Consider the following 57671-nt stretch of genomic DNA (forward strand, 5'->3'; position numbering starts at 1 on the left):
TCGGCGAGGGCTCCGCTTGCGCTCCGTCCGCAGCCGGACGAGGCCGGGATGTGGGAAGAACCAGGCTCGTGAACAGATACAGTGCCGCGACGATGGCGCAGGATGCCCAATAGGCGACCTTAGTGACGACCGGTGCCAACACAAAACTCGCGACCATGCGCCCCACCTGGTTTGTTCCCTGGATCAGCGCGTTGGCCTGCTGCCAGGACTCCTCAGGAAGAAGTTGACGAACCGCCGTACCCACGGCGGGGAAATACACGCCCTCCGTGAACGCCATTACGATGATGAAAGGCATCATGATCCAAAGGTCCGTGCGTGGAAACGAGACGGCCAAGGCGACGCCGGCAGCCATGAGGGCAGCCACCGAAGAAGCGCGGCGCATCACGGCCACGGCAGGACTGCGCTTGTTCCACCACGCGGACGACGCGGAACCGACGACCCGCGGGATGGAGGTCAACGTAATCAAGAAGCCCGCGCCCTTGCGCGCCGTGTTCCAGCTTGCTATATTTTCAGTGGAACCTTTCGAAGCCGTGGGTTCTTTTGCTATGCCTTCACAATCGAAGACGTTCCGCTGTGCGACTGGCGGCTTAGCGTGGAGTACCACGAGGGAGCACAGCGATATCTGCCGACCGCCTGGGCCCGACGCACCCAGGCGGTCGTTTGCATTTTCACGAGAGGCCAACGCCGGCTAAACGACCCGCTCGTGACCCATTCTAATCCCAGGAGGTTGTCCGCCATGCCGAAACCGTTGCTTGGCCGTCCCGTCGCCAAAGCGTTGTCCCATGATGTCAGGAAGACCGTGGAGACCTGGAAGTCGCGCGGCGTGCAGCCGAAACTCGTGACCCTGCTCGCCAATGACGATCACGCCGCGAGCGTGTACGCCAACCAAAAGAAGCGCATCGCGGAGCGGCTCGGCATCCAGTGCGACGTCATGGAGCTGCCGCAACAGAGCGAGACGGAGGCGATTGTGCGCGAAATTCTGGCGCTGAACGACGATCCGTCCGTCCACGGCATCATGATTGAGATGCCGCTCGCGCCTTCGGTCGACGTGCAGCGCGTCGTGGGCGCAATTCACGCCTTGAAGGATGTGGACGGGCTGTCGCCGTGCCACTCGTTCGCCAAGCCGACACCGGAAGCCGCACTCTACCCCGCGACGCCGCTCGCGTGCATCCGCCTGCTCAAACACTATGGCTACGAGCTCAAGGGTGCCGACGTCACGCTCGTCGGCTGCGGTCAGACCGTCGGCATGCCGCTCCTGCACCTGCTCATCGCCGAAGGCGCGACCGTGGCCGCTTGCCACGAGCACACGCGCGATGTCCGCGCCCATTTGCGCGACAGCGAAATTGCCATCGTCGCAGTCGGAAAAGGCGGCCTGCTCGGCCCTGACATGGTACACGAGGGCCTGACCGTCGTCGATGTGGGCATCTCGCAGGGGGAAAACGGAGACGTGCAGGGCGATCTCGCGCCGGAAGCCGCGGCGAAGACGAAGGCCTATACGCCAACGCCCGGCGGCGTGGGCGCCGTCACCACGGTGCAAATCTTCGCCAATCTCATGCACGCCATGGAGCTCCAGGAAGCCGCAGGCATGGTGTAATCGCCTCGGTGCCAGGTGCAGGGCCAACGCGGCCCTGAGAGCGACCTGCCGATCTCGCCTGACACTTGGAAGCCTGGAAACTCAGCGCGGAAAGATAAACCACCTCGTCACGTTCATGTGCACCCACGCGCCCGGGGACCAGCGATGGCGATCCGCACTCGGGACGTGAACCTCCCACACTTCGCCATCCTTCGTGCGAATCCAGCACGCGCTGTACGAGCCTTTGAAGGCGGATCGCACCACCTGCGCGTGCGCTTCGCGTTCGCTCGCAGGCTGAAGCTCGACATCCTTGGGGCGCACCACCACGGCCACCTCCGAACCATCAGACACGGCGGGATCGACGGGCAGAGCCGCGCCCGCCACCTCGATTCGGCCGTTTTGCACGGCGCGCGTCCACACGTTGGATTCCCCGATAAAGGAGGCCACGAAAAGCGTCCCAGGCTTTTCATAAACCTCTTCCGGCGTCCCGAACTGTTCGACGTTCCCCTCGTGCAGGACGAGCACCCGATCCGCCACTTCCAGCGCCTCCTCCTGATCGTGGGTGACAAACACGCTCGTCACGCCCATTTCATCGTGGACCTGGCGCACAAACGTCCTCAGTTCACGCCGAATCTGGGTGTCAATGGCGGCGAAGGGTTCGTCAAAGAGGAGCACCTGCGGGCGAGGAGCCAATGCGCGCGCCAAGGCCACGCGCTGCTGCTGCCCTCCCGAAAGCTCGTGCGGAAAGCGATTCGCATACGACTCCAGCCGCATGAACCGCAGGAGTTCCCTCACGCGCGCGTCCATCTCGTCCTTCGGAACCCGTTTTTCCCTGAGGCCAAAGGATACGTTGTCATAAACAGTCATGTGCTGAAACAGCGCGTAGTTCTGAAACACGAGCCCCACATTTCGCTTTTGAGGAGGCAGATCCGTGACCCGCTTGCCTCCAATCCACACATCGCCCTTGGTTGGACGTTCGAGTCCCGCGATGATGCGCAGGATGGTGGTCTTTCCGCTTCCGCTCGGACCCAGCAGTCCCACCATCTCTCCCTCGCGAATTTGGAAGGAGACCCCTCGGACGGATCGCGCGCCGCCTGGGTAGATATTTTCAACGCCGACGAACTCAATGGTCACGCAGGTTCCTCCCCCCTGCACGCTTCAGGAATTGCAACAGCAGGATGAGTGCAAACGAGGCCAGCGCCAAAAGGGCGGACACCGCATAGGCAGCCTGCATTTCGTTGTTGACGGAGGCCTGATACACGAACAGCGTCGCGGTCTCGGTCACCATGACGATGCTGCCAGACACCACGAGCACCGCCCCAAATTCACCCAATGAACGGGCCGTGGTGAGGGCCAATCCGTACAAAATGCTCCACTTCAATTGGGGCAGCCACACGCGCCACAACGTCCGCCACGGCGATGCGCCGAGCACGTACGCAGCCTGTTCTTGCGTGTCGCCGATGGCGCGAATGGCTGGCACGGTTTCATGCACGATGAAGGGAAGCGTCACGAAGATGGTCGCGAGCACCATACCCGGAAAGGCGAATGCAACCTTCACATGGATGTGCAACAGGAATGCCCCGATGAACGCGTTCGGCCCATACACGACGATGAGTGCCAACCCCGCGACCACCGGAGATACGGACAACGGCAGTTCCACCAGCCACTGCACCATCCGCCAACCTGGTGCGCGTCTGGCAATCCAAAACGCCATGGGAAGGCCGAGCACCAGGTTGACGAGCAGAGTCACCCCGGTGATTTCACCCGTCATACGAAGCGCGAAGAGCGCCTCCTGCGAGGTCACGCTCTGCCAAAATGGGCCCCAGCCTCCGGCCAAGGCGCCTACGAGGACCGCGGCGAACGGAACCCCCACCAGGAGCAACAGCCACACATACGCTATCGAAGTCCCGACAACCGTCCAAACCTTAGACATGACGGGTCCCTCCCTCAGCTGCAGCCCATCGCACGGCCCTTCGTCTCCCGAGAAGTGCCAGAAGGCGGGCCTCAAGGACAAAGGCGAGGGCACACAAGAACATGAGAATCACCGCTGCGGCGGCCGCACCACGCTGGTCGTAGTTCTCGAGGAGTCCATAAATGTACACCGACGCCACCTCGGTTTGCATGGGCTTGTTGCCCGACACGATGACCACCGACCCAAATTCAATCATGGCGCGTGTGAAGGTGAGGATCAGCGCACTGCCAAGCGCATGGCGAAGCGCCGGGACGATGACCTTCAGCCAAACCCGACGTCCAGACGCGCCGAGAACCCAAGCCGCTTCTTCCTGACGCACATCCAGCGCCTGAATGGCGGGCTGCAAAGCTCGAACGGCGTACGGCACCGTGACAAACAGGAGGGCAAAGAGGATCCCAAGCCGCGTGTAGACCACCGCAACCCCGTGTTCGGTGAGCCACCTGCCCACGGGCGATACCGGCCCGTATAGAAGGACGAGCATGAGTCCCGATACGGTGGTGGGGATGGCGAGCGGCAAATCGATCACGGCGTCCAGCGCGCCCGAACCTACTGGCCGCCACCGTTCCAAAACGACGGCGATGAGAAGCCCCATCGCCGTGTTGAGGATCGCCGTGACGAACGAGATCGCCAGGGTGAGTTCAAACGCCCGAATCGCGATTGGACTCATCACGGCCTGCACGAAGGAAGACCAGCCACCGGAAAACGCCTGTTGAATGACTGCGCCAAGCGGCAGGACGAAGATGAGGATGAGCGCGCCCGAAATGAGGGAATCAAGCGCCATTCGCCCGAAACGCATCAGCGCCCCTCCAACACTTGATTCCAAATGCCGTTTTGTCCATAGAGCGTTTTGTTGATGCTGGACCAGCCTCCCACGTCCGCCGCTGTGAAGAGGTCCGCAGGCGTCTTGAACTGCTTCTCCGCCTCGGCCTTCAAGGAAGGATTGACTGGGCGGAAGCCGTACTGCATGAATACGCGCTGCGCATCCGGCCCCTCGAGCCAGTTGATGAAAGCCTGCGCCACCTGGCGATCCCCGTGCGCATCCGCATTTTTATCCACCAGCGCAATGGGGTTCTCGATGAGCATGGTGGACGAAGGAATCACTTCGTCGAACGTCTTGAGATGATTGCTCTTTTCGAGAATCTCGTTTTCATAGCTCACGCACGCGTCGCCGACGCCATTGACGAACGTCGTCATGGAGGCCTCTCCCGACTTATCGAGCACCTGCACGTTCTTCACAATGGCGGCAAGCAGGGACTTTGCTTCACTGGCCGAACCATGGCGCAGGGTGGCGTAATAGATGGCGTTGATATCCCATTTGGCTCCTCCCGATGTCGCCGGATTCGGAAGGTCCACAATCACGCCAGGCTTGGCGAGGTCCGCCCACGTCTCGATGTGCTTCGGATTGCCCTTGCGCACCGCAATCGCGACAATGGAATCCGTGACCATCCCGTGCGTCGGCGTGTCCTTCCAATTGTGCGTGATGAGCCCGGCCTTTTGGATTTTGTCAATGTCGGACTCCAGCGAAAGTGCGGCCACGTCGACCGGCAGTCCGTTTGCAATCGCCGTCGCCTCGGCCCCAGAAGCATCAAAGGACGCTTGAAACCGCACCGTTTGACCCGTCTTCTGCTTCCAATACTTCTGAAACATCGGAAACAACTTTTGCTCGTAGATCTGCTGTGTGACACTGTAGGACCCGAAATAGAGCGTGACAACCTTCCCTTTGACGTCCGCGGATTTGACCGACGCGCTCGCTGCGCTCGACTCCTGCGAGGAATTGGGCGATCCGCATCCGCTGACCAAACCTCCCAGCACGGCGCCCACCATCGCGCTCACACCTAACGCCTTCTGCCACGGCTTTCTCATGTGCGTATTACCCCCTTATCCATGATGATCGCGATGCATGCGTTTATTCTCATTAATCCGATTAAGATTGTCAAATATATTGTGATATCATGATGAGCATGATGTCATAACAAGTGAGCTTCGAACGTCTCCCCGAGAGCGTCTGCTGCCGCCTCTCGGGGTCTCGACGGTTGACCTTATGCACTATGCCTCCATCGGTGCGGCACCGCGCGAGCCGACCCTGTGCGCCTCGTTGTCGTCGGCGGACCCTCGCCCGAGAATGGTCGCCAGCACCTTCGATTCGAGGCGCAGAAACGAACTCGAGCGCTCCCTCGGACGCGGAAGTGGAACCTCGAGATCGAGCGAGATGCGCCCGTCCGCGATGCATATGACGCGATCGGCCAATCGCACGGCCTCGGAAACGTCGTGTGTGACCAGTACCGCGGTGAACCGCTCCTCTCGCCAAAGCGACTCGATGAGCGACTGCATCTCCAGTCGGGTCAGCGCATCCAGCGCCCCCAGGGGCTCGTCGAGCAGTAATAAGGGCGGCCTGACGACCAAGGCGCGGGCCAGTGCCACGCGTTGGCGTTGACCCCCTGACAACTGGGCGGGCCACCTATGCCGATGTTCCAACAGCCCGACGCGATCGAGCGCTTGTTCGACCTGAAGCTTATCGGGCTTCGGAAGAACGACAGCCACGTTGTCGAACACGCTGAGCCAAGGCAGCAGACGGGCATCCTGAAACATCACCCTTGCTGTCGGCGTGAGCCCAGTTACCGGCGAATCGTCGATCAACACGTCTCCACGAGTGGGTTGCTCCAGGCCCGCCAGCAGCCGCAGAAGCGTACTTTTTCCGGTGCCGCTGTGTCCAACAATCGCGATGAACTCGCCCTTCCCGATGCGGAGGTCCAAATCGTCAAGGACGACGCGCTGTCCATAGACCTTCTGGACGCCCACCAATCGCACGGACACGCCCTTGTTCCCAACGGCCACAGCCTTCCGCCTCCCTCCGTCAAACTGCTTGCATCCCAATGGGATGCCATCGCAACAACCTCGTCTCGAGAACTCGCGCGATCACGTCAGACAGCTTTCCGAGTAGCGCATAGAGGACCACGCCTAACACGACAATGTTCATTTGCATAAACTCCTGCGCATTCATCACCATGTACCCAATTCCCGAATTCGCGGAGATGGTTTCCGCGACGATGAGCGTCACCCACATGACGCCAAGGCTGTATCTCACCCCGGACAAAACGGACGGCAGCGCTCCCGGCAAAATCACCCTCCCAAACATCTTGAGGCGACTGAATCGATAGACTCGAGCCATCTCCAAAAGTCCCGGATCCAGGGACTGAATGCCGAAGTATGTGTTCATGTACATGGGAATCGCCGTTCCGAGCGCGACCAGGAACACCTTCGCCTGCTCGCCGATCCCGAACCACACAATGACTAGCGGTACCAGAGCAAGGTGCGGGATGGTGCGGATCATCTGAATGGGGGTATCCAGAAGTCGACTTGCCTTCTTTGAAATACCGTTCAACGTGCCGAGGGTGAAACCGACAGTGGCACCGATGAAAAACCCGCTGAACGCCCGGGCTGCACTTGTCGCGATGTACGTCCACAGCACCCCTTGGCGCGCGAGCATCAGCGCCGCGTCCACGACCCCAAGCGGGGTGGGCAAAATGCGTCGAGATATCACGCCTGCGCTCCCGAGTGCCTGCCATATGACAAGGACGGCAACCGGGAGCACCCAAGGTGCCACCCGGTTCCAAAACCACATGCGCCATCTGCTCACGCCTTCGCCGCTCTCCTTTCCTCAGGAATCCATGCGTTCGCCACGATCTCGCCGAACGGCCCCGTAAAGGTCCGTTTGTTCGTGTTCGTTTCAGATCTTCTGACCAAGGGAAAGACCAACTCCGCAAATCGGTAGGCTTCCTCAAGGTGGGGATAGCCCGACAAGATGAAGGTTTCGATGCCGAGGTCGGCGTACTCGCGGATGCGTTCCGCCACGGACTCTGGGTTGCCCACGAGTGCGGTCCCCGCTCCGCCGCGAACCAGGCCCACGCCTGCCCAGAGGTTCGGACCCACCACCAGCTTGGACGGATCACCTTGATGGAGGGACTGCATGCGGTGCTGACCGACCGAGTCCATGCGCTGAAACACCTCCTGCGCCCTGCGAATGGTGTCGGGATCGACGTACCGAATCAGATCTTTCGCAGCTCGCCACGCTTCGTCTTCGGTCTCGCGGACAATCACGTGCAGGCGTATCCCAAAGCGCACGGTTCGCCCCTCTCGCGCTGCGAGCGCTCGCACGGTCTGAATCTTCTCGGCCACATCCTGCGGTGGTTCACCCCATGTCAAGTAAACGTCGACGTGCTTGGCAGCAACTCGCTTGCCTGCCTCCGAAGAACCTCCAAAATAAACCGGAGGATACGGACGTTGAATCGGTGGATAGAGAATGTGCGCGTCCTCGACTCGCAGGTGACGGCCGGCGAAGTCCACGTGTTCGCCTCGCATGACGCTCCGCCAGATGGTCAGAAACTCGTCCGTCACCTCGTAGCGCGCATCGTGATCGAGGAAGAGGCCATCGCCCCTGTTCTCAACGGGATCGCCACCGGTTACGATATTGACGGCCAGACGCCCTTCCGAGAGACGGTCGAAGGTCGCGGCCATCCGCGCAGCCAGGACGGGCGACATCAACCCGGGCCGCAGCGCCACCAGAAAGCGCAGGCGCTCCGTCGCGGGAATGAGCGCGGATGCGACAATCCACGCGTCCTCGCAACTGCGGCCGGTGGGCAGCAACACACCGTCGTACCCGAGGTTGTCGGCGGCCTGAGCGATTTGGCGCATATAGCCGAGATCGACCTGCCTGGCCCCGTACGTGGTGCCCAAGTAGCGCGTGTCTCCGTGCGTCGGAATGAACCAAAAGAAATCCATCGAAGAATCACCTCATCCGTCATGGGAGTTTGTGCAGATGGAATGCCCCCTGCCAGACATCGTCCTGGACGCGGATCGGATTCGGAATCAGACCCAATTGATAAAACTCGTTCGCAATGGATTGCTGTTCGGCCACGATATCCTTGGTAATCGGCTCGATGCCAAAACGGTGCTTGGCAAACGACTGGTACAGCGAGGTCACGTCGATGTCCATCTGCGGCGCCAGTAACTTCGCGGTGTCCAGCTTGTGCTGGTTGACCCACTCGTCGGCCTGTTCCAACCCACTGAGATAGTCCTGAACGATATCCGGGTGCTGTTGCGCGAAGGAGCGAGTCACGTAGTAGAATTGATAATTATTGGTGACCCCTGTGCCGTCCGCAATGGCGCGCGCGTGCATCGTGTTTTCAGCAGATGCCTCGTATGGATCCCAAATGGCCCAAGCGTCCACCTTGCCCCCCTCGAAGGCGGCTCGGGCGTTGGGAGGCGTCAGGAAGTCGAGCGTCACATCGTGGATGGTCAGGCCTGCCTTTTTGAGCTGTTGAACAAGCATGTATTCCACATTGGAACCCTTGTTCAGCGCGATGGTCTTGCCTTTCAGGTCCTTCACAGTGTGAATGGGAGAGTTGGGTGGCACCAAGATGGCTTCGCCCTTCGGATCAGCAGGCTCATGCGCGAGGTACAACAAAGGCGTACCGGCGGCCTGCGCGAAGATGGGCGGGGCGTCTCCCGTCTCGCCGAAGTCGATGGCGCCGGCGTTCATCGCCTGCAGGAGTTGGGGCCCACCGACAAATTGGATCCACTGCACCCGGTAGCCCTTTTTCTGCAGATCCTCGTCGAGCCATTTTTTCGCCTTCAGAATGATGTCGGTCCCGTCCAACTGATAACCGATGCGAACCACGCCGCGGTTTGCGGTGCTTGCTGCCCCCTTTGAAACACCCTCGCCGAGAGAGGTGGCCTGTGTGTGAGCGGTCGCACCCGCGTGATTCCGTGCATGGCCGAAACCCGCGGAGATACCCGCCCCTGCCAGAACCACGGCGAAAATTGAGATGAGGAATGCATCACGTCGCTTCAATGAAATCGACCCCCTTGTGACCATTTGCGTGTTGAGTTGTCATACGACAGCGGTTTGACGACGACGCGCGACGGCTTGAACCAACTCCTCGACACTGGCGACTAAACGCTGGTGCTCGGCCTCGTCCATCTGAACCGACGTTTGGTCAACGCGGATGACCTGATCGAGAAGGTATACGCTTGAAACAAAAGTCCTCGCGCCCAAGGCCGTAAGCACAGGCTTCAACGCATAATCGATGGCGAGCAAATGTCCGAATGATCCGCCTGTCGCAATTGGAAGCACGGTGGTATCGTGAAGCGCGTCCTGGGGAAGAAGGTCGAGAAACGTCTTGAGCAAACCTGTGTAGGCGGCCTTGTAAACCGGCGTCGCAATCACCACGGCGTCACTGGACACCACGGCGCTCACCGCGCTCTGAATCTCGAAATTGGCGAGATCGGCGGAAGCCAGTGCATCGAATGGCATCGACCGAACATCCACGCGCTTGGTGCGCAGACCTGCGGACTCAAGCATCTGCTCCACCACGCCCATCACGGCTGCGGTCTTCGAACGCTTGGAGGGACTCCCCTGCACCAACGCTACGATCGTCAAGCTTCATGCACCTCCAAAACATCAAGGAGACCCGCCAGGTACAACTTCCCCTGTGCGAGTCTCCAGATGACTGGTCGACCCTGGACCCAGACGCGAATCCATGGTGCTTATGTTCCGCGTCCCTCGCGGTTACGATGAGAACCTCCATTTCTCCAGGCGATTGATCTGGACCACCTGCCCTTGATGAACGACAATCTCGACGGACCCGTGCGACATGCCCTCCAGTGCCCGAAGGACGTGTTCCATCCACTGGGGCGGATGCTGAATGTCCAACTTGACAGTCGCCGGCATGCGTCCACTCCCCCCTGATTGAAGTTTCATGCGTTGCATTTGGTGATGGTCTTATCTTATTAAACCAATCAAAATTGTCAACATTATGATGACATCATGACAAGTTGTGCATTGACGCTCACGTAATTTTTCAGTATATTAAGCCCAAATTCGCGCCATCTCGCGGCGAGGTGCATGCTCATGCGCCGCCACTACTACACCATTCGCGATCTCGCCGACATGTTCGACATCACGCCGCGCACCCTGCGCCACTACGAGGACGTGGGCCTGCTGAATCCCGTGCGCCGAGGCGCAAAGCGCCTCTACAGCGAGCGGGATCGCGTCCGCCTGCAACTCATCCTGCGCGGGCGCCGCCTGGGATTTAGCCTGCCCGAGATCGCCGAGATGCTGGACCTGTACGACGCCGATCCGACCGAAATCACGCAGCTGCGCGAAGTCATTCGGCGAGGCGACGAAAAACTGCGCCAAGTGGAACTTCAGATCTCCGAACTGAAAGCCCTTCGCGACGAGCTCGTCGCGATGCGGAGCCGCCTCCAACAAGCGCTGGACGAAAAGTTGAGACAGGCTCATCAGAAAGGGTGTGACGATTGATGCGCGCGCTGTCGTACGCCTACGGCACCAACCACTTCTCCCAGGATATTGTGCTCCAGGACATACTGCGCCACTTCTGGCCGCAGTTCGAGGCGCACGAGGCCGATCTCACCCGTTTCGGCGCCATCGCCGGCCGCGAAGTGTACGAGACGGTGTATCACGTCGATCACGACGCCCCTCCCGTCCTCGTCCAGCACAATCTCGACGGCAAGCGGATCGACCGCGCCCGCCTCTCCCCCTCCCACCTCGCCTTGCTGAAAGCGCTTGCCTTCATCAACCGCCCGCCCTACGAAGGCGACTCCTGGCATCACCATTTCGCGTACGGCTACCTCATCGGCGATCCCGGCCTGTATTGCGTCCTGACCATCACGAACCAGGTGGCGTATGCGATTCACAAGTATGCGCCGGAATTCGCGGAGTGGAAGGAAGCGCTCCTCTCCGGCCGGGCGTTTGGCGCCACATGGATGACCGAAGTCCAGGGCGGGAGCGATCTCGGCGCCAATCAGACCACGGCCCGCTTCGACGGCGAGGTATGGCGGCTCTCGGGAGACAAGTACTTCGCGAGCGGGGCCGGCCTCACCGACTACGCCATCGCGACAGCGAGGCCCGAGGGCGCGCCGAGCGGCCCCAAAGGGCTCGCCCTCTTTCTCGTGCCGCGACTGCGCAAGGATGGGAACCTCAATTTCCACGTGCGCCGACTCAAAGACAAGAGCGCCACGCGCGCCGTGCCCTCCGGCGAAGTGGAATTCGCCGACACCGAGGCCTTTCTCATCGGCGACAAACATCTCGGCATTTATTACACGCTCGAAAACCTGACCGTCTCCCGGCTGGCCAATGCGGCAGGCGCCATGGGCATCGTCCAGAAGGCCCTGCTCGAAGTCATGCAGCGCGTCCGCCACCGCCGCAGCTTCGGCCATGCCCTGCGCGATCACGCCCTCATTCGGCGCGATCTCACCGACTTCGCCGTCCGCCACGCCGGCGGGCTCGCGCTCACCTTTCAGGCCATCGACCTGTTTGATCAGGCGTGGCAGGAGCGCCCGCCGTACAGCCCGAAGTACCATCTTGCGCGTCTGTACACCCATCTGGCCAAAACGCGCACGGCGGATCACGCGGCTCACCTCACAGCGATGGCCATGGAGCTGTTTGGCGGCCTCGGCTTTCTGGAGGAGTACGCCATCGCCCGCTGGCACCGCGAAGCCCTGATCACGCCGATTTGGGAAGGGCCGAGCAACATTCAGGCGCTGGATTTCCTGGAGACGCTGATGAAGCTCGGCAGTGTGGACGACGTGATCGACCGCATCGCGGCACCTCTGGTGCGCCGCAGTGTGCCAGGCGGACGAGTCGTGGTGTCCCGCGTGCGCCAGGAGGTTGCGGCTCTTCGCGCGCTCCCCCGCCCCGAGGCGGAATGGCAATCGAAGTCGGTTCTGCGCACCGTGGCGGATCTCGCGCAGGCGGCGAGCCTGTACCGACTGGCCGAAACCGCAGGGGAGCGATATGAGAAGCTGGGACAGCTGTACATGTTTCACTTCCTGGGTGGCCAGGAGTATCCGTCCTGGGCGTTTTATGATTCGTCCGTTTGGAGTTGGGATTCGCGCGCTTAAAGATGCACGAGACGGACAAAGAGGAATTGTAGGAGTAGCCTTTGCGTATCTCGTGCGTTTTGAATCCATGTAGGATCGCAAACGTAGATTCAAAATGAACCGGTGCGAGATGCGGAAAGCCGTCATCGCGTTATCCACATCGAGGCGCCCGTGGTCGAGCTCATCATCGGCGAGGGAGTCATGTAGAATGCGAATCAAGCGAATTTCTTTTGTAATATTCCCCATTCTCTTGGTTGTCTTCATTTTAGCATGCTTGTATCTCTATATCGCAAACCAACAGGATGCCTATGTATCTAGGGTGTTGAAGCACGACATGGTTCGTGCGGAAGCGCAAAGCTTTCGACAGCTTCCCCTCGTAACGGTGGATGATTCGAATACCGGAGCACAGTATTTGGCACCGTATCTAAGCGATCCGCGCTTGACTGAGAAAGTGTTCAAACATGCCCTTATCCTATTGGTAAACCAATCGAAACTGCCCTTTCAGGTGAGAGTCATCAACGCATGGCTTTCTAGCCCAGATTTCACCGATGGAAATGCGGTCGTGTTCGCAACCTATCGAAATGGCCTTGGACAGATCCGAAACTTACAAATCCTTCAGGACTTCGCGGTTCCCCACTATCCAATGAAGCATTGAGCATTCGTCCTCAGTGAGGAAGGGCGCCTATCATAAGGCATGACTTCGCAGTCATCTTCCATAGGTAGGACGCGTGGAATTGGACCGGGTGCCTCGCGTCGCGCCCGTCGCTCGTGCACCCGCCCCTTCCCCGTCTGTTCGCCTCGCCCGCTGCATCCATGTTCAGATCAGCATCCTCACAACGCGCATTCTTCAATCTCAAACCCGAGGTCTTCAATCATCGCCCAGTCCTCCGTCGGCGCCTGCCCGGGCGTCGTCAGATAGTCCCCGACGAAGATGGAGTTGGCCGGGTACAGGCCAAGCACCTGCAGGCTGCGCAGGTTGCGTTCGCGCCCGCCCGCGATGCGGATCTCCTTCGACGGATTCACGAAGCGCATCATGCAGAGAAGCTTCAGGCACCGCCGCGGGTTCAACGTCTCCATGCCTTCGAGCGGCGTGCCCGGGATGGGATTCAGGAAGTTGCACGGGATAGAGTCAGCGTCCAACTCCTTCAGGGCAAACGCCATGTCCACTGCCTCTTCATCCGATTCGCCCATTCCAAAGATGACGCCGGAACACGGCGAGATGCCCGCCTCTTTCACGTGCTCCAGGGTCTGGACGCGATCGTCATAGGTGTGGGTGGTGCAGATGTCGGCATATCGATCTCGGCTCGTGTTCAAGTTGTGGTTGTACCGGTGCACGCCGGCTTGGGCGAGCCTCTCCGCCTGCTCGTGCGTCAGGAGCCCAAGGCAGCAGCAGATCTTGAGTCTCGTGGTGGCGCGGATTTCCTCCACGGCCTCGGCGATGCGCTCAACCTCCCGATCCGACGGCCGCCTGCCGCTGATGACAATGCAATACGTGCCGGCCTTGCGGCGCTCGGCTTCGCGCGCGCCGGCGAGGATGTCCTCTTTCGAGACCAGCGGATACTTGGATACCGCGGCCTTGGAGATGGCGGACTGGGAGCAGTACGCGCAGTCCTCGGGGCACATCTTCGACTTGGCGTTGATGATCATGTTGAGCTTGACCTTCTTGCCGAAGTACCGCCTGCGGATGAGGAAGGCGGCGGCTAGGAGATCCAGAAGTTCGTCGTCGCTCGAGCGCAGAATGTCGAGGGCTTCTTGGCGCGTCACGGCTCGACCGTCGAGGACGCGCTGGGCGAGAGACGCCCATCGGCTGGGATATAGGCGCAGATCGATCACGGCCATCGCTCCTATTGTAAACCTAGTGATGATCATAGGTTAACATAAAGCGCCGGCTGCGGATACCGTGATGTGCGGACGGTGCTCCGAATCTACTTCGGCTGCCGAACATCGGAGGCCGCGGCCTCCGGGCCCGTGACGCGTCACCCGCCCAACATCCACGTCCACACCAGCCTGTCGCCGAGCGGCGCCATCCAGCGAAACACCGTGTCCCGCGCGAAAGCCGCGGCCTTCCCTTCCCACTGCATGACATCGCCGAGCCAGCGGGTGACCTGCGCCATCCGCGCTACGCGCCGTCTCCGCACTTCAGCGTAAGCCTGAAACGCCGCCGCCAGCGCGCCAGGCTCCTCCGCCACCCGGTGGGCGACAAGCGCCCGCATGAGCGCAGCGCCGTCCTCGAGCGCAAGCCCACCCCCAAACCCCAGGTTTGGCGTGATGGCGTGCGCGGTGTCCCCGAGAAGGGCAATCCGGCCCACGGCGAGGGGCAGGCCGGGGGCGAGATCGTCGATAGCGTGCGCGTAGACCCCCTCCGTCGGCGTCGCCGCCATCATTCTCGCCACCTCCGACGGACTTTCAGCGGCAAGCGTTGTGAGGATGTGCCACGCCTCGGGCGCACCGCCCGCCCGCCCCAGTCGGCTGCGATTGATGGTGGCAAACCAGTACACGTCCCCCGCGCCCATCGCGGCGTAACCAAACCGAAAACCGCGCCCCCAGATCTCTCGCATCCTCCGCCCAACATCCACGCCGTGCGCGATGCCGCGCCAGGCCGCGTAGTGGGTCGGACGCGTGCGCGCCTGCACGAGCGATTGCCGCGCGGTGCCCCGAATGCCATCCGCGAGAAGCAGGCCGCCGTAGGACCGGAGCCCCGCATCCGTTTCCACCTCCACCCGTCCCGCAGATACCGATAGGCGGCGCACCTCGCACCGCTCGATGCGCGGGCTTCCCGCCGCATTATGCATCTGCCGAAGCAGATCTGAGCGGCGCACGCACACGGGCAAAAAGCCAAACCGCGCCTCCATCCACGAGAGCGGCAGTCGATACAGCGCGCGCCCGTGCATGTCGGCAATGTCGCCCTCCTCAATTGCCGCCCACCCCGCACCGCGCACGTCCACGCCGAGATCGCGCAGAGCCCGAAGCGCGTTCGGCCACAGCGTCAGCGCCACCCCGCCCTCGAGCGGCTGTGTGGCGCGATCGAGCAGGTCATACGCAACGCCCGCGCGCGAACAGGCCAAGGCCGCGGCGAGCCCCGCAACCCCCGCGCCTACGATGCCGAGCTTCACGTCAACACGTCCTCCCGCAGCTGCTGATACCGCGTGAACAGCGTCGGGTACGTCAGAAACCCAATCACAATGCTCGTCACGGCCGATCCCGCCAGGATGCAGAACAAAATCATGAGTTGGTACCTGACTGCCTGCACGGGGTCTTGACCGGCGATGATCTGGCCGGTCATCATGCCGGGCAGCTGCACGAGTCCGGTTGTCTTCGTGGAATCGATGGTCGGGATCATGCCGGCGCGGATGGCCTGCACGAGCCGCGGGTACATCGCCTGCCGGGGCGTTCCGCCGAGCGCCAGAATGGCCATGATCTCGCCGCGGCCGCTCTCCACCTCGCGCCGCAGCCGATTCATCAAGAGGCCCGCCGCGACCATGGAGTTCCCGACAATCATCCCGGACGTCGTGATGACGTAGCGCGCCTGGAACGGGATCACGCCGAAGCCCACGAGCACCGCCTGGGTGAGGATTTCCGTGACGACGAGCCCGAGCGCAATTCGCCAGAAAGCGCCCGGGATGCCCTTGGCTCGCCCGCGCGCGTTCCAGGCGGCGACCGCGATGATGAGGGCTACCATAAGGAGGATGAAGATCAGCCGGTGGGATGCAAACACGAGTTTTAGAATGTAGCCAATGACAATGAGTTGCAGCGCGGCGCGCACCGCGGCTATCACGATGTCGCGCGCCACGCCGAGGCGAAGCCACAGCGACAGCGCGATGGAAAGCGCCACAAACAATACAGTGAACGAGAGCGATACGTAACTCATGACCTCACCTCGCCGCCCTCTGCCAAAAACGCCCTCAGCGCTTCGCTTTGCGGCTCACTGAAGAGCTGATCTGGCGATCCGCGCTCCACGAGCCTTCCGCCGGCGACGAACCACACCTCGTCCGCCACGCGGCGGGCCTGGTCGAGATCGTGCGTGACCCACAGCATGGTCTTGCCTAACTCCCGCTTTAAGCGAAGGAGCGTCGATTCCACCTCGCGCTTCGCGTGGACGTCGAGCGCTGCGGTCACCTCATCGAGCAACAGGATGTCGGGCTGCATGGCGAGCGTGCGCGCAAGCGCGACGCGGCTCTTCTGGCCGCCCGAGAGGTCTTCCGCGGCGTGATCCTCGAGATGGGCTGGAAGATCCACCATCTGGAGGAGTTCCGCTGCATCCCGAGGCGGACGGCGGTGCAACTCGATGCCAAACAGCACGTTATGCCGCACGCTGCCGGGAAAGATGACGGGCGACTGAAACACCATGCCCACCCGCTGCCGCAGCTCGCGCACCTGCCACGCGCGTACCTCACGGCCGAGCACCACAATTTCGCCCTCGGTCGGCGTGCGCATCAGGTTGATGAGCGAAATGAGCGTGCTCTTCCCCGCGCCGGACGGGCCGATGATGGCCACGGTCTGCCCCTCCTCCACCTCGGCTGACACGCCTCGGAGCAGCCACAGGCCGCCTGTTTCGAAGCCGACCTCCTTGAGTTCGACTGCACGCGATGCCACCTCGTTTCTCCTCCGTTCTTCACTTGGTGTATACTAAGGGCCGGGCATCCGTATTGTGCCCCAACCATTGGTGTATCGAATTGGACGGAGGTGCTCCCATGACTGTCACCGCCAAGCGCATCGTCCTGGCCCAGCGGCCGCAGGGCACGCCCACACTCGACTGTTTTCGCTTTGAAACCGTCGATCTCCCGCCGCTTGAAGACGGCCAGGTGCTTGTCAAAACGTTGTATTTGTCGGTCGATCCATACATGCGCGGGCGCATGAACGACGTGAAGTCGTACGTCCCTCCGTATCGCCTGAATGAGCCGATTACCGGCGGCGCCGTGTGTGAGATCGTCGAATCTAAGGCGGAGCATCTGCGCCCTGGCGACGTGGTGCTCACCCAGACGGGCTGGCAGACGCACGCCGTCGTGCCTGGCGCGAAGGTTCAGAAGCTCCAACCCGCGCCGGAACCCTTGACACTCGCGCTTGGCCTGCTCGGCATGACTGGCTTGACCGCCTATTTTGGCCTCATTGACGTGTGTGATCCGAAACCCGGTGAGACCGTCGTCGTGTCGGGAGCCGCGGGCGCGGTCGGCATGGTGGTAGGCCAAATCGCGAAGATCCTGGGATGCCGCGCGGTCGGAATTGCCGGGTCCGACGAGAAGGTCCGCTTTTTGACCGAGGAACTCGGCTTCGATGCGGCGGTCAACTACAAGTCTCCCACGTTCGCGGAGGACCTGAAACAGGCCTGCGCTGACGGGGTTGACGTGTATTTTGACAACGTCGGCGGCACGGTTTCGGATGAGGTGCTGAAGCGCATCAACGAGTTCGCACGCATTTCGCTTTGCGGGCAGATTGCGCTGTACAACCTCGACAAGCCGGACGTCGGCCCCCGCCCGGGCCCGCTGCTTCTGACACGGAAAGCGAAGATGCAAGGGTTCATCGTCGGTGACTACGCATCTCGCTTCCCGGAAGGACTTCAAAAGCTGCAGTCCTGGTTCAACGAGGGCCAGCTCAAATCGCGCGAAACCGTGATCGAGGGATTCGATCAGACCATCGACGCGTTCTTGGGCCTGTTCACCGGCGTGAACACGGGCAAACTGGTTGTCAAGGTCTCTTGATTCGCACACGAAGGGCTGTTCCCATCCATTCTGGGAACAGCCCTTCCTTCTGGGGCGATGGCTGGCGCGGGTCACGCACGCCATAGGTGTTCGTGAAAAAACTGGCGATACATCCATGCGGTCAGGACAACCGACAACAGCACGTGCAAAACCAGCGCGATGTCATGTCCCATGGCCCCATGCGGGTTGTACAGATAGCGAAACGCCACGATGCCGACCAATTCGAAGTTGAACGCGAACAAAATGGCCGCGGTCACGATGGTCAACAGGCTCCTCGCCAACGTCGTAAGTGCGCGCAACACACTTGGCCCCCGCATTCCGCACAAAGTTGGTATTCCCGATTATACCATGGAACAGAAGTGAACAACATCAAAAGTCCTGTCGATTAAAGACGTCTGGTCGTGTCACCAGGACGGGCCTTCCGTCGTCTTTTCATTTGAGCGAATCGCAAGGCCGCGATCGCATGACGATTTCGTGAAGGCCGCGTGCGACAGGCATGTTGTCGGTTGAGCCGCATACACCATGATCGCGACTCGGTTGCAGCGTTCGACAGCTTGTGACGCTGACAATCTGTAGAGTATATATGGATGGAAGAAGATTCTGTCGACGACGGTGGGTTCTGCCCCAGGTGTTCGCCGGAAGAAGACGGAGAGATGGTCATGCGCACTCGGTGGATTCGTTGGATAGCACTGGCGTTGGCGTTTTGCGTGTGGCTGAGTCCACTGCCCTTTTCGCTCGGCGCGACGAGCGTTGAATCGGCGCTCCCATCGCCGAACGTCCCGCCGTCGTCGTGGAGTTCTCTGCAGCAGGACTGGAAGAGCCTTCAGAATCTCTCGCAGAAGGGGGTCTCATCCGCGACGAGCAGCAGGGACAAAACCTCCTCATCCGGGCATTTGGCGAAGTCATCCACTTCACAGGAAGAGGGCGTGATCATCGGCGTGGGCGATGTCGGGCCGAAGGCGCTGTGGCTCAACGAATCCCTTGCGGTATTGGGGTACCTGCCCGCGACGTTCTCTCCAACCGCGCCAACATCCGCGCAGACCGCGCGCCTCGCCCTGTCTGCCAGCGCTCGCGCGCAAACCTTCAAACCCTTACAGGGAACGTGGCAGCTTCGATATGATGAGCCAAACGCATGGGTCTCCCTGTGGTCGCCGGACCAAGACACGCCCATCACCGAAGGCGCTGTGATGGCGTTTGAGGCGGAGAATCACCTCGCGGTCGACGGGATCGCAGGACCGGATGTGATCCGCGCGCTGTCCCAAGCTCTGGCGACTGGCGAGACGGCCCCGGCCGAGCCCTACAGCTATATCCTCGTCACCACCTCGCTGCCCGAGAAGCTCGAACTGTGGGTCGACGGCAAGCTCGTCCTGACATCGCTGTGCAACACGGGCATTCCGCAGTCGCCGACGCCCTACGGCACGTACGGCGTATACGTGCGGTACGCGTCGCAGGATATGAAGGGCAAAGACCCGAACGGCACACCCTACGACGATCCCGGCGTTCCCTACGTGAGCTACTTTGATCAGGGATGTGCAGTGCATGGCTTCATTCGCCAGAAGTACGGCTTTCCGCAGAGCCTCGGCTGCGTGGAACTCCCCTACGCGGCTGCTGCGAAGGTGTTTGCGTACACGCATATCGGCACGCTCGTCACCATCACCTCCGCGCCCTTGCCCACGTGACTTTGTCGTTTGTGCGAACACGTGCGCCTGGGCGGGATCGCGCGCGGGAGACGAGGTAAACTAGTGGAGGGAAAAGCGATGTCGTGCCTTCAGGAGGCGTGCAACAATGAAGTTCGTGTACTGGCTCATCTCTGCCGTGATCGTTCTCGGCGGATGTTATTACCTGTATCAATACATCCGCAGGCAGGACTCCGTCGAGAGCAGGTACTACAGGCTGTTGAAACAATTGCCGAATCACCCGGATGACGAGGCGCTGCGCCGGGAGATCTTTGCCGTCGGCCGGAAGTTTTATCGAAACCGCAAGTCGGGCATCGACGACGCCATCCGAATCGATATGGAGCAGGCCATCGCGGGCGAGCTGAAGACGCCGGAAGACTACCAGTTGCAGTGAGAGACGGAGGTGGCGCGGACGCGGGCGGCGATGGCGCCTCCGGCGTCCGCGATCCCGTCACGGCGCAGGTGGAACAAGCGCATGCAAGCGCTCATGCGGCGTATGGGCGCGTATGGCGTGGTAGAGCAGGCGGTTGATGGGTGTCGGCACGCCCAGTTGTTTGCCGAGGTCGATCACCTTACCGGCGAACTGCTCCACCTCAGTCGGTCGGCCAGCTTCGACGTCCTGAAGCATGGACGTCTTGCCGCTTGGCGACATGGCGTTCAGAATGTCGTCGAAGCGCCGCACGTCCTCCTCCCTGAGGGAGATGCCTCGTTTTTGAGCGATGGCCACCACTTCGCGCATCGCCATGCGCATCACCTCGCGCGCATCCTCCGACTGCTGAAACACGCCGTAGGGCGCGCGCAACACCGCCGAAGCCTGGTTAACCCCCACATTGATCATGAATTTCCACCAGACGGCGCGCAGAATATCGTCGGGCGTCTCATAGGCGATTCCGACGCGATCGAACACGTCGCAGACCGCGCGCACGGCGTCCGCGTGGCGCCCCGTGGCGTCTCCAAAGGAGATGTAACCCAAGTTGGAGTACTTGACGTCGCGCCCCTCGCGCACCGCGTCAATGGCGACGCTGATGGCGTGCAGCACCGCGTTTTCTGGAAACGCCGCCTGGATATCCTCCTCGCTCGCAATCCCGTTGAGAAGTGACATGAAAATCGTGTTGGGGCCTACGTGATCACTCACCATCTCAATGGCCTCGGCGAGATCGTCATACTTGACGCAAAAGAGCACCAGATCCGCCGGTTCCACGGCATGCGCGGGCACGTAGAGCGGAAAATCGATCCGCCGTCCGTTCACGCGAACGCCCGATTTCTCGTATCGGCGCTTGCGCGCCTCGTCCACAAGCACCCTCAGATCGACACCGGGGGCCACGAACAGTCGCTCCCCATAACTCGCTCCGATGGCACCGAGCCCCACCAACGTGACGCGTTGAACGCTTGTCAACTCCCATTCCCCCTCGCATGCCAAAGCTCGCAACCAACCTCATCTTGATGGAATCCTCCGCGACCGTAAAGACCGTCGATGTTTCCTGTGATACACTCTTGCTGCAGAACGGTGTCACGTGAGAAAGGAAGACCGTGCATGAAGCCATTTGTCCGTGTCACCCGCGGCCCTGTCGACGAAAGCTGGCACGCGGGCGCCATTGCCGTCGCGAATGCGGAGGGCGAGATCGTCGCTCATTACGGCGATCTCGACTTCTTCACGTTCGCCCGCAGTTCCTGCAAACCGATTCAAGCCATCCCGGTGGTCGAATCGGGTGCGCTGGAGACCTTTGGGCTTGACGACAGCCACCTCGCCCTGATGTGTGCGTCACACAGCTCTGAACCGATGCATGTGGAGAAGGCCAGCCAAATTCTCCAGAGCATCGGTCTTGGACCCGAGCACCTCGTGTACGGCGTGCACGTGCCGCACAGCCGTGACGCATACGAAGAAATGGTGCGGCGCGGAGAGGCGCTGTCCGCGATTCATAACAACTGCTCCGGTAAGCACGCGGGCATGCTCGCGTACTGCAGGGCCACGGGAGCCGATCCGTCGACGTACGCCGAACCAAATCACCCGCTGCAACAGGCCATCCTCCGCACCTTGAGCGAGATTTCCGGCGTGCCGACGGAGGACGTACGCATCGGCGTGGACGGGTGCGGCGTTCCCGTGCATGCGATGCCACTGAGGGCCTGGGCGCGCGCGTTTGCGTCGTTCATCGGCGCCAGATCCACGCACGCCGCCGCGATGCAGCGCATTCTGGCCGCCATGGGCCGGCACCCCGAACTCGTCGGCGGAAGCCGGGATCGATTCGACACGGACCTCATGCGCGCGACAAACGGCCGCATCGTGGCGAAGGGCGGCGCAGAGGGCTTCTTGGCGTTGATAGACAGCGCGAGCGGCATGGCGATGGTCGTCAAGATCCTGGACGGCAACGCGCGCGCCATCCCGCCCGTGACATTGAAAGCGCTGAACGATCTCGGCGCCATCTCCGAGGCCGAGCGAGATGCACTAAAGCCATACGTCGAGCCCGCAGTGCTCAACACACAGGGGCGAGAGGTCGGCCGCATCATCGCGGAATTCAGCCTGAGCGAGAGGTAAAACCGCTTTGGGGCGATGGCTTGCGTGGCGTGCAGCAGGATCTCGGACGCGCTTGTCGAAGATGGACACTGGTGATGGCTGTGGCTTTACCAGACGATGTTCGCGAATTCCGCAATGGCGCTCAGCGCGCGGTTCAAATCCATCGGCTGTTTGTCGCGCTCTTTCTGGCCGGTGACTTGCTGTTCCTTCCAGGCGAGTGGTGGCTTCATCGCGCCCATTTGCTTCCGCTCGCCTTGCGCGCTTGGGTGTTTGCGCCGCTTGCCATGGTCTGCATCCAGGGGGCTGCGGAATGGGCCCTGCGCAAGTATCCTGAGTCCCGAGAAAACATGCTCATTGCGAGCGGCACATTGCTCGCGCTCGTGGCCATCGCCGCATATCCGGGCGCAGATTCCTTGCGCGCCGCGCTCCTGTTGCCCGTGGTGACGTCGATTCTCCATCTTCGGGTTGAGAAGGTCTGGCTCGCCGGCGCCGCGGCGTTCGCAGCCGAACTGACGCTGACCTTGCTACAGGTGTCAAGCAGCGGCAATGCCAAAGCCATCCTCGCGTCCCTGAGTCAGTGGGCAATATGGAGCCTCGTGCTGCTGTGGACGGCGTCCGCATCACACATCGTGTTGCGGTTCGGCCTCCGCATCTGGGACGAACTGCGCGTGCAGACGCGCGCCCAAACCGAACTTTGGGTTCGCCAAATTCTATCCGAGAAAGAGGCGAAGACGGACGCGCTGACGGGCCTCTACAACCGTAAATCCTTCGATGAGTATTTGAGCTTCGCCCTTCAGATCAGCGACGGCACGAATACCCCGCTGCACCTTGCCGTGATCGACATCGACAACTTCAAGCAGATCAACGATCATTACGGTCACTTGGTCGGCGACGAGATCCTTCGCCGGACGGCGCACGCCATCCAGCAGCACCTCGCGGCCGGCGACTTCTTGGCGCGATACGGCGGCGAGGAATTCGCAGTCATCATCCCTGAGATCACGCATGAGCAGGCCGTTCAGAATATGGAGAAGATCCGGGAGTATATTGCCAACGTGCATCACGTCGAGCTCGACGGAAACCGCGCCACCGTGAGCATTGGGTTGTCCACGCATCGGCCGGGCGAAACGGGGGAGGAACTGTTCGAGCGAGCGGACCAGTGCCTGTACCGCGCCAAGCAGACGGGCAAGAACAAAATCGTTGCTTGGGAATCAGCCGTGTCGGGGTGAGTGTGCGTGAATCGAAAGGGCTGAACCGACACGATCTCGAATCCAGCCCTTGAGCGTATTACACGCGAATCGAAAACGAGATGCCCTGCGCACGAGCCTCACGAACCTCATGTTGTGTCAACACGCGAACCACGCTCTCGAGACTTCCACCTTCGCCTGAGCCTCGCACAAGGTGACATTCGACCTGTATGCCCTCCAACGTCGTGCAAGCCTGGAGCACGCGATCACAATAGGCTCCATCTTCGTAGTGAAACGTCTCGCCGTCATCCTCGTAGCATCGGCCTAAGGCTCGACCATTTGCATCCAGACAAATCTCCCAACCTAGCTGTGTCTCGCCAGCACGCTCCATGAGGTTGACGGGAATAGCACTCCCGGCTCGGACGTACAGAGGGAGGCGATCGAGAGGTGCATGAACGACGACGTATTGGCACCCTTGGTATCGCTCGCGGGTTTCATAGTCCACCCATTCCCCCTCAGGCAAGTACACCAATCGATGAGTCATACCTGGCTTGAGAATGGGAGCCACGAGGAGATCGGAACCAACCAAGAATTGGTCATCGATATGGTGCGTATTTGGATCGTCGGGATACTCCAGAACCAAAGGCCGCATCATGGGTAGACCGGTCTCATGAGCCTCCCGCGCGAGGGTGTAGAAATACGGCAGAAAGCGATAGCGAAGCTGAATGGCACGTCGAATGATTTCCTCGAACACAGGGCCGAATGCCCAGGGTTCCTGCCGATGCGTTCCCATGGCACTGTGATTTCGGAAGAACGGAAAGAATGCGCCCATTTGCGTCCATCGTGCAAGCAATTCACCTGAGGCATGATGGGCGAAACCACCCACATCCGGGCCTCCGAAGGGAACCCCGGACATGCCCATATTGAGAACCATTGGAATAGCCATCGCCATATGCTCCCAAAAACTTCGGTTGTCCCCCGTCCACACAGCCGCATACCGCTGAATTCCGCTGTAGCCAGCGCGGGTTAACACAAAGGGTCGCTTCCCAGAAAGCTGGGCTTTCAGCCCGTTGTAGGTGGCTTCGGCCATCCAAAATCCGTAGAGATTATGGACCTCTCCGTGCGTGTACAATCGCCCGTCGCCTCGGTGGACCACGTTCACGTCCATGGTCTTCGTCTCGTTGAACACAGCCGGCTCGTTCATGTCATTCCATATTCCCTCAATTCCCATCTGGGTGTACACCCGATGCCACGTGCCCCACCACGCCCTCACTTCTTCTGAAGCGAAATCGGGGAAAGCACTCACCCCAGGCCATACCTCACCGAAATACACTTGACCTTCAGCTGTTTTGCAAAAGCGATTTTGGGTCAGTCCCTCCATGTACACAGGATATTCGGGATCCTGCTTCACTCCAGGGTCGACGATGGGCACCACGTGCACTCCAAGCTTTCGCAGTTTATCGGTCATGTCCGCGGGATTTGGGAAACGTGTCTCATGAAACGTGAAGACCCGATACCCATCCATGTAATGAATATCTAAGTGCAGAGCGTCGAGCGGGATGTCATGCTCAACAAACGTCTGCGCGATGGATAGGACCTCGCTCTGAGATTCGTACGAATATCTCGACTGGTGATAGCCAAGCGCCCACTTGGGGGGCATGGGCATTCGCCCAGTGAGCTTTGTGTAACGTCGAATGACATCTTTGAGCGAAGCCCCGAAGATGAAATAAACGTCCAATCCGCCTCGTTCTGTCGATATTTCCACGTCAGGATATCTGCTCCTGAAGTCAACGCGGGATCGCCCTGGATTATCCACGAAGATGCCAATAGCCGTTTGGTCTTGCAGTCGCAAAAAGAACGGGATCGACAGATAGAGAGACTCCATCTCTGGTACGTGAGGTGCGTACACGTCCGAATTCCACATGGTGTACGCCTCGTGCCGCTTGTCAAGGGGACCCGGCTTTTCGCCAAGTCCATAGAACCGGGCATTCTCGAGCGAAGTAAACGTCAATGCGCCGCCTTTTTTGCGCTTGTACCACGTGATGGCCTCGACGGCTGTCCCAAAGCCGGGATGGCGTATAGTCCATGTTCCATCGTCCTGGTTGATTTGAATCTGCCACCCAGTAACACATTCCAGTTGCACGCGTCGCTCTTCCTGAACGAGCCGCCAGGAGTGCCGCTGCGACATCTGTTCCACAATGGCAGGCGTGCTCGTCGGCCACTCCCCCCCAGGAGACCTGCAGTAGGCTACGCGTAGCACGGCGTCATCGAGTGCGGCGACACCGACCATGACTCCAGCGTCATACTGAACCGCCGCCCAGCCATCGTGATCCACATCAAACCGGCTGGGTCGCCCGAGAAAAGCCCAGTCATCTGGCGGCGATATCAGCGTATCCGGGCGGATCGCCTCACTGGTTGTGAAATCCGTCTGCTCGTGAATCATGCCCACACCCCTCAGTTGAATCGCATTCCCATATCAGGATCTTCCGTTCCTCGCCCGATGTCCGAGATGGCACATCCCACGCGAATCGTGGGGAGTCCACTTCCGTGCCGAAGTCTCGACGTTTGCAAACAGCAATATGAAGATGCGGACCTGTGCCGTTTAGCCGTACATAATGCAGCACGCCAGAGTTCGCATCGCGAATCTCCATTGTATCTCCTGCAAGCGCAGGATGGGTTCGCTTGAGCCATGCGAGTTGCCGCACGGCTTCGCGAAGGTCGTTATTCCAAAAGTTCTCATTCCAGATCATGCCCCGACGGCAATCCGGATCGGTTCCACCTTCCATGCCGATCTCGTCCCCATAATACACCATGGGAATTCCGGGTAGCGTGAAAAGCATTGCAAACGCCAACACAACAGAGGGAACATGACCGCGTGCGCGCGTAAGCGCGCGTTCAGTATCATGACTGCCCAACAGATTCCACATCGCGCGCCATGCCGGACGCGGATACTGCAAGTAGAGGCGTACCCACTTATGAGCAAACTCGACCTCATCGATCGCTTCGTCCACGGCATAGCGCAAGACCAGATCTCGAAGTGGATAGTTCATGACTCCATCGAACGCATCGCCGGTTAGCCAAGGCAGGCCGTCATGCCATATTTCCCCTATCAATAAGATGTCGGGTTTCAAGGCGCGCAGTTCTGCCCGCAAAAGTGGCCAAAAGTGGGGATCGATTTCGTTGGCGACGTCAAAACGCCATCCGTCGATATCGCACTCGAGAACATAGTGTTTGGCCACAGCCAGAAGATATTCTTGGACGGCAGGTTCTGCTAAGTTCAGTTTTGGCATATGCCTCAGCCGCGTTGCGAATGTCTCGTAATTGACAGATTCCACATCCACATGATCTCCATCCACGAAGAACCAAGACCAATAAGAAGACGCCCTGCCGCGTTGAATGACGTCTTGAAAAGGGGAAAATCGGAACCCCGAATGATTGAACACCGCGTCCAAAACGACGCGAATTCCGAGACGATGAGCTTCTTGAACCAGCGATCGAAGGTCGTCCAACGTTCCAAACGAAGGATCGATGTTGAAATAGTCCTGCGTGTCGTATTTGTGGTTCGATGGCGCCTGAAAAATCGGCGTGAGATACAAGAGGTTCACGCCGAGATCGCGCAAATAGGGAAGCTTATCTGTGATGCCTCGAAGATTACCTCCAAATACACTTTCAGTGGTTGGATGCGCCTCCCACGGAACCGACGGGCAGATCAACAGCCGACCGCCCACAGAAAAACGATCTGGAAATACTTCGTAAGCAACGGTATTTCCAGCCCATTCCGGTACGGTGAGTACTTGAGACGGATGAATGTAAGGATATTGATACGGTTGAACAGCATCCAGCGTAGTTGCGAGTCCTCCTTCTCCCAGGTACACTACCTGCCCGGATGAGGACACCGCCTCAAACGCGTACTTCAGCCGCCGAGTTGGCACCTCCACTTCGCACGTAAAGTAGTCAAATGCACCGTCCGATCCATAATGTTTGGCGTCCTTACAACTCCGGAAATCGAGTTCGTATCGATCCCCGTAGTGTACCTGCAATCGCGCGACGGGAGTGCACCGTGCGATGCGCAAAACAATCACAAGGGTTGAGGTACTGAGGGGATAAACGTCTGCCCCCCATCGATGCTGCCACACAAGCTCCATGCTCACGCCTCCGGCTCCGCTATGCATCACGTCGTCAGAGTGCCGATAGGTTTCGCACCACAGGAATACCGAATCACCAATTCATGGTTTACGATCACATGCCGTTGAAGGGGTTTGCCCTGGTCAATCTCCTCAAGCAAGAGCCCCGCAGACCGGACTCCGAGCTCATGCATGTGGACTCGTACGCTTGTCAGAGCCGGATGAGCGAGTTCCGCTAAGCGAATGTCGTTAAAACCGACAATGGCGAGATCACGAGGGACCTCAAAGCCCAGCTCATGAGCCGCTCGCATGCCTCCAAAGGCCAACACGTCGTCTGCGCACAGCACCGCCGTGGGTCTATCGGAGATTGCAAGCAAACGCATCATGCCAAGGTAGCCACCCTGTTCGAGAAAAAAGCTCGAGACCTCCAAGCGAGGATCGGGTTCTACGCCGTAATCCACCAGAGCGTTTCGATAGCCGGCCACGCGGTCCATCGTAACGACGAGGTCGGATGCCCCACCCAAAAACCCGATTCGGCGATGCCCGAGGTTGAGCAAATGGAGTGTCGCATCGTACGCCGCCCGTTGATTGTCGTTATTGACCCAACTGACATGCGCAGGATCAGCAGGACGGCCGAGAAGAACAGCGGGACAGCGTAATTTAGATATCTCTTTAAGAACAGGATCTCCTCTCCGCGTGCCAATGAGGAGGACCCCGTCCACCCGCCTACCCCGTATCATGTGATCCAGCATTTCGATTTCGCCTCTGGCAGAGGTGGAGAGCACTGTGTCAACTCCGCGCTGCCGAGCGACCTCAGCCACACCCGCCATCCACTCCGCAAAGAAGGGATTTACAAAAAACTCTTCTGCAGATGGCGGAATAAGTATCCCGATGGCGCCAGTCGAATTTGTCACCAGACCGCGGGCAAATGCATTGGGATGGTAATTGAGTTGTTCAAGCGCGGCTCGAACCCTCCGCTTGGTCTCCTCCGAGATGCGCGGCGAGTTGGCCAGCACCCGTGACACGGTGGACGGTGACACATTGGCAAGGCGCGCAACGTCTTTAATCGTGGCCACGGCGTACCCTCCTTAACAGCCAGCATCATCCCTTCACCGAGCCTGCCACCAACCCTTTCGTCAGATATCGTTGCGCGAGGGCAAATACGATGGCAAGCGGCACGGCCGACAAGAGCGCAGCTGCAGCGAATTCTCCCCAATTCTTTGCAAATTGTCCGCTGATCAAATTGTACATCCCGACACCCAACGTGTAATTCCACGGCGACTGGAGAATGGTCCCCGCAAACATATACTCGCTAAAAATGCCGACAAGCGTAAGAAAGAAAATCACAACCATCATCGGCGTGGATAAGGGCAACGTCACATGAACGAACCTTTGCCAGGTTGTCGCACCATCGATCACGGCTGCTTCGTCCAATTCCCGAGGAACCGAATCCATGTACCCCTTCAAAAGCCAGATGTTGAATGCGCTCGTTCCAAGCATAACAAGAATGTAAGAGCCCAGCATGTCTATCATGTTCAACTTCGCGAGTGCAGTGTAGAATGCTGCAATAGCTAAAATATTTGGGAACATCTGTAACAGCAACAAGGTCATCAGTCCGTACTTGCGCCCGTAAAATCGGAGCTTTGAAAAGGCGAAGGCGGACATCGCCGTGATGAAGGACTGAGCCACCGCAACCACGACACCAACCAGCACGCTGTTGCGAACCCACGTCCAAAACTGGCCTCCTTGAAACAGGACCTTGTAGTTCGCCAAGGAAGCATTAGACGGAAACAACGAGAAGGAGATATACGAGTTGGACGGATTGAATGAGGCGATGACAACAAACCACATGGGAAGCAGCACGACAACAATGACGCACCAGATGACAATGCGCGACGCCCACAGAGCGATCCGCTCTCCGGGCTGCATGGACTTACGACTGCGTCTGCGAAGCGCGGTCCGGCGCCGAGAATTAGATGCGATGAAACGCTCGTTTACCATGGCCATCACGCATCAACCTCCTTGAATGCCCCGGTATAACGCATCTGTACCCAGCTAATGAGTGCCACGAGGATAAACAAAAGGACAGAGATTGTCGCTCCTAAGTCATATCGGTTGAACGTGAGCGTCATTTTGTAGGCCGCTGTCGCCAAGATGTCTGTCTGCCCGAGGAACGGATTGTTCGAATTCGGCGGCCCACCGCCGGTCAGCAGGTACGAAGCATTGAAATTATTGAAGTTGTAAGAGAAAGATGGTATTAAGAGTGGTAATGAGATCCGCCAGACCGAAGGCATGGTCACATAACGAAATACTTGCCACCAGTTGGCTCCGTCAATCTCCGCGGCCTCATATTGATCCGTTGGGATTGATTGCAGCGCTCCTAAACATACGGTCATCATGTAGGGGAAACCGGCCCACACATTTACCATGATGACAGCGATTCGGGCCCATAGCGCGCTCGTGAGCCAGGGAATACGCGGGAGGCCAAACAACCCGTGCAGGAGAGCATTGATTTGCCCGTATTGGTCATTCAACAAGCCCTGCCATGCGAGCATGGAAATGAGGTTCGGAACCGCCCAAGGCACAATCAGCAAGGTACGATACAACGTGCGTTCCTTCATATGTTTGTTGTTGAGAAGGACGGCGAGGATGAGTCCGACGAGATATGACAGAGCGGTAGTACACAGGGCGTACACCAATGTCCAGATAAAAGTCGGCATAAACAGGTTTGACAAAGGGTCGTGCGGATTCAGGAGTTCCTCGTAGTTCTTCAATCCGACAAATTGATAAGACAGAAAATGCATTTGGTTAAAATCGGTTAAGGAGATGTAGATTGTATAAAAAATAGGGAGAATGCTCAGAACACAAATGGTTACAAGCGCTGGAGAAAGGTACCCATAGGCAATCCAATCCACGCGCCGCTTAACTTGGTCTCGGCCGTGAGACCTTCTCATCTCCATGACGGTGGCCATACCCCTACCTCCTAGTAAGGAAAGGAGCCAGCAGTCGGCCGGCTCCTATATGCATCCGCAATGACGTCAGGAACCTTGAGCCACGATGCCTTTTTGAATATTTTGCACAAAATCCTTCGCACCCTGCTCTGGTGACACCTTGCCCGCAATGATATTCTGCAGGATGCTCATTGCTTGCCACACAGCCTGCATTTGCGGAATGTTGGGCATCGGTACCGCGTAGCGCAACTGTTCGACGAACGCTTTAAAGGTTGGGCTCGACTGGATGGCGCTTGACCTCTGCACAGACAACAGTGCCGGAATTTGTTGCGAATCTCGGAAGTACATTTGCTGTGCGCTTGCACTCGTCAAGGCTTGGACGAGGCTCCAGTCAGCAGCCTGCGTCTTGGACTCCTTGTTCACAAATGCCGTGATAACGCCCAAAAACGGCGTGGCATGCCGTCCATTTGGCAACGCAGGCCAAGGCGTGACACCAAAATCAATTTTTGCTTTTTCAATATCTGCGGTGTCCCACGGGCCACTCACGTACATACCAATCTTGCCCGCCAAGAACTCAGCTTTCGCGATGGAGCCATTCGTGCTTGGAGTCATCCAATGATACTTGGAGACCATGTCCCGCATGAGGGTGTAGGCCTGAACGGCTCCCGGTGTATCAAGGCCGATATTGTTCGGATCGAGCGTCCCGTTGTTATCTTTGAACACATAGCCGCCGTATCCGCCTATGATTGCATAATCGAAGTAAAGATTTGCTTGGTCATACATGAAGCCATGTGCATTTGCGTCTTTCGTGAACTCAGCCCATGTCTGCGGCGGCTGCGGCACAAGCTTTTTGTTGTAGTAGACTGCTGCAACCTGAACGGACACTGGTACGGAGTACATCGTGCCGTTGACCTTGACGGCATCAAGCGTGTTGGGTGCATATAGACTCGTGTTGATCACGCCCGACGGAACCGGCGCCATCAGTCCTTCTTCTGCAAAAACGCCATTGTTGTCGTGCGGCATTCCAAACACGACATCAGGCCCCTTGCCTGTACGAGCCGCCGTGGCGTAAAACTGGAATCCTTTCGGATTAGAGCTTTGGTCGACAACTACGACCTTGTCGCCATGTTCCTTTGCCCACTGTGCTGCAATTTGCTTCACGTCTTGCAATTCCGGCCCGGTCTGCCACGACCAAACCGTAATGGTCTGCCCTTTAGGCAGAACGCTTGCTTCCCCGCTGGCGTTCGACGAACTTGTCGAAGGAGACGCGTTCTGCTCATTGTTCGACGTTCCACAACCGACTATCGCACCGCCTGCTAACACCAGTGCGGCTAGACCTGTCGACACGATTCCCCTTCTCTTCACTGACACAACCCCCTCTAGACATCGTGCGCAAACGTTTGCACGATCAGTATAACGCTTTCATCATCTCGCGATCAAGATGCTATCTTGAAAAAATTTCGCTAGCTCGCCGTCTACGCGTCATTTGTTTGACAACAATAAGGTCAATGGGTTCGATACAGCTTGCCCATCTTCATTTTGCGCAGCCACGCGGTAGGTCACCGTCGAGAAACCTGCAGGTACGAGCACTGTCACGCGAATTGTCGCGTGAGGCGAGGTGACCGGACCTTGCGCAGGCACGTCATCCATAGCTCCGAGATCGCCACTTGTGGAGACCTTCGTGACCGGAGCGTATGATCCGTCGCTCTGTCTCTGGTAGATGACATACTGTGTCGCGCCTGAAACCGAGGTGAATGAGAGCATCGCACGATCTCCAACCACACGACCACTAATGATCGGCGTACTCAGGCGTACCGCGGGCACATCGACGGGAAGCGATACCGTCTTAGGTGCCGACACCGGAGACTCGGCGTGATCAGACGGCGAAAACAGCGCCTGCACAGCAAACGTTTGCGCATATGCATCTCGTTCCACCGTGACACTTAAGTCCGTGGCAGGAAGCATAGATCCAAAGGGCACCCATTGTCCATCCGGATTCTGTCTCCAAACGCGATAACCGATGGCACCTTGCACAGGCGTCCACACAATCTCGTTCTGAGAATCCTCTTCTTGCAGATAGGCTATCGGCGCGTCGCTCGTCGTCACCAAAATGGCACCTTGATACGGCTGCAGCGTGAGTGTAATGCCGCCGTTCTGCACCTTGTACCACTGGTTGTTCAGTTCGTCGAGCATCGTGGTCCCGTCCGCAACCGTCCCATCCGTCGGAATGGTCACGGTGATAGCTTGGTTTTGATTGTTGATCGCCACAATGGCCGTGGCATCCTCCGCCGACACACCGAAGACGTCTCTGCCATTCCGAATGGTCCTTGCAAATGCGTACACCATGCCCTGTGCGTACAACGGCGTGAAATCCCCCGTCTGAAGCACAGGATTGGCGTTTCGAATGGCACCGAGCTTGCGGTAGTGGTTCAGGAGATTGAGATTCTGATTATCCCACGGATAGGTCCGACGATTGAGGGGATCGGTATAACCAGTGAGCCCTGCCTCGTCGCCGTAGAAGATCGTCGGATCGCCCGGGAAGCTGAATTGAAAGTCCGATACAAGCTTCAGCCTCTTGATCCCCAACTGTTCATCCGCAGGAGACGGCCTGTACTCATCCTGTTGGAGCGCAGATAGATCGCTGGGCTGCGGCGCGTTCTCCAGGATGGTCAGGATCCGCATCGTGTCCTGCGAATCGACAAGGTTCATCATCGCGTAGAACGACTGCAGCGGATATTCGCTGTAGAGCCTCATCAACTCCTGATTAAAACCTTCAGCGTCAACGGCGTGGTGCTGCACGTTTCCATCGTTGTACGTGCCGCGGAAAAAGTCGATCACGGCGTTCCGGAACTGGTAGTTCATCACACTGTCGAAAGTCGATCCGGTTAACCAATCCGTTCCATTGTCGTTCGTCGCATTGTTCCAGATCTCACCGATGATCGCTGCGTTCGGATCGATCGATTTCACCGCGTCGCGAAAACCACTCCACCATGAGGTGTTAAAGTTGCCGTTGTCGGCCGAGTCCAAACGCCATCCGTCCGCCCCTTCGCGGATCCAGACACGCGCAACCGAGTTGGTGCCCCCGTAGACGAATTGCTGATAGGCCGGGTTCGACGTGTCCGTAAGTGGCAGTGTGTCGATCTGAAACCACGAGTTGTATGGGTTCGAAGTGTTCCCTGTCCACTCGTACCACGAGTAGTAGGGCGACAGTGAAGGCTGGTTCTTCGCGTACGCCTGCCACGCACCGTTGGAATTGAAATTCCCGAACTTGTTGAAGTAGACGCTGTCACTTCCGGTATCTTCGAACACCCCATCGAGGATGATGTGAAAACCTTTTGCATGCGCGGCCCTGACGAGATTCAGCCAGTCCTGCTGCGTTCCAAACCCAGGATCTATCTTGAAGTAGTCGGCTGTATCGTATTTGTGATTGGATTCCGCCTCAAAGACGGGCATCAGATACAGCGTATTGACTCCAAGGCTCTTCAGGTAGTCCAGCTTGTCTTCGGCGCCTTGCAAATCGCCTCCGAAAAAGTCAATGTTCCATTGGCCATTGCCTCGCAGACTGGCAATTGTGGGATCAGATGACGGAGGAATATTCGGATCATAGGGCGGCGAGTCCCAGTTCTCGTGGAACTGGATGGGGCCTAATGACTCCGTGCCGTCTGCCCCTACATAAATCCCCTTTTGAGTATTCGGGTTCTCTTCCGTGGCAATATTTCCGTTGTAGAACCGATCCGGCATAATCTCGTAGATGACGGCGTGCTTCAGCCAGTCCGGCGTCTGAAATCCTCGCTCGTATACGCTGATCTGGTAGCTCGGCCCGTCTGGAGACAAACCAACCTGTCCGAGACCCTCAAGCTGAGCTCCATTGTCATCGTAGTAGACCACCTGACCAGTGTCCGTCTCCGTTTTGAACTGGTACCACATCGTCCCGGGCGTGGTCACATCCGCCGCAGGGATGGTCACCGTCCACCACGTGTAGTCGCTGACGTCCTGCACGCCGGTTTGTTGCGCCAACTCGTCTCCCGACATTTGGATTTTCTGCATCGGCAGGTCGATCTCGCCTGACTGGTCCGCTGCCCCCCAGAGGCGAAGCGTAGCACTCTTCACGCTGAGCGGAGCACGCAGGCGAAGCGTGATGGGGGTTCCTGTGGGCACAGCTCCGAAGGGCGATCGATAGAACGCCTGAAACGAATCATGTGAATACGCTTGCATCCAAGCGGGCAGAGGCCCTACTATAAGCTCCGCGCTCCTGTCCAATTCGACATTGACCACCCCATCCGCGTCCTTGGCGACCGTGTCGATCTCGACGCGATACAAGCCGTTTGGAAGGCTCTGTGGGACCGTGAATTGCACACTGTTCCAGCTCGCGTTTGCCCCATTGACTGTGGCGGCGGTTTCGCCCAACGAGTTGACAAACCGTATCACCGTGTGATTGGGTTGATCCTGGCTTCCGGCGAAGTCACCTACAGGGTCGGAGACCGTCACCGTATCACCGGGATTCGCCTGAAGTGTCGAAAGCGTGACTGTCCCCACGGGCAATGGGAAATTGTTGTTGATGTCGTCAGACGTGTGCAGTCCGTCACCCGAGAGACACGCAAAACTGGTGCCATCGTAGATGTCAAAGCGATAATAGATCGTTCCGCCGTTTGAAGCGGGGATCGTGGCAGACCAGAGCTGATACGGTCCAAACGTTCTGCCTGGAGACATCTCGACCTGGAAACCCTTGTTTTGTGCGGTGTCCCAGCAATTCAGGATTACCTTCGTCAGGTTCCCGCTGTACGCTCGAAGGCTGATAGTCACCTCTTGTCCAGGGGAGGGATTCGGGTTTGACACGTACATCGGGTCGTCCGATGTATAGATTCCATCCCACTGAACGGTGTTGGCCGTGGTATAAGGATTGACCTGCAGCCCTTGTCCCGCAGGCGTCGATACCGAAATACCGCCGCTTTTGACCGTCACCGTGTACGTGCCGGCCCCCAGCCCATCATCACCGCCAGGAAGGCGCAGGGTGATGGAATTCGTCCCCGTCAGCGCAGCATCATTTGTTACATCGATCACGCCGTTGGTACTGTTCGATACCTCAACCTTGAAATTTGACGCATCCAAAGTCAGACCGTTCACAGTCAGAACCACGGTGGCCGCATTCCCGGCGCGAAAGCCGTTGCCACTCACAATCTGCACGGCATTCGAGTACGTCTCTGCTGCTGTGCCACCCCCTGAGGCCGGCCCCTCGGCGGACGAGGAATTGGAAGTGTCCATGGAAGTGACCGATAGCGAGCGTTGCGCGCTAACGAATCGAGAGTCTCCCAACGCCACAAACGGAAGCGTTGCAGACATAACGATGGTCGTCGCAAGGCTCGCGGCACCCGTCCACTTCACGCACATCAACCTCCTTGTGCAAACGATTGCACTAATGTGATCGTCCCGGATTATACGCGCAGCGTACCTGAGGTCAAGGGTGCTCTTGCATCGTTCATTGTCCTAATCTCCTTTCTTTTCTCTTGACACCCTTGTTCCCTTCCCCACCCTTCCACTGTTAAAATGTAAGTGACATGTCCCATCGCAGAGGAGGCGACCCACATGCCGCTCGATCCCGTCATTCAGCAGGTGCTCGATCAACTCAACCGCATGCCTGCCCCGGACTACCAACATCTCTCCGCCCAGCAATTTCGCTCCCAACAGTCGATGTTTCCACCCGTCAAAAAGGAGCCCGTCGCCGAGGTCCGAGAGTTTGACATGGACCTTCCCGGCCGCACGCTCAAGGTGCGTATGTACCGTCCAGAGGGCATTGAAGCGCCGTACCCAGCACTCGTGTATTATCACGGCGGCGGTTGGGTCGTCGGAGACCTCGAGACGCACGATCCCGTCTGCCGCGTCCTCGCGAAGGACGGCCGCGCAGTGGTGTTCTCCATCGACTACCGACTGGCGCCCGAACACAAGTTTCCTGCCGCTGTGGAAGACGCTTACGACGCGCTTCAGTGGATTGCGGAGCGCGCGGCGGACTTTCAACTCGATCCGGCCCGCATCGCGGTCGGGGGCGACAGTGCCGGTGGGAACCTGGCCGCTGTCGCGAGCATCCTGGCCAAGGAGCGCGGCGGCCCGGACATCTCGTTCCAGCTACTCATTTACCCGTCCACGGGGTACGATCCGGCCAGTCCTCCCGCATCTATCGAAGCAAATGCGGAAGGCTATCTCCTGACCGGCGGCATGATGCTCTGGTTCCGGGACCAATACCTGAACAGCCTGGAGGAACTCACGCATCCCTGGTTCTCACCCGTCCTCTACCCCGATTTGAGCGGCTTGCCGCCGGCGTACATCGCGACGGCGCAGTACGATCCGCTGCGCGACGTCGGCAACCTCTACGCGGAAGCGCTGCAAAAGGCGGGCGTCAAGGTCGAGATTGAGAACTTTGAAGATCTGATCCACGGATTCGCTCAGTTTTACAGCCTCTCACCCGGCGCGACGAAGGCGCTCGTCCGCATTGCAGAAAAACTTCGAGAGGCGCTGGCGTGATCGAGACGGAGGCAACCGAGAGGAGGCTCTCATGTGGCATGGATGAAGTTCCCGGGCGCGCATCGCGCGCCCCTCATGTTCTATGAGCACGCGCGGATTTTCCCTTCGCGCACAACGCCGTACATCGACCCGTTTCTCCTGCTGGATCACTTCTCCATCCAGCACCCGGATGGCTTCCCGGATCACCCGCACCGGGGCTTTGAGATCATCACGTACGTGCTGAAAGGCGCCGTCGCGCACGCGGACAGCGCGGGCCACCAGAGCGTCATTCCGGAGGGCGGGGCGCAGCACGTGACGGCGGGGCGCGGGATTGTGCACTCCGAAATGCCGGGCACGGACGGGATCGACAGCGGGCTGCAGCTCTGGATCAACATCCCGAGAAGCGACAAGGGCATGGACCCGGGCTACGAGGATATCCCGCCCGACGCCCTGCCCGTGGACGAACCAGCCCAGGGCGTGCGCCGGAAGTGGATTGTGGGCGGTGAATCGCCAGTCAGGACGCATCGGCCCATGACGTACCAGGACGTCGAAATGGCGGCGGGCGCGTCCTACACCCTCGAGGCGCCAGCGCATCATCAGGGCTTCATCTTCGTGCTCGACGGCGGGGGTCACCTTGGCGAGGAAGAAATTCCGATGCAGAAGGGCGATCTCTTCATCTGGCACCGAGCCGACGGCGAGGCATTTGTGCCTACGCCCGTGCGGGCGGAGGAGTCGCTTCGCGTCGTGATGGTGTTCGGCGAGCCTGTGGGAGAGCGTCCCATCTTCAACGGCCCGTTCGTGGACTGAGATCAACCTTTGCCCAAAAAGAATTCCTGCAACAGCTCGAGGTATACGCGCGATCGCGGCACGAAATCCGTCCACCGCGCGGTGCGCGCGTCTTTTTGCAAATGGCCAGGAAGAACGCGATAACCGGTAAGCACAGCTTCGTGCCGGCGGCCGAAGGCGAGATCGAGGAAGTCGCGAACGGAGAGTTCGTAGATGCCCGCGATCTCGTCCACCGCTGGGCGCAGCGCATCGAGCGACAGATCTGGCACGACGGCGACATACAGATGGTTGAATTCGCGGTCCCACACTGACCCGAGCCGCGCCTCGTGCGCCACCACGCCGAGCTTGTGCAGGCTTCCGGGAGCGACGTGAAGCCCAAGCTCCTCCTCGATCTCCCTCACGCCCTCTTCCGGCGATTCGCCGGCCTCGAGGTGCCCCGCGGCGCTCACGTCGAGGCGAAGCGGATTCGTGTCCTTGCGGGCGCCGCGCAGTTGGACGACGAGGCGCCCGTCGGCCCCTCTGTCCGTCACAATCCACGCGTGAAACGTCTGGTGCCACAACCCGCGCTCATGTACCATGGACCTGGGCGCTGTGCCACAGGGAATCATTTCGTGTGTGAAAATATCAAGCCACTCTTCGCGTTCGTCTTTGCCCATTGGCCCCACCTCGGGTTCACCGTACCACAATCACGGCCTGCGCGGAACGGCCGAAGGAGGATGCCCGTGCCGATGTACGTCTGGCTCGCGTGCGGCTTGTATTGGATGAACGGGATGGCGACTGTCGCCCTTGGCAGCGTGATGCCGCTCGCCATACAACACCTGCACGCCACCTACGTGTTCGGGAGCGATCTCGTCCTGCTCCAGTTTGTCGGCTACTGGATTGGCGTCCCCCTCTCTTCCCTCGCGGTGCGCCGATTTGGCTACCGATGGACGCTTGTGGCTTCGAGCGCAGTGACCGCCATTGGGGAGGCGGGCTTCGCCGCCTGGCCCGAGCCGGCCGCGTATCTGGCGTCGTCTCTGTTGACCGGCGTCGGGATGGCCATGATGCAGGCCACCGTATCGACCTCCCTCGTCGAGTGGTTCCCCGCTCGCCGAGCGGTCATCATGAGCCGGACGGAAGCCGCCTTTGGCCTCGGGTGCGTCATGAGTCCCTTGGTGGCAAGCGCGTGCATCGCAGCAGGAGTTTGGCGCGCTGTGTTCACGCTGGTGGCCGCAGCAGCGGCGGCACTTGCCGTTCTCTCTGTGTTCACGCCGATGGCTGCACAGAGCGAAGCGGAAGGCGGACCTCGCGATGCGCACACCGACGCCATTCACTTCGCCAACCGGCGCGATCGCGCCCTCGTGTTGGCCCTCTTTATGCTCTGCGTACTGGTCTACGTCGGGGTGGAATCGTGCGTGAACAACTTCTTGCCGGCCGTGTTCATTGAGCACTTCGGCCTGCCCGCCCCAACCGCCTCCGTCACGGTGAGCGTCTTTTGGTCCGCAATGGTGGTGGGGCGCATGGCGACGGGGTGGGTTGCGAGGTTCCTGCCGTATCGCCCCTATCTCGTCCTGGCCACCGTGGGCACCCTCTGCACGAGTGTGGCCATGGCCGTCAGTGCAAGCCACATCGCAGGTTACGTCGAATGCGCCCTTCTGGGCCTCTTCATGTCCGGCATCTATGTGGTGACCCTGGTGTTTGCAAATCACGCGTTTCCGGAGTTGACAGGGCTTGTGACGCGGTTGGTGACGTTCTTCGCAGGGCTGGGGGGCGCGACGTTGCCGTACGCCTTTGGATGGACGCTGGCGAAGACGGGATCGCAATGGGCCGACGTGGCTTTGGCGCTATTTGCCGCGATGCTGTTGGCCGTGGTGGCTTGGACGAGCTGGGTGACAAAGCGAAAGTCGAGATCGCGCGCTGAGGGAGTGCATCTAGCGGGGTGAGCGCCGAGGGAAGCGGCGGAGCATGGAAAAGCCGCCGTCACGAGGAACGGCGGCCGGCTGCATCGATTTCGGTTTCGGCGCGAGCGGCCCAGTCCATCAGGACAGCGGAAAGGGCTCGCAAACGCCGCCCGTTGAGTCGATAGATGGTGTATCGCTCGTCGCGCGGATGGCGGCGCACCTCCACCAGGCCATGCTCCCTCAACTGCCTCATGTGATGAGACAAGGTGTTTTGGCGCACGCCGAGGCGCTCACTCAGTGCCCCGGCGGTCTGCTCGCCTTCGGCCAGTGCGCGGAGGATGCGCAGCCGCTGGGGCTCGCCGAGCACCGCCAAACACTTCATCCAAGCGTCCTGCGGCGTATCCACTCCCTGCGTCATTGCACCTCTCCTCGCATGACGTCGATTCGTCTGCTATCAACCGACGATACTGTGATGCGTCGTGGCCTGCGGCGATACCTGAATTTCCTCGGTGTCCTCGAGCGATTTCTGCTTCATCTCAGGCACGGCGAGGAGAGTGAGCAGCGCCCCGATCAGCGCCACGCCCGCCAGCATACCCATGGTGACACTCAAGCCCGCGGCTTTGAGGATACCCGGCAGCACGAATGCGCCGAGGAACGCGCCAATCTTGCCAGCCGCCGCAGAAATCCCGTGCGCCGTGCCGCGCAGGTTCGTCGGGAATGCTTCGGACGGCACGAGGAACGTCGTTGTATTTGGACCAAATTCGATGAAGAAGTAGCTCACCGCGTAGAGCAGCAGGAACAGGATGGGCATCTTCGCGATGCTCGGCACCAGGAACAGCGCCGCATATGCGGCCGCCATCACCACGAAGCCGAGGCTCTGGATGAACTTCCGCCCCCACTTGTCCATCAGGTTGGCCGCCACGAAATAGCCCGGTAGCGCAGCCACCATGAAGATGGCGGTTGCGACGAGCGTCGTGGTGACGAGCTGCGCATGCGGCAGGAGCGCCTTCAGAATCAGCTGCGACGAGACACTGTTTCCGTAGAACGCCACGTCAATCAGGAACCAGCTGCCCGCGGTACCGAGCAGGCGGAACAGGTGCTTCGGCGTCCACAGCGACTGCTTGGCGATCACGGCGCGCGGAGCGGCATCCGCCGAGTCACGCACGGCCGCGCCCGTCAGTTCCCGGGCGGCGCTCGCCGCCGCATCTGCGTCCTGCTTCACGGCCATGAGGTAGCGCGGCGACTCGGGCATCCTGCGGCGCAGGTAGATGACGGATGCCGCCGGAATGGCACCGAGCGCGAGCATGATGCGCCACGCGACGTCATGCGGGATGCCTACCGAGAGCAGGATGGACGCCACGAGCGGCCCCGCCAGAAGCCCGAGCCCCTGCATGGCAAACACCATCGTGACCATAAACCCGCGGTTTTTGCGGTTGGAATACTCCGTCATGATAACCGAGCTCGTGGGATAGTCTCCGCCCACGCCCAGTCCGACGATGAAGCGGAAAATGACGAGCCAGATGAAGGACGGCGCGCACGCGGACAGAATGGCGCCCACGGCGAGCATGATGACCTCGAATCCGTACATGGCCTTGCGCCCGAGCTTATCCATCAGTTTGCCGAAGAACAGAGCGCCGAGCGCCGCCGCCGCGAGAGAAGTGCTGTTCAAAATGGACAGTTGCGCGGTGGAAAGATGCCAGATGGGGGTAAGGATGGCGGTCACCGTGCCGATGATGAAGAGATCATACGCGTCGGTGAAAAATCCCATGCCAGCCGTGAACATGGTCTTCCAGTGGAAGCCGCTGAGCCGACTTTCGTCCATGGCCTCGAGAACTTTCGGATTGACGGACACGCGAGTCGCCCCTTTGTGGCTAGGTTTGAGCTGCGACGGGTCAATGCACTTGCCGCAATCGCGATGGATCCATACCCATTGATTCAATGGATATTGATCCTTTCCGTCAACACATGCTACGCGCCATTTGTGAAATCCACGTGTTCGGATTGTGAAGAGTGTGTAAAGATCGAGGAAAATTGTGGGGTGAAGTGCGCGATCCCGACCCGCTGTCGTCGGCCGGGATCGCGCCATCTCGTCACCACTTGGCGACGGCGTACATGAGCACAATGTTCACGGCGAGAATGATGAGCGCCGTAGGCCATTGCGCCCGGATGACCGCATACTGACTTCGCAGCCCAAGCAGCGCGGCGGGAACGATGTTGAAGTTGGCCGCCATGGGCGTGAGCAATGTGCCGCAGTAGCCGGCGAACATGCCAATGGCCGCGACGCGATCCGCATCGACGCCGAAGTGCCCGATGATAAGCGGGATGGCAATGCCGGCCGTCATCACGGGGAACGCGGCGAAGGCGTTGCCCATGATCATGGTGAACACGGCCATGCCCACGCAGTACGCGAAAACCGCCCAGAAGAGCGAGTGATGTGGAATCACGTGGTTGGCCAGGCGCGCCACGACGGTGCCCACACCGGCCGAGGCGAACAAGGTGCCGAGGACCGCGAGCATCTGTGGAAGCACGGCCGCCCAGCCGATGGCCTCAATCAGGCGCCTGGCTTCGCGAACCGAGACAACAGGCGTGCTCCGGGTGATGGCCCACGCGACGATGAGCGCGATGGCGGCGGCGATACCCAGCGCCACGAGCGTGACGTTCGCCGGATCCAGGAGTGGCAGAGCGCCGACGTGAATCCGGCTCAGCCCTTCCACGCCAGCTACAGTCAGCACCGGGATGAGCACAGCCGGGATGAACAGCCGGTTTCCGAGCCGGGCCCGGCTCGCCTCGCGATCCGCCGCTTCCGCCTCCCCATAGCTACCGGTGCGCACCCCGCCAAAGCCTGCCAGAACGACGATGGCGATCACGACGAGGCCAAGGACGAACGATGGCAGCACGTCCGCCAGGATGAAGGCGAGCCCATACAGCGCATAGAAGAGCCCTGTGGTGATGCGCCGTGGGTTCGCGCGATCGCGAAACGTATACAGGCTCGAGAGAACGAGAATGAGGCCGACGAGATCGTAGACGTATTGGACGCGAATCACGCGTTGACCCCCTCTCCTTGGGCCGAGGAAGACGCGGTCGGCCCCGAGGACAGCCAGCGCCGGAGACGCCGATCCAGGAGGTACAGCCGCACACTGTGGACGACGAAGACGGCTATGGCCGTCGGCAGCGCCCACAGGCCCATGAGGATCGGAGTGGAGTGAATGTGGAACTGATCAAACACGCCCTTCATGAGGAGAACCGCCCCGACCGCGACGAACACGTCCTCACCGAAAAAGAGTCCGACGTTGTCGACTGCGGCGGCGTGGGCGCGGATGTGATCCCGGACGTGATGAGGCAGGTTGCCATAGGCGGCCTCGGCGGCACCTTCGGCCATGGGCGCAACAACCGGGCGAACCATCTGCGCGGGCCCGCCGATGGACGTGAGCCCGAGGGCAGCCGCCAGTTCGCGAATGAAGAGGTATGCGTTCAAGATGCGGCCCGTCGTGGCGGCGCGCACCTTCGACACGAGCCGCTGGGCCTGTTCCCGCAGCCCGTGGCGCTCAAGCAAGCCAATGACGGGCAGCGTGGCGACAAAGACGGCCATGTAACGATCCTTCGCGAACGCTGCGCCGAATTGAGACAAAATGTCATACGGCGATTCGTGCGCCAAGAGGCCGGTGACCATGCCGGCCACCGTCACGACGAGCAGCGGGTTCACGCGTAGCGCAAAGCCCACGATCACGACAAGAACACCGATGAGAACCACGGAGATACCTCCTGCCATATGTAGATGAATGCTGGGTAGAATGTCCACCTTGGGCGAGGAATCATGGATCTCCCCATACGACGCACATGCCCGACACCGAATCATGAAAAGCGATGTGCACTGAGTGCCTCTTGGCAAGAGGAACGCTCATGCAAAAAGAACATGGAGCGAAGACAAAACTACGTGTGGCGAAACATCACCCTTTCGCGCAGAATCTCCTCGCGCAATGCGCCAGCGATGTTGAGTACCGGCGCGTGAACCGCGGAACGCGCTGCGAGGAAATCTGCATGGACGAAATTCGGGTGCAACGAGCGACGCATGAGAGCGGTTCGTCTGTGCATCCGAGGTAGCATGGTGCACTCGGGCAGCTCCACTGCTCGGCCACGATGCGGTGAGGGCCCCTCGGGAGACGGCACGCACATCCGCGGTGCTCAAGCGATGGAAGTAGCATTTCGACCTGAATTCAACGAATCCTGCATCGATTCCGCACAAACAAGGATTGAGTGATTAGAGTGTTCACACGGTACGCAACGAAGCGGTGCGCGAACCTGGATCGATGGCGAAAGCCCGGGAGGTTCGCGCAAGACGAAAATTCCGCGTCAGGACTGGATTTTTTGACGTTGAGAGGGTATGATGAAGGTGGTTGGATGCCGTGTAAACGCCACGCGCCGCGCAGGTTCGCGTTTTTTGCCCGGGAAACCGCACCAGGAGCGGGCTCCGGGGGGATGGCGTTGATCCGCCGAGATCGTCGGCGGCCCCATTGAAGCTACCGCGCCGTGCGGGTGTTCGCCAACACGCCCGGAGTTGATCCGCCGAGATCGTCGGCGGCCCCATTGAAGCTTTCCTTGTTGTATCGGATATGATCCGTGCTGCTGAGTTGATCCGCCGAGATCGTCGGCGGCCCCATTGAAGCTTCAGTTACCACCGTCAGCTGGCACCCCCTCCAACCCGTTGATCCGCCGAGATCGTCGGCGGCCCCATTGAAGCAACCAGACCATCGTGGCGGATGCGAAGGCGAACGGCGTTGATCCGCCGAGATCGTCGGCGGCCCCATTGAAGCGTAGCGGGCGACTCACGACGCAGCTGAGCAGTGCCCGTTGATCCGCCGAGATCGTCGGCGGCCCCATTGAAGCGCTCCCAAGCGGTTGACGATTTAAGTTACCCATATTAGTTGATCCGCCGAGATCGTCGGCGGCCCCATTGAAGCCACAAGCGAATAATCTCGCCTTCTACACCAAGAGCGGCGTTGATCCGCCGAGATCGTCGGCGGCCCCATTGAAGCTACTACATCATCTACATATCGATTAAGGAATTCATGTTGATCCGCCGAGATCGTCGGCGGCCCCATTGAAGCCCGCGGCGCGCCAAGGCCCTGGCGTTCTTCTGGCCGAAAGGTTGATCCGCCGAGATCGTCGGCGGCCCCATTGAAGCTAGGATATTGACTTATTCGTTTATGCTGTCCGTTCTGTTGATCCGCCGAGATCGTCGGCGGCCCCATTGAAGCGACGGTCACGACGCCCGACGGAGAGATAAAGACCTTGTTGATCCGCCGAGATCGTCGGCGGCCCCATTGAAGCTCAATAAGATACTTTGCGATCTCATTGACATGCCTCGAATGTTGATCCGCCGAGATCGTCGGCGGCCCCATTGAAGCAACTATTCCGATATGTATTCATCCATATGAATAAAAGTTGATCCGCCGAGATCGTCGGCGGCCCCATTGAAGCAAATACTAAAAGATGGGATGGAAGAAAGACGCCAAAAAGTTGATCCGCCGAGATCGTCGGCGGCCCCATTGAAGCAGCACGACGCGGCGCGTTTACAGGCGGCGTTGGCGAAGTTGATCCGCCGAGATCGTCGGCGGCCCCATTGAAGCTCATTTGGCGAGCGTAAAATAACCGCATCCAGTTCCGTTGATCCGCCGAGATCGTCGGCGGCCCCATTGAAGCCACTGCCTCGTCAAGCGCCATCCCCGAGCGCGAAGACGTTGATCCGCCGAGATCGTCGGCGGCCCCATTGAAGCCGCATGAACTGGAGATTTTGCTGGCGCACCTGCGCTGTTGATCCGCCGAGATCGTCGGCGGCCCCATTGAAGCGCGCGCTTGCCATGAAACGCCCGGAGCTGCGCAAGCCCGTTGATCCGCCGAGATCGTCGGCGGCCCCATTGAAGCTGGACGCGCCAGGTGCTCCAGCCGAACCTCGATCCGCGTTGATCCGCCGAGATCGTCGGCGGCCCCATTGAAGCATTGCGCCGCCCTCCTCTCCTTGTGCGATTTCGGGTTGATCCGCCGAGATCGTCGGCGGCCCCATTGAAGCGACTCGCGTGACAAGTGTACATGGGGATAGGTACGGTTGATCCGCCGAGATCGTCGGCGGCCCCATTGAAGCTTGGAATACCCTGTCAGCGCTTTGACAGCGAGCCAGAAGTTGATCCGCCGAGATCGTCGGCGGCCCCATTGAAGCAGAGACCGATATTCAACGCGCTCAGATGGTAGCGAAGTTGATCCGCCGAGATCGTCGGCGGCCCCATTGAAGCGATCCAGATCGATCCAGGACCAGCATAGATAATGTCGTTGATCCGCCGAGATCGTCGGCGGCCCCATTGAAGCGGCTGTAAGGGCCCAGGCAGCGCCGTTCCTTGAAAGGTTGATCCGCCGAGATCGTCGGCGGCCCCATTGAAGCAAAGTCGTTTACGTCGTACATATCCTATACCTCCCGTTGATCCGCCGAGATCGTCGGCGGCCCCATTGAAGCCACGGCCCAATCTGGAGCCTGTCGCAATACGGACTGCGTTGATCCGCCGAGATCGTCGGCGGCCCCATTGAAGCTTTAATAGTATCCTCGTAGTAAGTAGATACTACGAGGGTTGATCCGCCGAGATCGTCGGCGGCCCCATTGAAGCCTCGTAGGCACCAGACGATTGCTTCTCCGATGGTACTTGTTGATCCGCCGAGATCGTCGGCGGCCCCAGTTCAGCAGTCGGGACGACTCCCAGCGCCCGTCACCCATTTCCTTGATCGCCGAAGACTTTTGGCTGGTCCTGAAGGTGTTGTTGGGCACACAAAGGCCACCTGCAGATGCGCCTGATGGCGGTGTCTGAAGGTGGCCTTTGGGTTCGTCTCGACTTGAAGCCTAGCGGGTCCGTCCGCTCAACTGCCCATAGCACTCACCGGTTGGGCCCTCGTGAAGCTGAAGTATTTGTCCAACTGAATGCGCCGCGACACCATCACCTGCTCCACCCCGAGCGGGCGCAGGCCCCCGGTCCGTAAGTCGGGATGCGCGAGCATCCATCGAATGGAACACAAAGTTGCTGGTTCTCTCCATATAGGCCATGCAAGAGAGAATCCTTGGCTATCATAATGCCCGCCAATGATTGCGAGCCGGTTTCCACCGTATGCCGGTGCTGCGGTGAGTACGGAGATGCCGACGGCTGCTAGCCGATTGGCCCCGAGCTGCGTCCCAAGCTTATACTTGGCGTCGGTCGGGTTGCCTGCCATGAGCGCGTATCGGGCGATCTCGTCCGGGTCCCACCGAAACGAGGAGAGCATGGCGTCTGCACGTGTCCACGGGTGGAACAACGTGGCCACGAGGTGTTCTATGGCTTCCTCGCCCTGCCGCCCTGGTTCTTCTTGCTCTTCCGGCTGCCAACGAGGGACATCCCGTAGTCGAGGCAAAAAGTGCTGATGCCCTTGACCAAACAACAGACAGATCGGCGTCGGCTGGATACGAGGATCGTCCGTCTTTTTCCCGCTTTTGGACTCCACCGTGCCATCGCTCATGAGCGCGGCGAGGAGATCCGCTCGGTACCGACTCGTCGACGCCGCGGCGCGTGCTGCTTCTCGGAGGACCTCTCGAGCTTCCGACTGGGTGTAGTTGAGATCAGCACGGTCACCGAACTCGTGGTGTTCTGCGAGCCGCCGAATCCCGGCGTCCGCTCGCCGCGCAAGGTCTTCCGGAGACAGGGATACGCGTGTCACCAGCACTGGCCGAGTCGGCGCCTCCGTCCAATACACGCGGGCATGGACGCGCAAAGCGGGCTCCATCTCCTCGTCCGTGGCGGTCAAGGCGCGAAGGAGGCCAAGCAGCGCGAAAAACGCAAGAGGATTGTCAGGCTCAAGGCCATCAAGTCGGTATTCGCTCAAGGGCATGCTCGGTCCCCCCCACTCTCCGCTCGTCTTCGGACACACGGTGATCTGCGAGCCTCAGCACGCTTTCGAGATACGCGATTGTCCAGGCGCCGTACCGCGCTTTCAGACGCTCGTACAAGCCGGCCCAGTCCTCGCCTTCCCAGTCAAACGAAAGCTCCTGCGGCCCCGTTGCTGGCGAGATGGCGACGGATGCACCCAGTAAAGACTGCGTCGCCTCCGTCGCCCGACGGAGTTCGGGATCCGCATGTGGGAAAAACGGGCGACCGTACCCGTGATGCGTGCCGATGAGCCACAACACCAGTGCCGGGTCCTTCGCCTCCCGAAACCGCGGGTGTCGAAGCGCTATGGCGACGGACAGCGCTTCGTGACGCCACCTGTAGGGCAACCCCGCCTGCCATCTCGCCTGCTGCGGAAGCCGCCTTCCCGACTTGGCGAGCAGGGGGCCTTCGAGATGAGGCCCGAGCGGGTCTCCGTAGGCCAGAAATGCCTGAAATCGAGGGTCTGCCTTGCCGAGATCGTGCAACAGACCTGCGAGGGAGAGGTCCTGCGTGATCTCCGCGGGCAATCCGGCGAGTCGGCCGAACCGAGCGGCCGCCTCCGAGACGCGCAGACAGTGCTCGTCCAGAAGCACGGGCAGGCTGGCGAGCGATCCGAACGCATCGTCTTCCGTGGAGGGCGCGGCAGCGCGACTCTGCCCGGATACGCGCAGCCCGCGAGGAGCCTGAAACACGATCCCCCTCGGCCGGCCGAGCTCATCGCGGCCATAGACGTCGTAGAGCACCTCGACCTCGCCGCGTGCCTCATCCAACTTCCCCAGCGCGTCACGCAGTGTTTCGTCGAGCGCGAGTTCGAGTAGCGCGTCTCGCGCGTCTCGCCACGGGAATACCTCGTACTCGGTGAGGAGGGCGGCGAGTTTGCCCTCTTCTTCCGCCTGGATGAGCCCGGGCGCGACGCGCACCGCGAAGTACCCGGCTTGAAAGGGCAAATTGGCTTCGAGGCCGAGATCGCGCGCGGCCTCATTCCAATCCGGGTTCCAGCCATATGGGTCGAGCCCTCCGTACTGCGCCGGGACAATCACGGTGTCGCCGGGCCGAATCTGGCGGGCATTCACCCAATGGGACGTGTCGGGATCGCCGGTCCATCGGAAGGCGCGGCGTTCGAGCCGGCGGATGCCCGCTTCCTCGTCCGAACGCCGCGAGGGGATGTCCGCGAGCTCTATCTCCTTCGCGGAATCTCGCGAGAGCCAGCGCCGAACGGCCCAGACGGGCAGTTCCACAGCCTCGGCCGATCTCGGCAGCACGAGTTGCAGCAGGCTGTACGTCGCATCGTCGCCGGCACTGGGATCGACGTCGGCGCGCCAGACAACGCTGACCGCATCCGGCTGGCGACGAGGGCCGTGGAGGTACAGCGAGACATCCGGATCCGCGGCCGGCACCGGGCTCGTGGCCGTGAGCAGGTCCACGTGCGCGGGCATGAGGATGGGCGCGTCCTCGGTCTGCGACATGGCCTCGGCGGGCACGGGATCCTCTTGAGCAAGGCGATGAAACGCGGCGAGGCCGAAGTCGATTACCGGCGGCTCTTTTCGGCCTCCCGGCTGGGCGTGCCGCTTCAGATAAGCCCAAGCCTCGGCCAGGGCTCGGCCGTACACCGGATCGTCCGTTCGGGCCGACAGGTCCACAGGCGCAGCCACCACGGCCCCGAAGCACGGCGTGGGGCGCCCGGCTCGGTTGAGACGCCCAAATCGTTGGCGCAAGGCGTCGATGGGCGCGAGATCGCTCACCACAGCGTCGAGGTCGATGTCGATCCCGACCTCCACGCACTGCGTGGCGACGAGGGCCACGGGCGCAGCGAGCCGCCGCACCTCGGGCCGTGGCTGCGTTCGCAGGGGCTCGAGCGCATGCGTGAGCCATGCGTCTCGGTCCAAGGGACGAGCCGGGCCGATGATGAGCATCGTCTGCCATTGGTCGACGTCGAGCACCGCCCGAAGCGCCTCGAACACCGCGCGGGCGCGGCCCACGCGGTTCACCACGACGGCGACGGCCGGGTTCGCCACGCCTTGGCTCCGTAACATCTGCGCCACATGCAGGAATTCCTGTACGAGCACCTGCACGCGGTGCTCCTCGTCCACCGCGTCCGATCCACTGGCAACGGCGTCGTTCGAGGCGCTCGCATCCCGTGCTTTTTTGAATTCCACCAGCCGAACGGGCTTCCCGACCGACCAGCGCGCGCCGAGGATGGGGTGATGCGTATCTTCATCCGCGAGGTCGAACGCGCCTCCATCCTCTTCTTGGGGCGTCGCGGTCATGACCGTGTAGCCCCACGGCATCTCGATATCGACAGGTTTCCATGAATCCCCTTGATACGCCTCAATCCAGGAGAGCGTCTGGCGAAGTGGCTCCGCCAAGTGCGCTTCGTCAAGGAACAGTTGGCAGTCCACACCCAACAGTCCAGCGTGCACCGGCTTCATCGCGTCTGACACGCCGTATCCGCGAAACAAGAGCCGTGACCCAATCTGATCCACGGTGGAACACACGACCGTGGGTTGCACAGGAGTTCGAGCCCAATCGTCCTCGCGCGGCAGGCCACCTCTCAGCCGTTGGACCACGAGCGGCTCTCCTCCGCCGCTCACGTCACGCAGCCTCGCCGCCACGCGCGCTGTCACGGTCCCCCCCTGCGCTTGCGCGAGTTTTTCGGCGAGTCGCTTGGCGTGTTCGTATGCGTCATCGACGACGAGCCTCCGGTCCACGATGAACCCCATGCGCACGGGCGCGCGCCGCCTCGCTCCCGCGCCCGCCTCCAAGGCGAGGAAAAATACCGCAATGTCGATGACGCTCGTCTTTCCCGACGCCGTGGGCAACTTGAGCAACTTCGGCCACGAGCCGGTCTCTGCAAGGTGATCCAACAGGCGAACCTGCCATGGAAACGGTTCATAGCCGTGGACCTCGCGCAGGAACTGCACAAAGTCTCCGCGAGAAAGGGATGCGTTCACTCCGCCTCACCTCCATCGGGCAGGGGACGGCACAGACCAAGCCCCAGATATCGCCCGGCGCCGAGCATCACCGGCCCCACCACGGGCTCTGGAAATCGAATCACCGCGTGCGTCAGCATCCGCCCCTTGAGGTATTGAGGTACCTGCCAGCGAACCCACGCCGGATCCCGACGAGATGAAAGCACGGAAGGCGCTCCTTCCCAAGCCGAGTGCCGCGAGACCTGAACCGCTGGCAGCGGGCCGTCCTCCCCTGGCAACATGACCTCCTGCGGCCGAGGCAAGCCGATATGCTCACACGCGCTTGCCACGCCCTCTATCATCTCCATCACAGTCTCGCTCGGCTGCGCTTTGATCCGGCGGTTGAGCACCATGGGCGTCACGGTCGCGTACAAGTGGCTCGGTTTGGCGGTATAGAGCGCCGGATCGAGCGAGCGCTTCGCGGGCTGGAGCGTCGGAGAAAGCTCCAGGTCCCCTGTGGGCAGCGCTATGCGCAGGATCCTCCTTCCGCGCCGCACATCCATCGGGCAGACGGCGCGGAGTGCCCGGAGCCAGCTCTCGTCCCGAAGCAGATCGACATCCCTGGGCGGCACGCACGCGAATCCCAGGACGCGCCCGTCTGCATGCGGAAAGCCCGCAAATGGAAGCGGCACGATGGCCAAGTGCGGATGGCTCTCGGGTACACCTTCTTCGGAGCGCCCCGTGACCACCGGCGGAGCTGACATGCCCGCGGCCTGATACCCCTCGATGACACGATTCCGGATGGCCTGCGCGACCAACGCGCAGGCACGGACGTCGGGCATCACGCCGCCCACGTGCTCGAACACGAGCCAACCGGTGGAAAACGCCGAATGCGGGCCGTCTTGCGCCGCTGACGGCGGAGCAGGCATCACCCACTCGCCCGCGCTCGGCCGGCGGCCAGACGCAAACGCGCGAACCAGTTCGTCCATCCTCCCCCGATACACCCTCCGAAGTGGCGGGATGGCGTCCGATGGCACCGATTCATCCGTCACGTACGCCCTGCACCGCGTCAGACTCGACGAGTGCCCCACGTACGCCGTGTCGCGGGCGATGGCATCGAGAGACTTCACCCGTTCCGCTACATCCGCGCCGTCCACGTCCGCCCACACGAGCCTCACGGTCGGCGAAGCGGGCCGGACCGTGATAAACCGACGCGGCTGGCGGCTTCGATAATCCGCGATATTGTCCGATGCCCGCCGGACTTTGAGCGCCGCGCGATCGTTCGGCGGCACATACGCCAGGTACGACGTGCGAAGCCAGGCGGTGGGCGCCTGAATCCGCGGCGGATCGAGCGATTCCAGCCACTCCAAGGCAGCCCGTTCCTCTGGTCGTTGCCCGCGGTACGCCCACGTAGCCACGAGCGCGGAAAACACGCGGTCCGGCTGTGGCGGCCAGTCTGGCGCCTCGCTGTCCGGCTGCAGCGCCGCTACCGAGTTCCCCGTGAGGAATTCGATCTCGATGACGAGCGTCACTTCTCTTCCTCCGCCTCTCCGCCTTGACCGGACAGCGCCAACTGCTGACTCTCCTTGACGATGGCGACGAGCTTGTCCTGCGGCACGAGGCGAATCGGCTCCCGGCGCAACCTGAATCCTGCCGCCTCGGCGTTCGCAAACGCCTCCTCGTACAGCGCGCGCGCCGCAGCGAGATCGAGCTTCACGGCGTCCGTCGAGCCATCCGGATGGACCACCTCAAACGGCGCCGGCCGCTCGGGGACGAGATCACACCGGGACCGGAGCGCATATCCATTGCGGTCCTGCTCAAGCGCGGCGAGGAGGCCGAGGGCGGCGAGCAGCGTCCGAGCGGTGATATCCCGATGATCGCCGCCGAAGCGAAGGCGGCGCAGTCCGGCAAACGTCAGTACAAACGTCTGCTCGAGATAGTCGCACGTAATGCCAAGTGGCTCCACGGTTGGCGCGATGTTCCCGTGATTGATCTCCGACGGGCGGACCTGCTTCGCGTCCTTGCCCACGAGCTCAGCCCGAACATCCCACACGTCTTTCCGGTCCTTATGTTTGTACACCTGGACCTTCTTCAGGATCCCGAGCGGATCAATGCGGCTGCCTGTGCGACGGCCGGCCGTGCGTACCACGACGGTACCATCCCGCCGCGGGATCTCTTCCACCGGCACGCCGATGGCCACGATCTCGGAGGTAAGGCAGCGTGCGAACTTGGCGCCCAGACCGCCGCCGCTCCCGGTGGAGTGCCACGCTCCGAAGACGAGCGCAGTCGGCGAGGTCTCAAGCAGCGCCGTGGCGTCGGATGGGCTGGCCTGGGCGAGCCGCAGGCCCACCTCGCTCTCCATGAACGGTTTGCCGTCCATCAGGCTGTCGCGCAGGATCGCGTCGTAGATGCGGTGCGGCGCCTCAAGGGATGTGATCTCGGACAGGCCCAGCAGACCGCGATCTCGGAAATCCACGACGACGTGCGAAATGGACAAGCCGTCATGGCGCACGGCATCAGCCAGGGCCTCCTCCATGCGATTGGCCTGCGACTGCACGCTGTCGACCAGCGCGCACCACACCTCCTGTCCGTCGACCATGCGGCGCTCGAACACGTGTCGCGGCGGATCGTTCTGGAATTCACCCGGATACGTGGGCGGAAAGATTTTGTCGCCTTTGCCGCCGATCGGTTGCAGGCGCTGCCTGCGTCGAATCGCGGCGTCTTCCATCACCATTTGCGCGAGTGTTTTGACATTCATTGAATCGGTCGCCTCCCCTTGCTGCCGGGCACTGTCCACGGCCGGAATCCAACTCCAGTTCTGATGCTCCGTTGGCGATCATTCGACGTCCCACGCAGAATCCCTTCTCGTTCCACCATCGCAAAGGTTCGAACGTCGCCTCGACGCACGAAGAGCCCTGGGCGCCGATTCACCCAGGGCTCGCATCGCATCAGAAATGGTTTAATACGCCCCATACGCGCCTGCGCCCGCGCCCGGCGCGCAGCCGCAGCTTGGCGCCGCCATGCCCACCGCGGGAACCAACAGGAAGAACAGCACGAAGATGATCAGAAACACCACAGCCCAGCGCGTGTAGCCACCAAACGTACCCATGAACTCTACCCCTTTCAAGCAAGATGGTTCATCGTACGCCGGGATGGCTCGCGTCAAAGCCGACAGGCGCCCCGTCACCGCTTCCGCTCCCGCCGTGCCACACCGCGAATCAAGATTCTTGCCCTGCTTGCCGCTACTCGCGCACCTGTCCGTGCCCGCACACCACGTACTTGTAGCTCGTCAGCTCGCGCAGGCCCATCGGCCCGCGGGCGTGCATCTTCTGCGTCGAGATGCCGATCTCGGCCCCAAACCCGAACTCGAACCCGTCCGTAAACCGGCTCGACGCGTTGTGGTACACGGCCGCCGCGTCGATGGACGCGAGGAACTCCCGCGCCGCACCCTCGTCCTCCGTGACAATGACCTCCGAGTGCTGCGTGCCATAGCGATCGATGTGCGCGATGGCGTCCTCCAGGGTGTCCACCACCCGGACGGCGAGGATGAGATCCAGATATTCGGTTTCCCAGTCGGCCTCCTGCGCGGCCTCCGCAGGAATGCCCGCGCAGCGCAGGATCTCAAGCGCGCGCGGGCACGCGCGCAACGCCACGCCGCGATCCACGAGAGCGCGCGCCGCGTCCGGAAGCCACGCGTCCGCAATTTCCGCGTGCACGAGGAGCGTCTCCGCCGCGTTGCACACAGACGGGCGCTGTGTCTTCGCGTTCACCACGATGCGCGTGGCCATCTCGAAGTTCGCGGCACGGTCCACATACACGTGGCAGTTGCCCACGCCGGTCTCGATCACCGGAACCGATGCGTTTTCCACCACCCGGCGAATCAACCCCGCGCCCCCGCGGGGAATGGCGAGATCGACGTACCCCCGCGCCCGGATGAGCACATCCACCACGTCCCGGTCCGCGTGGGCGACGAGCGACACGGCGGCTTCCGGCAGCCCCGCCTGCCGCAGCCCGTCGTGGATGGCCGCCACAAGCGCCTGGTTTGACCGCAACGCCTCGCTCCCGCCGCGCAGCACCGCCACGTTGCCCGTCTTCACCGCGAGCGCCGCCGCGTCCACCGTCACGTTCGGCCGCGCCTCGTAGATCATGGCGATCACGCCCATGGGCACGCGCACCTTGCGGATGTCGAGGCCGTTCGGGCGCAGGATGCGTTCCACCTCTTCGCCCACCGGATCCGGCAGCGCCTCCACCTCGCGCACGCCCTCGATGATCTGCTGCAACCGCGCCTCGTCGAGCATCAGCCGGTCCACGCGGGCCGCAGGCTGCCCTTCCCGCCGCGCCGCGTCCACGTCCGCCGCGTTCGCGGCCAAGATCTCGCTCCTGCGCGCCCAGATGGCGTCCGCCATGTGCGAAAGTGCCTCGTTCTTGCCGCGCGTCGGCGCGGTGGCCATGCGCCGCTTCGCCGCCTGCGCGCCGCGCAGGATGGCCCGCACCGATTCCACCAGTTCCGCCTTCGTGTCGACACTCATCCCGCCGTCGCCTCCGTCCAGATCACCATGTCGTTTCGGTGCACGACTTCGTGCAGCGCGTGCACGTCCTCGCCTGCGCGCTTTTTCGCGAGCCACTCGGCGAGATCGCGCGAGGAGAAGTTCGAGATGCCCTTGCCGAACGCCGCGCCGGTGGGCCCGACGAGTTCCACCACGGCGCCCTCCTGAAACTCGCCATGCACCTGCACGAGGCCCGGCAAGAGCAGGCTCTTGCCGCCCGCGATGAGCGCGCGCATGGCGCCGTGATCCACCTGCAGGGCGCCTTCCGGCTTCGGCGCGTGCAAGAGCCACGATTTGCGCAGGCTGACCGGCTCCCGCGACGCCAGAAACCGCGTGCCCACCAGCTCCCCGGCGAGCACCCGCTCGAGCACCCGCGGCTCGTCCCGGTGCGCAATGACGACCTCGACACCCGACTGCGTGGCAATCTTCGCCGCCGCAATCTTCGTCCGCATCCCGCCCGTGCCCGCGCTCGATCCCGCTCCACCCGCGATGCGCTCGATCTCGTCTGTGATGACCTCCACCTCCGCAATCCGGGTTGCGGTGGGATCCTGGCGCGGGTTGGCCGTGTACAGCCCGTCGATGTCGGTGAGCAGCACCAACGTGTCCGCCTCCGCCACGAGCGCGACGAGCGCCGCCAGCGTGTCGTTGTCGCCGAAGCGGATTTCCTCCACCGCCACGGTGTCGTTCTCGTTGATGATGGGCATCACGCCGCGCTGGAGCAGGGCCATGACCGTGTTGCGGATGTTCACAAACCGCTTCCGATCCTCCACGTCCGCGCGCGTCATGAGGATCTGCCCCACCGCGATGCCGTGCTCGGCAAACAGCCGCTCGTAGTGCTCCATGAGGAGCACCTGGCCCACCGCCGCAGCCGCCTGCTTCTCCGGCATCGAGATGTGCGCGCGCTGCCAGCCGAGCCGCCCGAGCCCCGCTGCGATGGCGCCCGAGGAGACGAGCACGAACTGGCACCCCGTCTCCCGCCCGAGCCGCGCCACCTCAGACACCATCTGCCGCATCCGCGACAGTGCGAGCGATCCGTCCGCCTCGGTGAGTGAGCTCGACCCAATCTTCACCACCACGCGCCTGCGCCCACGTCCATCCCTCGACATGCTTTCATCTCCCACGTGTCATCCGTTCCCCAGGTTCATCCCGCCACGAGCCGGTTCTCGAGCCGCCCGAGCCCGTCAATTTCGCACGCCATCTCGTCCCCCGGCTTGAGCCACACCTTCTCCTCCCGGCCCAGGATCACGCCCTCCGGCGTGCCGGTGTAGACGAGATCGCCCGGCTCAAGCGTCATGATGCGGGACAAGTCGGCAATCACCTGCGCCACGGAGAAGATCATGTCCGCGGTCGACGAGTTCTGGCGCAACTCGCCGTTCAAGTAGAGCCGCAAGCCGAGACGCTGCGGATCGCCCACCTCGTCCGCCGTCGCGATGTACGGGCCGAGCGGCGCGAAGCCGTCGATGGCCTTGCCGTACAGCCACTGCGACGCGCGCATCTGGAGATCCCGGGCGCTCAAGTCGTTCCCCACGGCGTAGCCAAACACCGCGCCGAGCGCCTCCTCCTCCGCGACGTCGCGGCACCTGCGGCCGATAACCGCCACCAGCTCCACCTCGTAATCCACCTCTCGCGCCACCAGAGGAATAGCGATCTCGTCTCCGTGCGCGGCCAGACTGTTCGCAAATTTGGAGAAATAGACCGGCGACGAGGGAATCGGCATCTTGGACTCCTCAGCATGCTTGCGGTAGTTGAGCCCCACACACACGATTTTCTGCGGGCGCGTCACCGGAGGCGCAAGCCGCAGGTCCGACAGCTTCCCGACGGCGACGCCCTTTTCCGCGATGGCCTCGAGCGCGCTTTGGTATTCCGCATACTGCGCGATCACGGCCTCCATCGTGTCCGGCACCGACACGCCAAGCTGTGGCGCGCTCGCCGCGACGTCCACCACCTCGTCGCCGCGCACAAGCCCCAGTCGCAGCGCGCTTCCTTCCCGATAGGTGCAGAGTTTCATGGCGATCCCCCCATGTAAAATCCATGCAATTCAAATGGCAGCCCGCATCTGGAGACATTGCAGGACAATGCGACTATAATTGTACCATCCTACAGAGATCGAGCGTCGCTTGTTGCCTGGGAGAGGTTTTAACTTGAACACGAAACGACCACGTGTTACCAAAAAGACAATTGCTGATACCCTAGGAATATCGGTTTCTACCGTTGACCGGGCTCTAAACGGACGTGGTAGTGTGAGCCCAGAAACACGCCGAAGGATCCTTAAAGCTGCACAAGACCTGAACTATCGGGTTAACCTATCGGCCCGCGCCCTCTCTAAGCGTTCTGAATTCACCGTCGGTGTCGTGATCCGTGACTATCCACAGGAATTTTGGGGACAAGTCCAGGAAGGTGTGCTTGAGGCGCAAAGCGAGTTGCGTGACCTTGGCCTTCAGACAGAGGTGATCTGCGTAAACGAATCCAGCGGGCTAGCTGAGCATTCAATAATCGAATGGGCCCTGTCTGGGGCTGTTGATGCTGTG

50 protein-coding genes, 1 CRISPR repeat array and 1 riboswitch (1 of these 52 running past the window's edge) are annotated in these 57671 nt (G+C 60.8%); of the genes, 13 read left to right on the forward strand and 37 right to left on the reverse strand.

Features of this window, described 5'->3' with window-relative positions; translation table 11 throughout:
* Nucleotides 1–466 (reverse strand): MFS transporter (locus AMA01_RS09695; RefSeq protein ID WP_197459986.1); only part of this gene is annotated, 466 nt, incomplete at its 3' end.
* 99 nt (nt 467–565) lie between these two features.
* Nucleotides 566–646, forward strand: a riboswitch (ZMP/ZTP riboswitch).
* A 90-nt stretch (nt 647–736) separates the two neighbouring features.
* Here AMA01_RS09695 and AMA01_RS09700 point away from each other — a divergent pair.
* Nucleotides 737–1594, forward strand: coding sequence for a bifunctional 5,10-methylenetetrahydrofolate dehydrogenase/5,10-methenyltetrahydrofolate cyclohydrolase (locus AMA01_RS09700; RefSeq protein ID WP_067850427.1), 858 nt, complete (start codon nt 737–739; stop codon nt 1592–1594).
* An 81-nt stretch (nt 1595–1675) separates the two neighbouring features.
* Here the strand turns inward: AMA01_RS09700 and AMA01_RS09705 are convergent, their stop codons facing one another.
* The 10 genes from AMA01_RS09705 to AMA01_RS13620 all read right to left on the reverse strand — a co-directional run bounded on the left by AMA01_RS09705 (nt 1676) and on the right by AMA01_RS13620 (nt 10275).
* Nucleotides 1676–2707 (reverse strand): ABC transporter ATP-binding protein, encoded by a 1032-nt coding sequence (locus AMA01_RS09705; RefSeq protein ID WP_067850429.1) that lies wholly within the window; start codon nt 2705–2707, stop codon nt 1676–1678.
* On the reverse strand, nt 2697–3506 hold the full coding sequence (locus tag AMA01_RS09710; RefSeq protein ID WP_067850431.1) for an ABC transporter permease subunit: 810 nt from the start codon (nt 3504–3506) through the stop codon (nt 2697–2699). Before AMA01_RS09710 ends, AMA01_RS09705 begins: the two co-directional genes overlap by 11 nt.
* Nucleotides 3499–4341: an ABC transporter permease gene (locus AMA01_RS09715; RefSeq protein WP_067850433.1), complete on the reverse strand. Its 843-nt coding sequence runs from the start codon at nt 4339–4341 to the stop codon at nt 3499–3501. Before AMA01_RS09715 ends, AMA01_RS09710 begins: the two co-directional genes overlap by 8 nt.
* Nucleotides 4341–5408, reverse strand: a complete 1068-nt coding sequence (locus tag AMA01_RS09720; RefSeq protein ID WP_012812050.1) for a sulfate ABC transporter substrate-binding protein — start codon at nt 5406–5408, stop codon at nt 4341–4343. Before AMA01_RS09720 ends, AMA01_RS09715 begins: the two co-directional genes overlap by 1 nt.
* A 183-nt stretch (nt 5409–5591) precedes the next feature.
* Complete coding sequence (locus AMA01_RS09725) at nt 5592–6380, reverse strand: ABC transporter ATP-binding protein (protein ID WP_082744122.1); 789 nt, start codon at nt 6378–6380, stop codon at nt 5592–5594.
* A 19-nt stretch (nt 6381–6399) separates the two neighbouring features.
* On the reverse strand, nt 6400–7167 hold the full coding sequence (locus AMA01_RS09730) for an ABC transporter permease subunit (RefSeq protein WP_041708274.1): 768 nt from the start codon (nt 7165–7167) through the stop codon (nt 6400–6402).
* A gap of 11 nt (nt 7168–7178) precedes the next feature.
* Nucleotides 7179–8324, reverse strand: coding sequence for an FMNH2-dependent alkanesulfonate monooxygenase (ssuD, locus tag AMA01_RS09735; protein WP_067850437.1), 1146 nt, complete (start codon nt 8322–8324; stop codon nt 7179–7181).
* Nucleotides 8325–8343: 19 nt separating this feature from the next.
* A complete protein-coding gene (locus AMA01_RS09740; RefSeq protein ID WP_067850439.1) occupies nt 8344–9396 on the reverse strand; it encodes a sulfonate ABC transporter substrate-binding protein in 1053 nt (350 codons plus the stop codon).
* Between the two features lie 39 nt (nt 9397–9435).
* Complete coding sequence (gene ssuE, locus AMA01_RS09745) at nt 9436–9984, reverse strand: NADPH-dependent FMN reductase (RefSeq protein ID WP_067850441.1); 549 nt, start codon at nt 9982–9984, stop codon at nt 9436–9438.
* A 129-nt stretch (nt 9985–10113) separates the two neighbouring features.
* Complete coding sequence (locus tag AMA01_RS13620) at nt 10114–10275, reverse strand: YezD family protein (protein ID WP_082744124.1); 162 nt, start codon at nt 10273–10275, stop codon at nt 10114–10116.
* Between the two features lie 180 nt (nt 10276–10455).
* Here AMA01_RS13620 and AMA01_RS09750 point away from each other — a divergent pair, with 180 nt between their 5' ends.
* The 3 genes from AMA01_RS09750 to AMA01_RS09760 all read left to right on the forward strand — a co-directional run bounded on the left by AMA01_RS09750 (nt 10456) and on the right by AMA01_RS09760 (nt 13101).
* The gene (locus tag AMA01_RS09750; protein ID WP_230087874.1) at nt 10456–10866 is read left to right on the forward strand and encodes a MerR family transcriptional regulator; all 411 of its coding nucleotides are present in this window, start codon (nt 10456–10458) and stop codon (nt 10864–10866) included.
* Nucleotides 10866–12467 (forward strand): acyl-CoA dehydrogenase family protein, encoded by a 1602-nt coding sequence (locus tag AMA01_RS09755; RefSeq protein ID WP_067850445.1) that lies wholly within the window; start codon nt 10866–10868, stop codon nt 12465–12467. The genes AMA01_RS09750 and AMA01_RS09755 overlap by 1 nt, the downstream gene beginning before the upstream one ends.
* 187 nt (nt 12468–12654) lie before the next feature.
* Nucleotides 12655–13101 carry a hypothetical protein gene (locus AMA01_RS09760; RefSeq protein ID WP_067850447.1) on the forward strand — a complete coding sequence of 149 codons (447 nt, stop codon included), beginning with the start codon at nt 12655–12657 and terminating at the stop codon, nt 13099–13101.
* 176 nt (nt 13102–13277) lie between these two features.
* Here the strand turns inward: AMA01_RS09760 and bioB are convergent, their stop codons facing one another.
* From bioB to AMA01_RS09780, 4 genes are all read right to left on the reverse strand, one after another.
* The gene (bioB, locus tag AMA01_RS09765; RefSeq protein ID WP_067850449.1) at nt 13278–14285 is read right to left on the reverse strand and encodes a biotin synthase BioB; all 1008 of its coding nucleotides are present in this window, start codon (nt 14283–14285) and stop codon (nt 13278–13280) included.
* Between the two features lie 137 nt (nt 14286–14422).
* Entirely contained in the window at nt 14423–15559 is a 1137-nt protein-coding gene (locus AMA01_RS09770; protein WP_067850451.1) for an FAD-dependent monooxygenase, read from the reverse strand.
* Nucleotides 15556–16314, reverse strand: a complete 759-nt coding sequence (locus AMA01_RS09775) for an ABC transporter permease (RefSeq protein ID WP_067850453.1) — start codon at nt 16312–16314, stop codon at nt 15556–15558. The genes AMA01_RS09770 and AMA01_RS09775 overlap by 4 nt, the downstream gene beginning before the upstream one ends.
* The gene (locus AMA01_RS09780; protein ID WP_067850455.1) at nt 16311–17039 is read right to left on the reverse strand and encodes an amino acid ABC transporter ATP-binding protein; all 729 of its coding nucleotides are present in this window, start codon (nt 17037–17039) and stop codon (nt 16311–16313) included. Before AMA01_RS09780 ends, AMA01_RS09775 begins: the two co-directional genes overlap by 4 nt.
* A 98-nt stretch (nt 17040–17137) precedes the next feature.
* Between AMA01_RS09780 and AMA01_RS09785 the strand changes: the two genes are divergently transcribed.
* Complete coding sequence (locus AMA01_RS09785; RefSeq protein ID WP_067850457.1) at nt 17138–18142, forward strand: NADP-dependent oxidoreductase; 1005 nt, start codon at nt 17138–17140, stop codon at nt 18140–18142.
* Between the two features lie 71 nt (nt 18143–18213).
* Here the strand turns inward: AMA01_RS09785 and AMA01_RS09790 are convergent, their stop codons facing one another.
* Nucleotides 18214–18444, reverse strand: coding sequence for a hypothetical protein (locus tag AMA01_RS09790; protein ID WP_067850459.1), 231 nt, complete (start codon nt 18442–18444; stop codon nt 18214–18216).
* Nucleotides 18445–18801: 357 nt separating this feature from the next.
* Between AMA01_RS09790 and AMA01_RS09795 the strand changes: the two genes are divergently transcribed.
* Both AMA01_RS09795 and AMA01_RS09800 read left to right on the forward strand, forming a co-directional pair.
* On the forward strand, nt 18802–19821 hold the full coding sequence (locus tag AMA01_RS09795) for a L,D-transpeptidase family protein (protein ID WP_067850514.1): 1020 nt from the start codon (nt 18802–18804) through the stop codon (nt 19819–19821).
* A gap of 106 nt (nt 19822–19927) precedes the next feature.
* Complete coding sequence (locus tag AMA01_RS09800; RefSeq protein WP_067850461.1) at nt 19928–20212, forward strand: hypothetical protein; 285 nt, start codon at nt 19928–19930, stop codon at nt 20210–20212.
* Nucleotides 20213–20269: 57 nt separating this feature from the next.
* On the opposite strand, the gene AMA01_RS09805 is transcribed toward AMA01_RS09800, so the two are convergent.
* The gene (locus tag AMA01_RS09805) at nt 20270–21214 is read right to left on the reverse strand and encodes a ketopantoate reductase family protein (RefSeq protein ID WP_067850463.1); all 945 of its coding nucleotides are present in this window, start codon (nt 21212–21214) and stop codon (nt 20270–20272) included.
* Nucleotides 21215–21352: 138 nt separating this feature from the next.
* Here AMA01_RS09805 and AMA01_RS09810 point away from each other — a divergent pair, with 138 nt between their 5' ends.
* Both AMA01_RS09810 and AMA01_RS09815 read left to right on the forward strand, forming a co-directional pair.
* Nucleotides 21353–22351, forward strand: coding sequence for an asparaginase (locus tag AMA01_RS09810; protein ID WP_067850465.1), 999 nt, complete (start codon nt 21353–21355; stop codon nt 22349–22351).
* Between the two features lie 74 nt (nt 22352–22425).
* Nucleotides 22426–23556 carry a GGDEF domain-containing protein gene (locus AMA01_RS09815; RefSeq protein WP_067850516.1) on the forward strand — a complete coding sequence of 377 codons (1131 nt, stop codon included), beginning with the start codon at nt 22426–22428 and terminating at the stop codon, nt 23554–23556.
* A 58-nt stretch (nt 23557–23614) separates the two neighbouring features.
* Here the strand turns inward: AMA01_RS09815 and AMA01_RS09820 are convergent, their stop codons facing one another.
* From AMA01_RS09820 to AMA01_RS09850, 7 genes are all read right to left on the reverse strand, one after another.
* Nucleotides 23615–25957 (reverse strand): glycoside hydrolase family 31 protein, encoded by a 2343-nt coding sequence (locus tag AMA01_RS09820; protein WP_067850467.1) that lies wholly within the window; start codon nt 25955–25957, stop codon nt 23615–23617.
* The gene (locus AMA01_RS09825; RefSeq protein ID WP_067850469.1) at nt 25923–27659 is read right to left on the reverse strand and encodes a glycoside hydrolase family 13 protein; all 1737 of its coding nucleotides are present in this window, start codon (nt 27657–27659) and stop codon (nt 25923–25925) included. The genes AMA01_RS09820 and AMA01_RS09825 overlap by 35 nt, the downstream gene beginning before the upstream one ends.
* Nucleotides 27660–27685: 26 nt before the next feature.
* Nucleotides 27686–28714, reverse strand: a complete 1029-nt coding sequence (locus tag AMA01_RS09830; protein WP_067850470.1) for a LacI family DNA-binding transcriptional regulator — start codon at nt 28712–28714, stop codon at nt 27686–27688.
* Nucleotides 28715–28739: 25 nt separating this feature from the next.
* A complete protein-coding gene (locus AMA01_RS09835) occupies nt 28740–29645 on the reverse strand; it encodes a sugar ABC transporter permease (RefSeq protein WP_067850518.1) in 906 nt (301 codons plus the stop codon).
* A complete protein-coding gene (locus tag AMA01_RS09840) occupies nt 29645–30610 on the reverse strand; it encodes a carbohydrate ABC transporter permease (protein ID WP_082744127.1) in 966 nt (321 codons plus the stop codon). Before AMA01_RS09840 ends, AMA01_RS09835 begins: the two co-directional genes overlap by 1 nt.
* Before the next feature lie 66 nt (nt 30611–30676).
* Complete coding sequence (locus AMA01_RS09845) at nt 30677–31954, reverse strand: extracellular solute-binding protein (protein ID WP_231862905.1); 1278 nt, start codon at nt 31952–31954, stop codon at nt 30677–30679.
* A gap of 117 nt (nt 31955–32071) precedes the next feature.
* Nucleotides 32072–35971 (reverse strand): glycoside hydrolase family 13 protein, encoded by a 3900-nt coding sequence (locus AMA01_RS09850; RefSeq protein WP_067850474.1) that lies wholly within the window; start codon nt 35969–35971, stop codon nt 32072–32074.
* A 201-nt stretch (nt 35972–36172) separates the two neighbouring features.
* Between AMA01_RS09850 and AMA01_RS09855 the strand changes: the two genes are divergently transcribed.
* Nucleotides 36173–37105 carry an alpha/beta hydrolase gene (locus tag AMA01_RS09855; RefSeq protein WP_067850476.1) on the forward strand — a complete coding sequence of 311 codons (933 nt, stop codon included), beginning with the start codon at nt 36173–36175 and terminating at the stop codon, nt 37103–37105.
* Between the two features lie 42 nt (nt 37106–37147).
* The gene (locus AMA01_RS09860) at nt 37148–37891 is read left to right on the forward strand and encodes a pirin family protein (protein WP_231862906.1); all 744 of its coding nucleotides are present in this window, start codon (nt 37148–37150) and stop codon (nt 37889–37891) included.
* A gap of 2 nt (nt 37892–37893) precedes the next feature.
* On the opposite strand, the gene AMA01_RS09865 is transcribed toward AMA01_RS09860, so the two are convergent.
* On the reverse strand, nt 37894–38526 hold the full coding sequence (locus tag AMA01_RS09865; RefSeq protein ID WP_067850480.1) for an NUDIX hydrolase: 633 nt from the start codon (nt 38524–38526) through the stop codon (nt 37894–37896).
* Between the two features lie 72 nt (nt 38527–38598).
* On the opposite strand from AMA01_RS09865, the gene AMA01_RS09870 reads away from it, so the two are divergent.
* A complete protein-coding gene (locus tag AMA01_RS09870) occupies nt 38599–39792 on the forward strand; it encodes an MFS transporter (RefSeq protein ID WP_231862907.1) in 1194 nt (397 codons plus the stop codon).
* 37 nt (nt 39793–39829) lie between these two features.
* Here the strand turns inward: AMA01_RS09870 and AMA01_RS09875 are convergent, their stop codons facing one another.
* The 12 genes from AMA01_RS09875 to AMA01_RS09935 all read right to left on the reverse strand — a co-directional run bounded on the left by AMA01_RS09875 (nt 39830) and on the right by AMA01_RS09935 (nt 57151).
* The gene (locus AMA01_RS09875; protein WP_067850484.1) at nt 39830–40168 is read right to left on the reverse strand and encodes an ArsR/SmtB family transcription factor; all 339 of its coding nucleotides are present in this window, start codon (nt 40166–40168) and stop codon (nt 39830–39832) included.
* Between the two features lie 36 nt (nt 40169–40204).
* Complete coding sequence (locus tag AMA01_RS09880) at nt 40205–41602, reverse strand: MFS transporter (RefSeq protein ID WP_082744129.1); 1398 nt, start codon at nt 41600–41602, stop codon at nt 40205–40207.
* A 238-nt stretch (nt 41603–41840) separates the two neighbouring features.
* Nucleotides 41841–42794 carry a DUF979 domain-containing protein gene (locus tag AMA01_RS09885; protein ID WP_067850486.1) on the reverse strand — a complete coding sequence of 318 codons (954 nt, stop codon included), beginning with the start codon at nt 42792–42794 and terminating at the stop codon, nt 41841–41843.
* The gene (locus tag AMA01_RS09890) at nt 42791–43501 is read right to left on the reverse strand and encodes a DUF969 domain-containing protein (protein WP_067850488.1); all 711 of its coding nucleotides are present in this window, start codon (nt 43499–43501) and stop codon (nt 42791–42793) included. The genes AMA01_RS09885 and AMA01_RS09890 overlap by 4 nt, the downstream gene beginning before the upstream one ends.
* Before the next feature lie 730 nt (nt 43502–44231).
* Nucleotides 44232–46478: direct repeats of the CRISPR family, unit length 37 nt; unit sequence GTTGATCCGCCGAGATCGTCGGCGGCCCCATTGAAGC.
* A 172-nt stretch (nt 46479–46650) separates the two neighbouring features.
* Nucleotides 46651–47649: a type I-G CRISPR-associated protein, Cas3-extension family gene (locus tag AMA01_RS09900; protein WP_067850492.1), complete on the reverse strand. Its 999-nt coding sequence runs from the start codon at nt 47647–47649 to the stop codon at nt 46651–46653.
* Nucleotides 47624–50638 (reverse strand): type I-G CRISPR-associated helicase/endonuclease Cas3g, encoded by a 3015-nt coding sequence (cas3g, locus tag AMA01_RS09905; RefSeq protein WP_067850493.1) that lies wholly within the window; start codon nt 50636–50638, stop codon nt 47624–47626. Before cas3g ends, AMA01_RS09900 begins: the two co-directional genes overlap by 26 nt.
* Nucleotides 50635–52128, reverse strand: coding sequence for a type I-G CRISPR-associated protein Csb2 (csb2, locus tag AMA01_RS09910; RefSeq protein ID WP_067850495.1), 1494 nt, complete (start codon nt 52126–52128; stop codon nt 50635–50637). The genes cas3g and csb2 overlap by 4 nt, the downstream gene beginning before the upstream one ends.
* A complete protein-coding gene (gene cas7g / locus AMA01_RS09915; RefSeq protein WP_156468441.1) occupies nt 52125–53354 on the reverse strand; it encodes a type I-G CRISPR-associated RAMP protein Csb1/Cas7g in 1230 nt (409 codons plus the stop codon). Before cas7g ends, csb2 begins: the two co-directional genes overlap by 4 nt.
* A gap of 201 nt (nt 53355–53555) precedes the next feature.
* Entirely contained in the window at nt 53556–53705 is a 150-nt protein-coding gene (locus AMA01_RS13930) for a hypothetical protein (protein ID WP_195867302.1), read from the reverse strand.
* Between the two features lie 133 nt (nt 53706–53838).
* A complete protein-coding gene (locus AMA01_RS09925; protein ID WP_067850501.1) occupies nt 53839–55125 on the reverse strand; it encodes a glutamate-5-semialdehyde dehydrogenase in 1287 nt (428 codons plus the stop codon).
* Nucleotides 55122–56249 (reverse strand): glutamate 5-kinase, encoded by a 1128-nt coding sequence (proB, locus tag AMA01_RS09930; RefSeq protein WP_067850503.1) that lies wholly within the window; start codon nt 56247–56249, stop codon nt 55122–55124. The genes AMA01_RS09925 and proB overlap by 4 nt, the downstream gene beginning before the upstream one ends.
* A 35-nt stretch (nt 56250–56284) precedes the next feature.
* Entirely contained in the window at nt 56285–57151 is an 867-nt protein-coding gene (locus AMA01_RS09935; RefSeq protein WP_067850505.1) for a fumarylacetoacetate hydrolase family protein, read from the reverse strand.
* Nucleotides 57152–57284: 133 nt separating this feature from the next.
* Between AMA01_RS09935 and AMA01_RS13625 the strand changes: the two genes are divergently transcribed.
* On the forward strand, nt 57285–57671 hold the 5' end (the start) of the coding sequence (locus AMA01_RS13625; protein WP_197459987.1) for a LacI family DNA-binding transcriptional regulator. It continues 639 nt past the right edge of the window; 387 of the gene's 1026 nt are visible here — the first part of the coding sequence; its start codon is at nt 57285–57287; the stop codon falls past the right edge of the window.

This window comes from Alicyclobacillus mali NBRC 102425 (assembly GCF_001570745.1).
In the GTDB taxonomy this organism is placed as follows: domain Bacteria; phylum Bacillota; class Bacilli; order Alicyclobacillales; family Alicyclobacillaceae; genus Alicyclobacillus; species Alicyclobacillus mali.

What these genes read in the sequence shown, in the direction of transcription:
- AMA01_RS09700 (WP_067850427.1), top strand. Translation starts at nt 737, where the DNA reads ATGCCGAAACCGTTGCTTGGCCGTCCCGTCGCCAAAGCGTTGTCCCAT.
- AMA01_RS09710 (WP_067850431.1), bottom strand. Translation starts at nt 3,506, where the DNA reads ATGTCTAAGGTTTGGACGGTTGTCGGGACTTCGATAGCGTATGTGTGG.
- AMA01_RS09715 (WP_067850433.1), bottom strand. Translation starts at nt 4,341, where the DNA reads ATGCGTTTCGGGCGAATGGCGCTTGATTCCCTCATTTCGGGCGCGCTC.
- AMA01_RS09720 (WP_012812050.1), bottom strand. Translation starts at nt 5,408, where the DNA reads ATGAGAAAGCCGTGGCAGAAGGCGTTAGGTGTGAGCGCGATGGTGGGC.
- AMA01_RS09730 (WP_041708274.1), bottom strand. Translation starts at nt 7,167, where the DNA reads ATGTGGTTTTGGAACCGGGTGGCACCTTGGGTGCTCCCGGTTGCCGTC.
- ssuD (WP_067850437.1), bottom strand. Translation starts at nt 8,324, where the DNA reads ATGGATTTCTTTTGGTTCATTCCGACGCACGGAGACACGCGCTACTTG.
- AMA01_RS13620 (WP_082744124.1), bottom strand. Translation starts at nt 10,275, where the DNA reads ATGCCGGCGACTGTCAAGTTGGACATTCAGCATCCGCCCCAGTGGATG.
- AMA01_RS09750 (WP_230087874.1), top strand. Translation starts at nt 10,456, where the DNA reads ATGCGCCGCCACTACTACACCATTCGCGATCTCGCCGACATGTTCGAC.
- AMA01_RS09755 (WP_067850445.1), top strand. Translation starts at nt 10,866, where the DNA reads ATGCGCGCGCTGTCGTACGCCTACGGCACCAACCACTTCTCCCAGGAT.
- AMA01_RS09760 (WP_067850447.1), top strand. Translation starts at nt 12,655, where the DNA reads ATGCGAATCAAGCGAATTTCTTTTGTAATATTCCCCATTCTCTTGGTT.
- bioB (WP_067850449.1), bottom strand. Translation starts at nt 14,285, where the DNA reads ATGGCCGTGATCGATCTGCGCCTATATCCCAGCCGATGGGCGTCTCTC.
- AMA01_RS09775 (WP_067850453.1), bottom strand. Translation starts at nt 16,314, where the DNA reads ATGAGTTACGTATCGCTCTCGTTCACTGTATTGTTTGTGGCGCTTTCC.
- AMA01_RS09785 (WP_067850457.1), top strand. Translation starts at nt 17,138, where the DNA reads ATGACTGTCACCGCCAAGCGCATCGTCCTGGCCCAGCGGCCGCAGGGC.
- AMA01_RS09795 (WP_067850514.1), top strand. Translation starts at nt 18,802, where the DNA reads ATGCGCACTCGGTGGATTCGTTGGATAGCACTGGCGTTGGCGTTTTGC.
- AMA01_RS09800 (WP_067850461.1), top strand. Translation starts at nt 19,928, where the DNA reads ATGAAGTTCGTGTACTGGCTCATCTCTGCCGTGATCGTTCTCGGCGGA.
- AMA01_RS09810 (WP_067850465.1), top strand. Translation starts at nt 21,353, where the DNA reads ATGAAGCCATTTGTCCGTGTCACCCGCGGCCCTGTCGACGAAAGCTGG.
- AMA01_RS09815 (WP_067850516.1), top strand. Translation starts at nt 22,426, where the DNA reads ATGGCTGTGGCTTTACCAGACGATGTTCGCGAATTCCGCAATGGCGCT.
- AMA01_RS09820 (WP_067850467.1), bottom strand. Translation starts at nt 25,957, where the DNA reads ATGATTCACGAGCAGACGGATTTCACAACCAGTGAGGCGATCCGCCCG.
- AMA01_RS09825 (WP_067850469.1), bottom strand. Translation starts at nt 27,659, where the DNA reads ATGGAGCTTGTGTGGCAGCATCGATGGGGGGCAGACGTTTATCCCCTC.
- AMA01_RS09835 (WP_067850518.1), bottom strand. Translation starts at nt 29,645, where the DNA reads ATGGCCATGGTAAACGAGCGTTTCATCGCATCTAATTCTCGGCGCCGG.
- AMA01_RS09840 (WP_082744127.1), bottom strand. Translation starts at nt 30,610, where the DNA reads ATGGCCACCGTCATGGAGATGAGAAGGTCTCACGGCCGAGACCAAGTT.
- AMA01_RS09855 (WP_067850476.1), top strand. Translation starts at nt 36,173, where the DNA reads ATGCCGCTCGATCCCGTCATTCAGCAGGTGCTCGATCAACTCAACCGC.
- AMA01_RS09860 (WP_231862906.1), top strand. Translation starts at nt 37,148, where the DNA reads ATGAAGTTCCCGGGCGCGCATCGCGCGCCCCTCATGTTCTATGAGCAC.
- AMA01_RS09865 (WP_067850480.1), bottom strand. Translation starts at nt 38,526, where the DNA reads ATGGGCAAAGACGAACGCGAAGAGTGGCTTGATATTTTCACACACGAA.
- AMA01_RS09870 (WP_231862907.1), top strand. Translation starts at nt 38,599, where the DNA reads ATGTACGTCTGGCTCGCGTGCGGCTTGTATTGGATGAACGGGATGGCG.
- AMA01_RS09875 (WP_067850484.1), bottom strand. Translation starts at nt 40,168, where the DNA reads ATGACGCAGGGAGTGGATACGCCGCAGGACGCTTGGATGAAGTGTTTG.
- AMA01_RS09900 (WP_067850492.1), bottom strand. Translation starts at nt 47,649, where the DNA reads ATGCCCTTGAGCGAATACCGACTTGATGGCCTTGAGCCTGACAATCCT.
- cas7g (WP_156468441.1), bottom strand. Translation starts at nt 53,354, where the DNA reads ATGAATGTCAAAACACTCGCGCAAATGGTGATGGAAGACGCCGCGATT.
- AMA01_RS13930 (WP_195867302.1), bottom strand. Translation starts at nt 53,705, where the DNA reads ATGGGTACGTTTGGTGGCTACACGCGCTGGGCTGTGGTGTTTCTGATC.
- AMA01_RS09925 (WP_067850501.1), bottom strand. Translation starts at nt 55,125, where the DNA reads ATGAGTGTCGACACGAAGGCGGAACTGGTGGAATCGGTGCGGGCCATC.
- proB (WP_067850503.1), bottom strand. Translation starts at nt 56,249, where the DNA reads ATGTCGAGGGATGGACGTGGGCGCAGGCGCGTGGTGGTGAAGATTGGG.
- AMA01_RS09935 (WP_067850505.1), bottom strand. Translation starts at nt 57,151, where the DNA reads ATGAAACTCTGCACCTATCGGGAAGGAAGCGCGCTGCGACTGGGGCTT.